Raw genomic sequence first — 54,336 nt, 5'->3', positions numbered from 1 at the left:
CCAACGCAACCATCCACGCCGGCCAAATTGCCACACGCTCCACCACATCACGGCCGGAATCACGAGATAACCAAGCGCATTGCCCCCGCTGTCACGAAAAAAACCCACGGCAGACATAAAAGAGCGACGAAGATGATTCGTCCGAGCATCAGGTTTGCCCCCGTTGATTCTTTTTCCACCAGACGAACAAGAAGACCCCCATCCCGACGAACAGAATCAGCATCGAGAAAATCAGTTGTTGCTCGAGCGGCAAGCTTGTCTGGGCGAACGCGTATTGCGGCCCAAATAAGAGAATCGGAATGATCAGATTGATCCATGTCTTCGTCCACAGAGAGACGGTGAGCAACGTGACGACGGCGAGACCGAGCAAAACGAGTTGACCGGTTGGACCGAACACGATCGTCGGGGTCTCGACGAAGATGTCGAGTACCATCAGTCCGAGGAACAATGTCATCGGCATCGCGGCGAGCGTGATGTACGTCGCCCCATTTTTAAATTTGCTTTCTTTCGAACGGACCGACATGTGGCGGAACGCTTGTGAGGCGGCCAGCAAGAACAGGACGGCGATGAGCGGGAACCCAATCAACTGGACCGTCGAGAATGTCATCTCGCCTTGAATGAAGTTGGCGATGATGATGTAGGCGAACACGTTCGGAATGATCATCGCGATGATTTTGAAAAACCCTTTTCCATCGAACGCCATCTCACGCCCAAGATGCTGCATGTAGGCTTTCGGGCTCTGGCCGACGACATCGTCCACGCTTTTGCCTGCGCGTTCCGCCTCCTCGAGGTGGTCTTTCAGCTCGGCGACAACGTCTTGCACTTCCCCTTCCGACTTCCCGCTCGACATGAGATATACCGCTAAATCATCCAAAAAATCACGACTCTTTTTTGAAAGTTCCATCTTCATTCCCCTCTCCGAGTACGCGGTCGACGCCGCTTGACACTTCCGCCCAACGTTGTTTGAAGGCCAGCAACTCTTGGTGCCCCGCCTCCGTCAAAATGTAATATTTTCGTTTCGGTCCCCCTGATGGCAACGCCTTTTGGACCGTCTCGACCCACCCTTCTTTCTTCATCCGTAACAGGACCGGGTAAATACTGCCCTCGCTCACCATCGTGAAGCCATACGTTTGCAACTTCTCCGACATCTCATAGCCGTACGTCTCTCCTTTATCGATGATGGCCAACAGGCAACCTTCGAGCAATCCTTTTAACATTTGACTCATCGCCATGGCGTGACCTCACTTTCGTTAAACTAACTTGTTATACACAATAGTAATGGAAGGCACTACCAATTGCAACTACTTTGTAAAACAAGTTAGTTGCGCATCGAGAGGTTTATTTTTTCAAATCAGGTGAATACTTCTTAAGGTGAAGCAAAAAGATAAAGGAGTGTTTGAATATGCATACCGATTTTACAAAGATGTACATTGATGGCCAATGGGTCGAAGGGTCAAGCGACAAATCGATCGATAACACCAACCCGTTCACGGATGAGACATTGTTCGCCATCCGGTCGGCCGACGAGTCTGATCTCGACAAGGCTTATGCCGTTGCGAAAGAAGCACAAACCGAATGGGCGACGATGCTGCCACAAAATCGCCGGGCCTTGATTGAGAAGTTCGCCGAAGTGACGTTGCAGCATAAAGATGACATCATCGACTGGCTCGTCAAAGAGTCGGGCAGCACGCGCATCAAAGCAGAAGGCGAATTTTTAGCCTCGATGGCGATCATCAAGGAAGCGGCGACGTTCCCGTTCCGCATGGACGGGCTCATCAAGCCTTCAATCGTCCCGAACAAAGAGAACCGGGTCTATCGGAAACCGCTCGGCGTCATCGGCGTCATCAGTCCATGGAACTTCCCGTTCCACCTCGCGGTCCGCTCAATCGTCTCCGCCCTCGCGACGGGGAACACCGTCGTCGTCAAACCAGCGACGGCGACACCGGTCACAGGAGGTCTCCTCTTCGCCTCGCTATTTGAAGAAGCGGGTCTTCCGAAAGGCGTCTTGAACATCGTCGTCGGTCGCGGTTCGGAGATTGGGGACGCCATCGTCGAGCACCCGGTGCCAAAACTCATCTCGTTCACCGGTTCGACCGAGGTCGGCAAAGGGATCGCCGAGAAGGCCGGACGCCTGTTGAAAAAGACAGCGCTCGAACTCGGCGGGAATAACGTCTTCGTCGTCTTAGACGACGCCGACATCGACCGTGCCGTGGAATCGGCCGTCTATTCGAAATTCTATCACCAAGGGCAAATCTGTATGTCGACGAACCGAATCCTTGTCGCCGAGTCGATTCACGATGAATTCCTCAAAAAATTCGTTGAGCGAGTCCGTGCCTTGAAGTTTGGCAACCCGAACGAATCAGACACACAAGTCGGGCCGCTCATCGATCACGATCAAGTCGACCGCATCCTCGATCAAATCAAGCAGACGGTCGACGCCGGTGCGACGCTCCAGGTCGGCGGCAACGCTGACGGGAACGTGCTCGAGCCGACCGTCGTGAGCGGTGTCACGAACGACATGCCGCTTGCGAAAAATGAGATTTTCGGACCGGTCGCCGTCATTCTGTCGTTCAAGGACGACGCCGAGGCGCTGAAACTCTCGAACGAGTTGCCATACGGACTGAGTGGTGCCGTCCACGGTTCGATTTACCGTGCGACCGAGTTCGCACGCCAAGTCGAGACCGGGATGATTCACGTCAACGACCAATCGGTGAACGATGAACCGCACTTGCCGTTCGGCGGAGAGAAAGATTCGGGTCTTGGCCGCTTCAACGGCGAGTGGGTGCTCGAGGAGTTCACGACGCTCCAATGGGTATCCGTCATGCACGAACGCCGGGAATACAAACCATTTTTCTCATAAACAGCAAAAAACGTGTTGGTCCGCGAACGGATCAACACGCTTTTTTTAAATTTTTTTCACAAACTCCGACTTGAGTTTCATCGCGCCAAAGCCCTCAATCTTGCAGTCGATGTCATGGTCCCCGTCGACGAGACGGATCCCTTTCACTTTCGTGCCTTGTTTGACGACGAGCGACGTCCCTTTCACCTTCAAATCTTTGATGACCGTGACTGTGTCCCCGTCTTGGAGCACATTTCCGTTCGCATCTTTGATTTGCGCGTCTGCTTCCGCTTCGGCTACCTCGCTCGGCGACCACTCGTAGGCGCATTCCGGACAGACGAGCAAGCTCCCGTCCTCATACACATAAGTTGACTGACATTTTGGGCAATTCGGTAGTTCTGTCATACTGATTCCTCCATTCGATACACTGTTCCCAGTATACCGCAATTTTAGAAGTTCGACAGCTAGCGGTCAGCCTTCTTGCGGAGTCTCGGGGCCTTTCAAATCAAGCTGATAAAACGATAAGTCCAGCCATTTGCCAAACTTGTAGCCGGCTTTTTTTATCGTGCCTGAATGGACGAACCCTAATTTTTCATGTGCTTTGACGCTCGCGATATTGGCGGCATCGATCCCACCAATCATCGTCTTCACTTCCCGTTCTTCACCGATGCGGATGATTTCACGGAGCAATTTATTCCCGATCCCTTTCCCCCGATAGCCGGGATGCACGTACACCGAGTGCTCGACCGTATAATGATAGGCCGGCCATGGACGGAACGGGCCGAACGTGGCAAAGCCCATGACGACATCGCCTTCCTCCCAAACGATGATCGGGAGCCCGGACGCTTTTTTGTCTTCGTACCAAGCGACGCGATTTTGAAGCGTCACCGGCTCGTAATGGTAAACAGCTGTACTGTTGACGATTGCGTCATTGTAAATATGTAAAACGGCTTGAAGGTCGTCTCGACGGCAGTTGCGAATCATGAGGACACCATACTTTCTATAAGTTTTCTTTATTATACTTATCTCAATTTCAAAATACACGTAACGATTTGCTGCCACAAAAAAAGTCAGCCGTTTCGACTGACTTTTTTACCTTAGGCTGCCAAACGGTCACACATCGATGCGCACTCGAAACAGACGCGCGCACATTCCTGACAATGTTCGTGCTTATGTTTCTCACACTCTTGGGCACACGCCTTACAGACGACCGCACAAGCCCGGGCCAGTTCCGGTACGAACGCCGAATCCCGTGTCATCGCCTCAGCGAGGAATGAACAGATTGCAGCGCACTCACGATCGAGTCGGATACAGTCGACCATCATCTTCACGTCATGTTCCTCGAGACAAGATTCAAGACAGTAATTGCACGTCTCCACGCAATCGTGCAACGTTTCCAGTTCGTTCGCATAAATTCGATGAGCCATGTATTCGTCCTCCTTTTGAATGACTACACAACGACAATACGTTACTGTTGTTCCCTAATCTTCAAAAGAAAAACGACCGTCGACTAACGTCTCGGGTCGTTCACGAACGTACGATATAGGTAGGCGACACCGTTCAACCAGCGCTCCGAATACCGCTTCGGCATGAAACGGAGGCGGTAGAGCCGATACATCCGCTTCAAATCTTCCCATTGGTGATCGACTTGTTGCCCTTGTCGGAATCGCGCCAAGTCAATCAAATAGAGTCGGCCGTCCGGCGTGAGGATGAGGTTGCGCAAATGGACATCGGACGGGGTCAACCCGAGTCGCCGGGCCGCTATGAGCGCCTCATCGACTTGCTTGATGTACGCGGGGTCGATCCAAATGCCTTCAATCAAACATTCAAACAGTGTCTTCCCTTCGATATAGTCGATGACGATATAGTTAGGACCCGCTTCGTACAGACCCGGGAATTGTGGCAATCCCTCGAGCTTCCGATAGATCACGGCTTCCTCGGCCGCGATGTGCGTATAGCCAGGGAAAAACACTTTAATGACGAGTCGTGTAGATTTTATGCGGAACACGGCAGCACTGCGCCCGATCCCGTGCAGTTCGAGGTCAGGATGATAGGCGGTCACACGCGTGTCTTGCCCGTGTCGCTCAAACGTGACGCCCGCATATTGTTCATAATGATTCATAGAGCACTCCTCTTTTTCGGTTCATCTCTTTCCTATCATAACTGAAATCACTTTCATTTGACTCGGTCCGCGTCCGTCCGATACGCCCAATAAGTGACGCATCCCCCGATTATCTCTATAATGAAAGCGACAGACAATGAGGAGGAATCAATCATGCAACGTATCGAACTGACAGAAGACTTATCATTCTCACGGATCATCCACGGCATGTGGCGTCTCGCTGAATGGGATATGAGCCCGCAGGAACGTCTCACGTTCATCGAGCAATGTATCGAACTTGGAATCACGACGTTCGACCACGCCGATATATACGGTGGCTATACGTGTGAAGGACTATTCGGGGAAGCACTTCGCCTCAATCCTTCACTTCGCAATCAAATCGAGATCGTGACGAAGACTGGCATTAAACTGACAGGTTCTTTCAACCCAGGCCAAACAATCAACCATTATGATACGACGAAAGAGCATATCATCCATCAAGCCGAGCGTTCACTCAAAGAGCTCGCCATCGACCAGATTGACACGCTGTTGATTCATCGTCCCGATCCGCTCATGGACCCGGACGAAGTCGCTGAGGCATTCATTACGTTACAACGCAGTGGAAAAGTCCGGACGTTCGGTGTCTCGAACCACGTACCGGCAACCCAACAGTTGCTCCAGTCACGCTTGCCGTTCCAACTCGTGACGAATCAGCTCGAACTTTCACCGATGCAACTGAAACACTTCGAAGATGGTTCTGTCGACCTATGCCACGAGAAGCGGATGCCGCTCATGGCGTGGAGCCCGCTCGCCGGCGGTCAACTGTTCACCGAGTCACGGTATGCGCCGCTTCGCGAGAAACTCGAAGACATCAGTGACCGCCATAAAGCGAGCGGTATCGATGCAGTCGTTTACGCATGGCTTTTGAAACACCCTGCCAAGATCATGCCGATCGTCGGATCTGGGAAAATTGACCGAGTCAAGACCGCCGTCGGCGCGCTTGAGATCGAGCTCACCCGTGAAGAATGGTTCGAAATTTTGAAGGCAGCCCGCGGCCGCGACGTCGATTGAAGGTAAAAATAAACAAATAAACCCTGATTAGTTCCATCCTTGTTTTTTTTAATAATTTCATCATTTTCAAGAACGTGGCCATTCAACGGTTCATTCGTCAAAAATCGACATGTTCACAAGAGTGAAATTCCATTTCATATCCATAAGTGTAAAACAAGCCCGCTCAGTTCAAGTTGAGCGGGTTTTTTGATTTTTTTTAAAAAAAACACATTAATTTTCCTAAGACTAAAGTCACAAAAAAATGGTGCTAAAATGATGAAAGTTAATCATCAAAGGAGTGCACCCCCGTGAAAAAGTACTTGATTCTTTGTACGCTCGCCATGTTGTTCGTCCTTTTTGGATGTGAAGAAGAACATGCCTTTCGTTTACATACAGCTCCAGAGTACTATCAAGGTCGCGCTACCCTGCCATCAGGACAACAAATCGAAATGACCGAGTCCGATCGGACGAACGTCCTCGATGCTTGTTATCCAGAGGACGCGCTATCCCGTATTCCTGACGGAGAACGTCACTTGATCGGGACGGTCACATTGACCCAACCGCTGATCACGACATCCTCGACCGATGTCTTTCCGACCGCCACTTTTTTTGAAGTGGACAATCAAGCCTACGTCCAGTGCCAAGCCAAGACGATCACGTATATGAAACAAATCGACACGTTGCCGAACAGTCTCATTGCGTATCGTGACCACGCTGTCCCGTCTTCGGCAACGTCAAAACTACGAAACGCCCAACCGCACGAACGGATCCATTTCACAGAGGAAATGACTAAACCCGTCGGCAACGAGCCATATCCGAAACGGAGCGGGCTCGATCAGACGCTCGTTCACGTGACGATGCCGTTCAATGGCTCTTTCGAATTCACGTTCGAATCCCCGGAAACATATGAGACGGTCACGTTGCCGATTAACGAAGCATCGCGCCAACCTTTCCTCTCCCTCGCCTTAGGTACCGAGGTGTCTCAAGATACAAAACAATACGGGCTTCATTTGTCATCTGATCAAACCTTATATGGGGATGTGCTTCGACCGAAAGACGCGAGGTTCGACCGCATGCTTGGCGCTCGTCAAGCGAGCACGCTCCCGACGACACTCATCCCGAATGAGCGTTATCCTTTGTTCAGCTTTTCGTTCATCCGTGACGGGAAACCGCATAAACAAGTCGTCTCAATCACCTATCGAGAAGAGACGTTGCTTCGCGGCGATCGGTTGAAAACGAAGATGCGACAACAATTTGCCCACCGCCGGCATGTCGTGACACATGACTTGGCGCTGCTCGGAACGGAGTCCAAGGACGCATCGTTCTTGCATCACGCCAATGCCGAGGCCGTCCAATTCGTGTTTCAAGCGATCGATCGTTCAAAAGCTGTCGCCACGGCCGGAACCCCGGCCCCGACTCCCTATTTGACCGTCTTCGAAGGTATTTGTGCGCAGACGTTCGATGTCAGCTATAGCGGAGACGATGTCTTTTTGACGAATACGTTGACAGGGTCACACTTCAAACTGCTCCGCGCCGATGCCGAACGGTGGCACGACTTATTCAATAAGCAACAGGGCTAACCCCCTTCCTAAAGACAGACCGGTATGAACCGGTCTGTCTTTGCACGTTTTCTAGGCAAAATCAGGAAGTATCCATCGGTCGCTATGCGACAATGACAGCAAACGATGTAAAGGAGAGAATTCGATGACGAAACGATTCGAGCGCGACGTCGCCACACATTGGCCCGTCGCTTATAAGCAACCTGGATATCCACACGTACAACAAGGTTGGGTCTTGCCCCCTGAGCGAAAAAACGAGTTCGACCCGTTCATCTTGATGGCCGAGGACTGGTTCAAACGTGGCACGTTCTCGGACCACCCGCATCGCGGTTTCCAAACGATCACCTACGTGATTGACGGACGACTCGAACATATCGACAACCATGGCGGCCATTCGATTTTAGATGCCGGAGACGTCCAGTACATGAACGCGGGCTGGGCGGCCCGACACGCCGAGGAGGCCGTTGCTGATGACTTGATTCATACGCTGCAACTATGGCTCAATTTACCGAAAGCGCTCAAAACGACGACGACGTCTTATCAAAACGTGTACGTCGAAGACGCCCCGGTCGTGCCGATCGACGGTGGACAAGTCCGTGTCTATTCGGGTGAGGTCGCCGGTGCGACAGGCCCGATGGACAGCCTTGTCCCGATCACGATGAGTGAAGTCACCTTAAAGGAAGGTGAAGTCTATGAGCACGTCATCCCCGTGAACCATAACGCCTTCGTCTATATGCTCGCCGGTTCGGTCGAACTCGGGACGTCCGCGACACCGCTCGAGAAAACACACGTAGCGACGCTCACGTTCGACGAGACGGCCGAGGGTGAGAGCGGACTCCGCATAAAAGCAACGTCACGCACGAAACTGCTTGTCTATTCAGGCAAACCGATTCGAGAAGACTATATCGCTCACGGCCCGTTCGTCATGAACACCGAGGACGAGATTCGCCAAGCGTTCCGCGACTATCACGCCGGTGTGTTCGGTCCCCCCGCCGTCAAATAAAATAAGCCGCGCCTGAGGCGCGGCTTATTGTTTGTCCGGCATGAGCACCGTCTGTTGTGTCGGAACCCGACCAATCGGGACGGTCCGCTCGACGAGGACGTAGCGTTTCCCGTCCACTTCAAACTTCCGGTCGCCGAGATAATGGGCCGACTTCCCGTCCTCATACAGTTTCGTCAGGATTGCCGGCACATACTCATTCAAATTCGTATAATGCTCGTCTAGCGTCATGACGATGTTGCCTTTGCCATAACCCAACCATTGGTTCGACATGAATAACATGAGCGAAATCGTCCCGATGACACCGATGACTAAAATGACTGTCTCCATCAAATCCTCCTCATTCCACTTTCAAAAATTGCGCATCATAGCGGCGCGCCAAGACGAGCACGAGACCGATCAAGAGTGCTGATGAGATGGCTGGCACAAAGTCCGGTACCGTATCTCCCGCGCTCAAGAAATCGAATGTCCCGTGGAACAGGATGGCCGGTCTCTCCGTTCTACAGCTGCTTCACGACGACTTGACGTTTCGCTCGGAATCCGACCTGTTCATAAAAAGCCGCAGCCGCTTCGTTCACCGACCAATAATCCAGTTCGATTGAGGGAAATCCGTGCGCGATGGCAAAGCGTTCCACTTCATCCATGATCAAACGTCCATACCCTTTTCGCTTCGCTTCCGGGTTAATACTGATTTGATGCACGTACAGCGTGCGCACTGCTTGCCGAAATGCGTTCGCCTCACTTACCCGCTCTTGAAAACAGACGTAGCCAACTGTGTCCCCGTCGACCTCTGCCGTGAAGAAATGATAATCGTCTCGCGCCATCATCTCCGAAAACGCCGTTTCCATCGCCGCGTGATCGTAAGATGCAAAGAAAGCCGGTGCGAGTTGAAGATGATGCTCATGGATGGGACGATTCAACGTCGCAATCAATGCCGCATCGCCGGTTCGTTTCAACTGCATCATAACGATCCCGACCCCTCGTTCCCATAGTCTCGTGTCTCAGTGACCCCATGCGGTTTTTCATACCCGCGCAACGTGTGGTTCGAACTGACGGTCTCTCTTCCGCTCAAACGGCGCTGAATGGGACGGGCCAGCCAGTAACCTACGAATAGCGAGGCCGGAAAGACGATAAACGCGGTGCCGAGAAAGACATAGAAATAAGACTCCTCGGCTGTTAAGACGAAGTGACTGACTCCGTAACGCAGTCCGAAAAACAAACCCACGAACACGACGGCGACGAACGCGTACTCGATACACTTGCCAAGAAATTGTTTCATTCCGTTCCCCCCTTAAATAATTACCATTCTTTACGAGGGGAAATGGAAAAAGGTTTCAAATTTGTTTTCTGGATCCATACCATATTGTAGCCGCCCGCTCCGTCGCCGATACCCAATCTTGTTTCCCTTGGATGTAACTTTCGATATCGTCCGGATGTTGACTCGCCAACTGCTGCTTGAGCGCCGCGTACTCGTCCCGCACGTCCGGGAATGTGACCAAGTAGTCACGAAAGGCGAGATGCCGGATGACGCCGTCATCCCCGTCCTCGAACATATGGACGTGGAAAGTCCGAACCTCCTCGCCTTTCGCAAAGAAACGGCGTCTCGGGATGCCGTGTTCACCAAAACTCCGATAACCGAGCGCTTCCATATGACCGACCCAGTCGTCGATTCGCTCGATTTGCCGCACGACCGGCATGATATCGATAATCGGCTTCGCGTCGAGCCCGGGGACCGACGTACTGCCAATGTGATGAATCGCGACGAGTTCGTCTTCGAACAATCGCTGGAGCTTGGCCGCCTCTTCTTCGAATTTCGTCGCCCATATCGGGTCATATGGGATGACTTCTACTTTTCTCATCGTCCTAATTCCTCCTTCGGCTAATTCGTTCCTTCTCTGTCATCATACCCGTTTTCCGAATCGTTTAGAAACGCACCCCGCCGACGGGAAGGTTTGTCACGACTCAAAATGGGAAATGCTAATACTAATGAAAACAGAACTGGAGAGTGAACCGTATGTTGACACAGAAGCAGATCGATACGTTCAAGGAGCGTCTATTAAAAGAAAAAGCGAAGACCGAAGGATATATGGAAAATCGGGAAGAGGTATATGACGAAGGGGAACTGTCGCACTATGATAATCACCCGGCCGATTCCGGGGAAGAGCTCTTTTTGCGTGAACGCGACCAAGCGCTCACGGAACTCGATGAAGATTTTTTGAGCGATGTTGACAAGGCACTGCTCGCCATCGAGAAAGGCACGTATGGAAAGTGTGAGGTGTGCGGGGAAGACATCGAGTTGGACCGCCTAGAGGTGATCCCGGAAGCGACACTCTGCATCAAGCATGCGCGTGAACAAGAAGAAGACGAGCATCAGACCGACCGTGAACGCCCGGTCGAAGAAGACGTGCTCAATCCGTCCGAGACAGCCGCCCGCAAACAGCTCGATGGGACGGATGAGCCTGGCCAAAGCACCGACGCGTTCAGTCAAGTCGAGGATTTCGGGAGCTCGGATACGATTGCTGATAGCGAAGGCAATCACGACCCGACACGAGAATAACGTAGGCCATTGCGTGAGCGGAAGGAGTCCATCTCCTTCCGCTTTTTCATGACCATAAACAGCTGTTTTCCCCATCCTATATCTTCCCTGTTTTCAAGCCACATGATACGATGTGTAAAAATACATCTTAGGAGAATTTATGCATACAAAAGAAACGTTTTCTGAGCTGATTTCCAGCAAACTCAAACTGATTCGGACGGAACAAGGATTATCCCAAGAAGAACTCTGTACGCTCGTCGGTATCTCAAAAAAGACATTGATTCAAATCGAGAAGCGACGCCTGAACGCGAACTGGACGACGACCGTCGCCATCTGCGCCTTGTTCAATCAAAGCTCTTATCTCCATTCGTTGATTGGGGATCAACCGATCGAGTTCATTCGCCTCGTCGCGCATACCGATTCAACGTTGGCGACGAAGACGTTGGGCGGACACGTCTGGTGGACGACGATCGAGCATCAAGGGAAATATCGGATTCAACAGAATATGGTCAGTCAACATTACCGGATTCTCGACCACGACGACTTTCGCTGGTTCAGCACGTTCGACCGCGACGAGGCGTTTCAAAAGCTGTTCGAACTGCGAACGACACATGATGAGCAGGCTTGAAGAAATGACACAAAAAATGACGCAACGAATTTCGTTGCGTCAATAAGTGGCTTTAATGGGCGACGCGCCACCGAGTACTTCGGCGACGTCCATCGGGTTGACCGTGTTTCCGGCCGAACTGGATGAATAGGCATATTCGCCTTTATGCACTTCGAAATGGAGGTGAGGACCTGACGAGTTGCCGGTGTTGCCGATTTGGCCGATGCCTTCGCCTTGGAGCAACGCCTGTCCTTTTTTCACTTCGATTTTATGCATGTGCGCGTAGACCGTGGTCCATTTCTGACCATCGATTTCGTGCTCGATGAAGACGTGCTTGCCGTAAGGACCACCTGACTTGACGTCGGTGACCGTTCCGGCCGCGGCCGCGTAAATCGGTGTGCCGACGTTCGCGGCGATATCGAGTCCGTTATGGAACGTGTACCCGAACTGTCCGCTCGCAGCGCCGTAGCCTTGTGACAGACGACCGGTCGCCGGCATCATGAGCTTCTCAGGCGCCAACGCTGCCGTTTGTCGTTTCAAATCTTTCAACTCGGCGGCCCGATGTTTCAATTGCTTGTAGGCGGCTGAATGGGTCGAGCGGGCCTTCTTGTGCTCTGCGTCCACTTTGGCCTGTTCGTTCTCTAATTTTTCTAACGACTGAGTCGTCGCCGCTTGTTTCTCTTTCAAGTCAGCCTCGGTCTTTTCAGATGCCGCCGCTTCCGCTTTCGCGCTCGGAAGCACAGTCGATAGCACTTGTTTGAACAGGGATGGATCATCCGTCTCGGGATTCAGCGCCGTCTCGTATGACGCGAGTTTCGCGTTGGCACGATCAATCTTCTTTTGTATCGCGTTCTTTTTTGCTTCAACCGCTTCAGCGCGGCGTTTGGCTTTCGCGACCGATTGTTTTGAGGTATGAAGCCGCTGTTCGGTCTGTTCGAGCGATTTCGTCGCCTTGACGAGGTCTTGCGGGGTAAGTTGATCCGCCGATACGGCTGAAGTCCCTGAAAAAATCAGGACGCCTGTACCGACGGTTACGAGTAGTTGTTTCCACATATATTGATAAAAACCTCCAAATAGGATGATTCGCTAGCTATATAAAAAGCTACAAGTGCGAATATAGCATCCATGTTTGAAAAGTTCAATATATGAAGCATTTCATTTGTATGTCGAACATGTCAAAACGGTGAGTCGACCCTCCACAAACTTCACTCAAACTTCATATGTCCTATCGCGGTCATCGCTTTCGTTTCAATACGATTATGACAATACTGAGGGCGGCGCAGACGGTCAAGGCCGGGCCACCGATTAAAAAGAACCGGGTGCTGGCTGACGACAAGTTCGTCGTCAGTCCGAGGATTGTGAACAAATTCCCGACAATCAGCAGCACCATCAGGACGGGCAAAAAACGATGCATCACACGATACCTCCCGGTTTGACCATCTCGAATTGAGCGATAGCGTCCTGCACGAATCCGATTCGGCGGGCTGCCTCGATCAAGGCCGGACGATCCGAAGTGAGCGTCAGTTTAATCGGACCGGCCGCTGCTGCCGCTCGCAACAACCATTCCGCATCTTCATCCCGACCAAACACATCAAGGAGCAAATCGCCTCGGAAAAGGAGGGCTCCTGTCGTCTCGCCCTCACGGACTCGCACAAGCTCAGCCTGTTGTTGGGTCGTACGAACGTCGACTTGCCAAATCGGTCGGTGGGTCGCAGACGGATAATACGTCTCGAATAGCTCGGTGATCGGTTCCGGTTCGAGCGACGCCTCCGTCTCGGTCGGTACAGATCGGAAGTACATAATTTCTCGAACTGTTTCATAGCCGAGCCGTTCATAAAGCGTGAGCGCTGGTTCGTTCCCTTGGATGACTTCAAGCAGGCGTGTGCCCATCGCTTGTTCATCGAAGCGACGCATCAACTCGTTCGCGATGCCGAGGTGTCGATAGCCAGGGGCGACCGCCAAGCCACCGCAACGAGTGACCCACCCCGAAGCCAGGTGCGCCACGCCGCTCAACATGACGGCAACAGGACGATTGTCCGCATAGGCGACGACGGAACGGGATGGCTGGTTTTGATCGCGGACGAGAAACACCGCCTCAAATCGAGCCTCATCCATGTCAAAGTGAATCATATAATCAGAAAAACCATCCATGAAAGCACGGTAAAGATCTGCGAGCGGCGGATTTTGGATATAAGAAATGACTGGTCTTGCCATCGAGTTCAGTTCCTTTCGAGTTAGAGTTCAGTATACTAGAAGAGTCAACTTACACCGAGGAGGAATCCGGATGTCAATCAAACTCGAACCACTCCGTGACGCCCATTGGCCTGTCTTGGAGACATTTTCCCTACCGCTCGACCAAGAGAAGTATACGACGCTCCCAACAGATCTCGATTCGCAGTTGCCAGACGGGGTGTACCCTGTCGTCATCACGACCGATGAGCCCGTTGGCTTCTTTCTGCTCCACGACACGGAACAGGTCGCCTCTTACACGGAGGCGCGAGATGCGTTATTGCTCTCGATGTTTTCCATCAATCATCCGGCTCAAGGAAACGGCCACGCCAAAGCGGCGCTCCGTCTCTTGCCGAGTTATGTCCGGGAGCACTTCACCGATAAACACGAGGTCGTCCTGTCAGTCAATCTCAAAAATGAGCCGGCCTTCTCGCTCTATCAAACTGTCGGCTTCGTCGACACCGGCCGCTTGATCGACGGACCGGTCGGACCCCAACGCATCATGTCGCTGCAGGTATAAGTTCGCCGGGTAAGATGCTGTAGACGGCCGTGTCCGTCAAGCGTTTTCCGTCAGCGGACAAGTCCTCGTTTCGGAGCGTGCCTTCCAACTGAAAGCCGAGCCGTTCCGGAATCATTCGACTTCCTTCATTGGTCGACTCGCATTGGATTTCAATCCGTTGGAAGCTGAAGTGGGCGAATCCGAAACGGACGATCGCCTCGACCGCCTCGCTCATATAACCGTGGCCGGTGTGTTCCGTGTGAAGCCAATAGCCGACTGCAGCCTTCCGTACGTCCCAGTCAATCTCAAACAGGCTGACCGTCCCGACGAACGGCCCCGTCTCCCGTAAAAAGATGAGATACCGAAAACTCTCACCTGTTACATAGAGTTCCTGTGCCCGCTTCAAGTTTTCTTCCGTCTCGGATAACGTCGGCACTTCTTGCGCGAACGGAAGCCAGCGCTTCAGTTCATCATGCGACTCCCGAATCGCCTCGTTGACGATACGGGCATCTTCTCCGGCGCGAGGTGCCCGCAAGTATAACCGTCCGGTCTCAATCTGGAGCGGTGTATCTGTACGTTCAACGTTCATCTCGTCATTCCCCCCTCTTCACTTGCGAAAACACCAAACCAAAAGACTACCTAAACCGAGCACGAGCAATACGTTCAGCAGTTGCCAAATAAAATCAATCATGAGACCCGCCTCGATTGCTTGAAGTCAACTCTTCAAGGCCCGTCAAAACTTGCTCCCAATAACTTGTCGGATGGGGCACGAGATCTTGCTTCGTCACGGTCCGTGTCTCCCCTGAGATTGCCGAGATCGACTCAACCTCCGCATGCTTGCCGGCCAAGAGCGACCGGAACGCCGCAAAATCGACCGTGACGACATCGGCCACTTCCGTTTCATCTAATGTAAACGGTTCTCCCGCGTACGCGTAGACATATGTATGGGCGAACTCTCGATCCAAAAATGTCCCTGTCTCGATCACGTCTTCGAAGACGCCGAGCGGAGTCAGTTGATCGAACGTCAGGTCGAGCCCGAGCTCTTCATGAATCTCCCGCACCCCGTCCCGAACGGTCTCTCCGGCCGCCAAATGCCCGGCTGCCGTGATATCGAACAATCCGGGAAAATCTGCCTTCCGTTCGCTTCGAAGTTGCAGGAAGAGACGGTCGTGGGCCGTCATCCAACAATGGAACGTCTCATGCCAGTCCCCGTCCCGGTGTACATCGGCGCGTGACTTCAAGCCAACTTTCTTCCGCCGGTGGTCTACGACCGTGATGAATTCCATTATCGCGTCACTCCATCCTCTAAAAATGTGATTGTCCCTGACGTCGCATCGAGTTCGACATCGATGCCGATGGGGAACACGTGTGACGGAAACGTATGCCCGATATCAACGTTCGTCAAAATCGGGAAGTCGACGTCTCCGAGCACTTCGAGCAACAGCTCCTCAAACGTGAACGGTGCGCCGGCCGCATCGAAATGTTCATGTTTCCCGATGATGAGTCCATTGATTTGATTGAACACTCCGGCCAGTTTGAGCATACTGAGGGAACGTTCCTCGTCTGCCATCGTCTTGAACGAGTCTTCTAAAAACAGGATGGCCCCGTCCATGTCTGGGAAATAGTCCGACTTCAAGAAGCCGGTCATCGTGTTCATGTTCCCACCAATCAACTTGCCACGAGCCTGACCTTCTCGGAGAGTGAGCCAGCCATCATTCGGCCGGAAATTTTTCTCCCGGTCCTGCGTCGACCAATCGATCATCTCCTCGGTCCACTCTCCGGGAACGTCGAGTGAGTAAGGCGCCGTCCGCTCCAAACAGAGTACCTCTCGCACGTAGCGCTCCCCGTCCGCAAACATCGTCTCGTATTCCCCGAACGACGGGACGATGGCTGGACCGTAGAACGTCGTCACGCCCGTCTCCGTATAGCAGGCGAGGAGGAGTGCTGTGACATCGCTATACCCCATGATAATTTTCGGATGTTGTCGCAACGCCTCGTAATCGATATACGGTAAGAGTGAGTTCGAGTTCGTCCCCCCAATCGTGCTGATAATCGCTTTCACGTCATCATCACGCAGCAGCTCATTGAACTCCTCGGCCCGTTCTTGGATCGAGGCCGAGCGGTATCCTTCTGAACGGTGCGTGCACCGTCCTTCTCGAACGAGAAATCCCATCCGCTTTAGCTGTTCAATTCCTCGCGCATACCGTTCCGGAAAACGGACCGGTGCCGGAAACGAGGGCGTGATGATTCCAATTATGTCCCCCGCCCGTAACGCCGGCGGTTGTTTACTTGTACCCAACATCATCGCTCCCTCACGTTCGTTTCATTCACTGTACGGGTTCCAAGAGTCGGCTGACAACCTATCCTAAAACAAATCAGGGTCTTCCGAGAGTGTCCGTACCTTTCGAATTTTCTGCGGGCGACCAATCCAACCGAGCACAAGAAAGAAGAATCCGCCCACCACGATACAAAATAATCCGACCAATCCCGCGATGATGCCATTGAATCCAAACCGTTCTCCGCTCAAGACAAGGAGGAAGGGCGAGCAGGTGAACGCGACACCTAACATCATCATTCCGCCCCATATGCGTCGCCGCGGAAAACCGATTGTCCACCATCCGAACGCCACCAATCCTGAAATGATCAAACTAACCAGCCCGACTAGAATCATCGTCAGCGCCTCCACTCATCGAATTGTCTTGTTTTATTCCGCATCACCGATTCAAATTCCTGTCAAAAGAACCCTATAGGATTCCTGTAATCCGGGTAAATAACTAATGGAAACCATCGTACCGGAATGACACAGAGGAGGAACACCATGAGAACCCGGCTCATCTTTGCTCTGGCATTTATCGGTCTTTGTTTAGTGGCAGTGTATTGGATTAGTACATGGGACGACCATCAAATCGAGGGACGGATTGAGCAAATCGATATCCCGCAATTGATGATTGGTCCGAGTGACGTCTCAGGCAGTGAGGTGAAGTTGCAGACGATTTTAATCAATGATCAGACCCAAGTAACCGGGAGTGCGGACGACGTGCAAGAACTCCGAGTTGGTCAAGTTGTCACGGTGGAGCTCGACCGGGACGCAAAACTCAAGATTGCCGTGTCAATCCATGTAACACCGGATTAAGCGACACGGCTTTTTTTCAGAAAACGAGCATAGTTTTCATAGAACGGTGGAATATGAGAACAGGAAGCTGAAAGGAGCGAATTGAATGATTTCAAATACATTGTTATCAGGGAAAGTCGCGTTCATCACAGGCGCGGCATCCGGAATCGGACGCGCCGCCGTCATCCGGTTCGTCCAGGCGGGGGCGAAAGTCGCCATCATCGACTTAAAATTGGAAGATGCCCAGCAACTCGCGAGTCTGATTGGAGAAGAACGGGCCATCGGCATCAGTGCCGACGTCGGGAACGAAAACGAGATGAAACGGGCGTACGAACAAACAGTCGAACGTTTCGGCCGTGTCGACATTGTCTTCGCGAACGCGGGTCGTAACGGGACGATCACGCCGATCGAGCATTTGTCGCTCGAGGATTGGAACGGTGTCGTCGAGACGAACTTGACGGGCACGTTCTTGACGGTGAAACATGCCATCCCTTACTTAAAGGAACGAGGCGGCAGCATCATCATCACGTCATCCATCAACGGGAACCGTTATTTCAAAAACTTCGGTTTCAGCGGCTATGCGACGACAAAAGCCGGACAGACCGGATTCGCCAAAATGGCTGCAGCCGAGCTCGCCCAGTTCGGCATTCGCGTCAACTCGATTTGTCCCGGCGCCATCGATACGAACATCGATGACTCGACGAACCGAGACGACGCCTTGCTTGAGGAAGTCGTCATCCCGATTGAATACCCGGAAGGGAATCAGCCGCTCGCCGGCAAGTCAGGCACGGCCAAACAAGTCGCGGACGTCGTGTTGTTCTTCGCGAGCAACATGTCGAGCCACGTCACCGGTTCCGAGGTGTACGTCGACGGCGCCGAATCTTTGCTTTAACGACAACAGGTCGCCCCGCGGGGCGACCTGTTTATTTGAGAATCGGGCTTTTCATGACCGCTTTCTGATAGAACGGGATAAAACCTAAACGCTCCATATTGCGGCCCGAGGCCGTATCGACTTTCGTTGTGACGGTCACGTACTGACAACCCGCAGCTTTCGCGGCGGCGATCCGCTCCAAGATGAGCTGTGTCTGGTAACCTTTGTTTCGGTAAGCTGGGATTGTGCTCGTCAAAAACAATTCCCCCATCCCGTCCTGGATAGCAAGAATACCGCCGGCGACGGCCGTCTCGCCTTCGCGGACGAGAAACGCCTGATTTTCGGGTAACGCGTAGAAGCCTTTCGCGGTATCGATCGTCTCTTGCATGACCGTCCCAGTCTCGGCAAAGCCGGCCGCGATGGCCCGGGCCCACTCGTTCACGTTATCGGCGTGCACGCGTTCGACCGTATGCTCCATATCCGGAAACACGAACGTGTCCACGTCGAGCAACCAGACGTCGAGGAAGTGGTCGAGCGTATAGTTTCGTTCTTGCAGCAACCGAAGGAGCGACATGTCCGCGAGTGGACAGACCTCGATATGTAGGCGGGACACGTTCTTCCCGCGCACCCACTTCTCCATCTGGTGCAAATCGTAAAAACTGGTCGGTCGATTCAAACCGAAGCCGACCGCAAAACTCGTATTGCCCATCCGGAAGACGTGGCCCTTGTTTTCGACAATCAATTCCGAACCTTCATAGGGAGGGGTCTGTTTACGATGCCGAATATAGGCAGACGTCCCTTCCGCTTTGATGCGTTCGATCCGCCTGGCTAGTTCTAAGCGTCTCATCTCGTTCCCTCCCCACTAATCTCCCCTGAGTTTACCACACTTCGATTGCGAACAGATTGTGATTCCGTTACAGCCGGACCTCATCGACGACAAATGACGACGATCCTTCGATTTCTTCGATGAAGTGCGACCCGAACAGCATCGCCGGTGTAAAGCTGCCTGGAATGACGCGGCCCGATCCGACAAGACGCTTCACGACCTCAAGTGCGCCGTACACGGTGAAGGCATACGTGCTCGCCGTCTTGATGCGAACGATCACTTTGCGACCCGAAGCGTCCGTCGCCTCGCCCCAGACATACGTCGAGGAGCGTTCCCGTTCTGACTCATCCGGTCCGCTCACGTGCTCATCGACATAACGGAGCAGCTTTCCTTGCACCGCGTCGCTGCCAAGAATCGGGCCGAACCAAGATAAGAGACGCGCCCCGTAAGCGTAAGCCGTCGGGACCGGGACCCACGTCGTGATGTTCGGGATGCCCGTCGTATAATAGGCGGTCGAGACATCCCCCCATGGAATCGCAAGTGCCGTTTTCTTGCCGCGTCCGAAATCGATGTGACGGCGTTTCGCCCCGAGCGGGAATGATGTCAGTTCGCCATCTTTCCGTTCGGCACTGCTCGACCCGAGTCCACGGATCGCTGTTTTCAGCGTCCCGCGTGAGATACCGGCGGCCGCCGAGAAGCCAAGGGCTAGATTCGTCGCGTCCGGCATCAGCTCTTTCAACTTGCGGGCCACACAGTCGGTCGGGATGACGTCAAAGCCGACACCCGAACAAAGCAACACGCCGGCCTCTTGTGCGAGTTTGGCCCGTTTCTTCGAGTGGATGTATTCGAACACTTCGATTTCCCCGGTAATATCCAAATAATGCGTCTTCGTGGCGAGGCATGCCTCGACCATCGGCCGACTCGTATCGGCGAACGGTCCGGCACAGTGTAACACGAGGTCGATGTCTTCCAATTGGCGTGTCGCCTTATCGAACGACAAGTTAAAGACGCGCGTCTCACACGCGAGCTCTTCCCCGAGCTTTGCGATTGCGTCCGCACGCCGACCCGCGAGCACCGGTGTCATCCCTTCTTTTACTGCTTGCCGGGCAATCAGTTCGCCTGTATAGCCGTTCGCCCCATAAATCATCCATTTCATCACGATTCCTCCTTCAACTCTACAAACATGTCTTTTCTTTGTTCCCTATCCTGCCAACTTTCACCCGTGTAACCGATGCATCACGTCTTGCATCACACCAATCAAATAGACGACGCCAACAGCCATCACTATGACACCGACGGGTAGGACGAGACTCGACCATATCTGCCTCGTTCCGAACCGACAGCCCTTATATGTCAAGTAGCGATCAATCGCCCAATATAATAGCGCCGCCCCTAAACTGAGCCAGAGCAAGACGAGCCCGAACCCGATATGTAACCCAAACGAGACGAGCGGCCCGAACCGCTTCGACATCCGGCGTGTCACCCAATCGCTGAACACCGACGTCAACACGCCGTACGTGACGATGACCGGGAAACTAACTGCCAGATAGGCGGCCGTCAACATCAATAGCCCATTCACCGTATCGCTCACCCCACCGCTGTCCGGATATTGCGGGATGACGACCCAACACGCCAACAAGAGTGCATAAATCGGGGCCGTGAGCGACGCCGCGACAATTTTCCGAGCCCACACGCTCATTCCCCCCTTCTTCTACTCCAACTTTACATGACCCGTAAAAAAAGCGCACAAAAAAACCAGCCTGTTTAAAGGCTGGCCAAATACTTAGTTGTTCGCAGCTTCTGCCGCTTTCGTGCGGACCGTCTGCATCGCTTCTGTCCATGGGACGAGCTGGTCGAGCATGTCGTTGACCGATTGGACTTGTACGTCTTTCGGTGCGAAATGTGTGCCGTTTTCGAAATCTGTGAAGAGCGAGAGCGCTGGATGGACACGGACGTGGGCGATCAAGAGCTCGCTCAACACGCCGCGTAAGTGTTCCGTCGCACGCGCGCCTCCGACCGAACCGTATGAGACGATTCCGGCTGCTTTGTTATGCCATTCGTTTCGTAAGTAGTCGAGGGCGTTTTTGAGCGCGCCTGTAATCGAGTGGTTGTATTCTTGGACGATGAAGACGAAGCCGTCCATCTCCGCGATTTTCTCAGACCATGCCGCCGCACCTGATGCGTCGCCGCCTGGCTCGCCGAGAAGCGGGAGGCTGTAGTCTGCGATATCGATGATTTCATAGTTGGCGTCTCCGCGTTTGTTCGCGAGTTCTTTCACCCATTCTCCGACTTGCGGGCTGACGCGTCCTTCACGAGTCGATCCGAGTACGATTCCAATTTTCAACATGTTAGTTCCTCCTTGTGAGTTGGTTGGTTCTTCTTGTTTACCGAACAAACGATTTAAAAAGCTCATTTCATGCCCTCATATTCTTTCTCAAACGTTTTTGTACTTCTGACCGTATCAATCGGTCGAACCATCGCTTCAATCTGTTCCCGCTTCGGTTCTAAGAACGGCGGGAGTGACAATTTTTCACCGACCGTCTCATACGGCTCATCGCCCATGAATCCTGGTCCGTCCGTTGCCCATTCGAACAGGATTTGCGGCGCGACTCGGGCATAAGACGATTCGAAGAAGAAGCGGTCGACATAGCCTGACGTCGGTAACCCGAACTGTTGCAAGCGTGCCGTCCATTCATCGAGGACACTGCGGTCATCGACACGGAAAGCGACGTGATGCACGGTTCCGAACCCTTGGCGCGCGACTGGTGACGTCTCGTCATGAATGACGACGACTTGCGCTCCGTTTCCACCCTCACCTCCTTCAAAGAGATGCGCGTCGCCTTCTTGCCCGATTTCTTCGAACAACATGACTTGCTCCATCACTTGTTTGAAATACGTAAAGTCCGCGATACGGATGAAGATTGGACCGAGGCCCGTGATGGCGTACTCGAGCGGGACCGGGCCGTTTTGCCACGGTTCGCCTGACGCGACGCCGACGTTGAACTCATCCGAGATGAGCTGGTACGCCTGTTCGTCAAAGTCGACGAACACGAGCGTTTTCTTGCCGAACTGCTCGGTAATCCCTTCATGCTTCACGCCGAGGCGATTGAAGCGACGTTCCCAATACGTGAGCGCCTCGTCGGTCGGGACGCGGAACGACGTCTTGGCGATCTCGTTCGTCCCGTGCACGCCTTTTGGGATGCCCGGGAAATCAAAGAACGTCATGTCTGTTCCAGCGCTGCCTTTGTCATCGGCGAAAAATAAGTGGTACGTCTGAATGTCGTCTTGGTTGACCGTCTTTTTGACGAGACGCATCCCAAGGACGTTCGTGAAGAAGTCATAGTTCTTCTCGGCGCTGCTCGTAATCGCCGTCACGTGGTGAATACCTTTTACATGGTTCATTAAAATCGCTCCTTCAAAATCTTGATTTCGAGATAATTAATTAAAAATTTTTTGCCGCTTCGGCACGTTTGCCGATCGTCTTCAATTGAGTGATCGTTTCATTTAGTTCGAGTCCATCGAACAACTCGTTCATTCGTTTTTCGTGGGCTGGAAAGATGCATGACATGAGTGTCTGTCCTTCCTCAGTCAGTGCCGCATACGTGACGCGCCGGTCGCTCGGACACGCTTTGCGAATCAAGTAACCTTTCGCTTCGAGCCGATCGACGATATACGTCATGCTCCCACTCGTCAATAATACTTTTTTGCCGATCATTTGAATCGGTTGGTCGCCTTTATGGTACAGCAATTCCAGGACCGAGAACTCGGTCGGATTCAGCCCGTACTCGGCGACTTCATGCTTGACCACGTCTTGAATCGATTGCGAGGCCCGAAGCAACACCGTGATCGCTTTTAACGTTTGTCGTTCTTCCATGTGTTCCCCTCCTCTGCTGAGAGAAAACAATACTTTAAATTTCATTATCTTTAATTCGAGATAAATATAACACGCTAAATTTGATGGGTCAATCAATTTGTCTCAAAAAAAAAGACGAGTTGCCTCGTCTTGTCGTTTCAGTCATACGTCTCATCCAAGTTACGCGCATAAAACGCGATGGCGCGACGATACCGTTTGATGCTGTCATCCGGCTCCGGGCTTGCGAGCAGTTCGAGCAACGTACCGGTCGCCTCACTGTGGCGTCCGAGATTATAATGGGTCATCGCCTGGAACACTTTGAGCGCCCCGATGTCAGGGAATTGTTCGACCGCCTTGGCGAACAACGCCTCAGCGTCCTCATAGCGACCGAGCGCCCGATACGTGCTGCCGAGTCCGATATACGTCTCACGGAGCTCTTCGCCGGCGAGGCCGAGCCGGATTGCCCGTTCATAATGCGGGACGGCTTGCCGTTCTTCTCCGAGCGAATCATAACACCAGGCGCAATGGGCATGGAGGCGCGGATTCTTCTCGTCTTGTCGGAGCAACATGAGTAGCAACTGCTTTGCCCGTTCGAGCTCTCCGTTCTCGCGGAGACGAATCGCTTCGTCGAGCCCTTTCTCCTCTGGGGTTTGAACTTCCAAGTCACTCAAGTCATCAAGCCACGCTTGCAACAATTCGTAATAGCGACCGACATGGACGCCATCGACGAGGGCATGGTGGGCTTGGACCGAGAGCGGCATCGTCATCCGGTCACCGGTCTCCGTGAATTTGCCCCAGGCGATGCGCGGCACCGTATCATGCTGTTGGTCGTGTGTCGGGTGGCTGATGCTCGTGAACGTGACCCAAGGCACGCTCGTGATGTAAAGCAGACTGTCCGGCTCATCGTCGCCGACAACGACTTCCCGTTTCGCTCCGCTCATCCGGGCCGTCACTTCTTCCATGAAGTCCGGAAACGCGTCTTTATACGTTGCCGTGCAAAAGTTGAAGACGTCATCGTCCATCATGACAGTAAAGGACGGATGCACGACGTCGTGCTCGATGACCTCGTCGCCGCGAATCCGGTAGCGAAGCTCCGGGATGGCGTTCGCCGTCTTGACGGCACCATACAAGAACAGTTTAAAGAACGACTGTCCGGTCCGTTTGGCATGCGTATGTAACTTCGTCACATCAACGCTCGCCGTCACGTTGAAATGCGGGGCGTCGAACGCCTTGAAGAACTCATAGTGCTTCTTGCGCGACCACGTCTCGATATTGATAATTTTCATATTCGTCCCCCTGTTTTTTCTTTCACTGTACCAAAGGGAACAGGCCGTTCAAAGTTTTTGCTTCAACTCGGTGTAATGCTCGTTCGCCAAGTCGAAATAGACGAAGTCCCGACGTTCAATCCGATCGAGCGTCGCATGGAAGTCACGCCAGCCCTGCTCGACGAGCTCCGGCGTCAGTTCTCCGGCCTCCGTCGCTTCCTCGAACTCGTCCTCGTCTTTGCGGACAACGTCCCCGTTCGGGAAGATGAGGATGTCGAGCAACAAGTCGTCCATATACGGGATTCCGTCCTCGTATCCGATCGCTTCGACGATATCGATGTACCATTGAACGATGTGCCCTTCATCATTAAACATGACGGTCACACCGAACGGCTCGTCGTCCGGGAAATATTGAAGCCAGCTGTAACCGGCATCGGCGACGATGAACTCTTCTCCCTTGTGCATCTTATATTGCGGTGCGCGGACCGCATCGATTTGAAACAAGGCGACGGTCCCGGAGAAACGGTCATCATGTACCTCCATTTGCGCGTAGCGATGTTGCAAAATCCGTTCCCAGTCTCGACGATTGGCAAATTTCCGTTTTGGCATATGTCTCTCTCCTTTTGACCCAATTCATACGTAAAGAGTTCGCCAAAATCCGACATTTCCCTGTTCAATCGTACAGATTGTGTTGATTGAACGAGACGAGATGGCTTTGCTTCAACCGTTTCCGTTCGACCATCCGCGTAAAGGCGTCTGTCGAGATGAAGCGATTGCCTGGGTGAATCGTCGCCAACTGCAACAAGATGAAGCGAATGCCGCGCTCGCCTTCCTGAAGCGGGACATGGAGCATCGTCCCATCCTCATTGAATCGATTCAAGAACAATTCGACTTTGCAGTCCTCTTTTAACAGACGTGACGTGACGAAAGCGACTTGGCTGATGAGCGATTCGAAGTCGTGATGGAGCGTATAACCGGACGGACCCGTCAAATCCAAGGCGAACGTGAACGTATCGAGCGTCGTCTGTTGAAATACTTTTGACTGCAGTCGTCCGAGTTTGGCGGTCGCATACCAATCAATCTCCTTCACCGGTTCCCCTTCATACGGTTTCGACCCGATTAGTTGCAACGGATTTCGAAGCGGTGACGCCAAGAACGGCCGGTCCCCAAGCGCTAGCCGCTTCGTCCCGACCGGTGGATGCAACAGGAGCGATGGAAGGACGGTCCACTCTATATCGACCGGTCGTTCATACAAATATGTCCCGAGACGGAACGGAAGTGTGACGGCGATGACGCATTCCTCGAACGTGGCTGGACCTCGATACTCGGCGCGCACGACCAATTCGTGGCGGGCGCGACCGACATCGACCTCATAGTCGAGCACGTTCGGAAGGCGCTCATGCGCCGGAAAGCTTATTCCTGAGCTCGCCTTCAAGCGAATCCGTAGCGGTAGTCCGAGCCGATTCAACTCGTCCACCCCATCAACCACCAACACGAACCGACTCTCATCTCCGACAAACAGCAATTCTTCGTATTGCGTGAACCGGAGATCGATGTGCCGCTCAAGTTGTTGCCGCGTCCGCTCGAGCATCCAAATCGCACTCGCTACAATGAAGCATATGTAACCCAATCCGTATACGTACGGGAAGAACACGAGCATGGCTCCGCTCAAAAGATATATAGGTAGGAGCCGTCGCTGCAACCAAACGTGCGTGGACAGGATCATCCGTCAGCCCTCGACCGGCACGGGCACGGTGTCTAAAATGTGTGCGATGACGTTCGCTTTTGTCGACTTGATGCCGCCTTCAAGCGTCAAGCTGATCCGATGGGCGAGGACGTACGGCGCCACGGCTTTGACGTCTTCCGGGATGACGTACAGTCGGCCGGCCAAATAGGCATAGCTTTGACAAGCGCGGAGCAGCGCGATCGCGCCACGTGGGCTGACTCCGACCTCGACGGACGCGTGCGCCCGAGTCGCATGGACGAGACCGAGCATATAGTCGAGGACATCGTCTTGGATCGCGACTTGTCTCGTCTCGGCCTGCGCTTCTTGCAGCGAGGCGAGTGACGTCACGGCCTCGATTTGTTTGCGGGTCTCGGTCAACACTTGCAACAACAGTTCTCGCTCTTCGGCGGCGTCCGGATAGCCGACCGGAATCGAGATGAGGAACCGGTCAAGTTGCGCGTCTGGGAGCGGGAACGTCCCGGCCGATTCAATCGGGTTCTGCGTGGCGATGACAAAGAACGGTTTCGGCATCGGATACGTCTTCCCGCCAATTGAGACTTGTCGTTCTTCCATCGCTTCGAGCAGCGCCGACTGGGTGCGCGGGACGGCTCGATTGATTTCATCAATCAGGACGATGTTCGCGAAAATCGGACCTTGCCGATGGTCAAATCCTTGCGTCTGCATATTGAAGTAGTCGGTCCCTATGACGTCGGACGGGAGCAAATCGGCCGTAAATTGGATGCGCGAGAATGACCCGTCCAAACTGCCGGCGATCGCTTTGGCGAGCAACGTCTTCCCCGTTCCAGGTACGTCCTCGAGCAAGATGTGCCCTTCGGCGAGAAGCGCCGTGCAGCAGAGCCGGACGACTTCACCTTTCCCCAAATACACTTCATTCAACTGTTTGATGACCGCTTCGATTCCCATTTCGTTCCCCTCCGTTGGTAGATGTCTTATTCGAAGTTTACCTGTTTATGGTAATATAGACAATAAATAGTCTGAACATTCCGATAAGGAGGGAAAGGATGAAGTGGTCATCTCGATTTATAGGGATCCTTGTTGTGACAGCTTGTCTCGTTGTGACGTTCGTCTTTGTCAGTAAGGAGACGTTCAGTTGGTTTCAAACGCTCGACCATCCAGTTGACGATCCTCTAATAGAAGAGCGTGAGCAAGAAGAAGAGGAACCGGACGAGGATGGAATCGATTTAACGACAGTTGGTGAAAACGAAAAAGGTGGATCCTTACGTGAAAAGAAAAAAATGTTTGAGTTTCCATTCGGTTTGGGTGTAGGCGATGCACCCGGAGGACTCGGAACACTGTTCGCCATCCTCGCTGCTGCCGGATTGATTGTTTACAGTGTCCGGAAATGGTTGCGTCGTCGACGGCTGAAAGGACTCACGTTCCTTTTTACGGATGACACTTCTACTCAATCATCACACGAAGCGGACGCAACGATCGCTGCACAGACGTTCCCGATGCTCACGAACATCGAACTGAGGGATTGGCTCATCACGTTCAACGCGTCGCTCGCCCCTGAGTTAAAACTTCGGACGAATGAGACGGTCGTCGACTGGTTCGAACGCATCGAGCTGACAGATATCGACGCCTCGCTCTATCATCTGATTCGCTATGGTCCCGCATCCGATCATGACATCCCGTTCGAGCAGCAACAACGATTTCACGAGGCACTCGACCGTTACTTGAAGCGGCAACCCTGAGCGAGAAAGTACCCGGGTTCTCAATGACTGGCAAACATGCTACGATCATTGATAATAGGAAAAAAATGTAACTTTCTTAGGAGGTTTGATTGATGAAACGCCTAGGCCTACTCGGATTCAGTGTGTTTTTGCTGACCGGGTGCACCGATTCCGTTGAGCAACCCATCGTCCCGGCCGATACAAATGAACCGTCGTCCGAAGACATCACCGCTTGGACGCGAGAAGATTTTAAAGACGTCTTCGACCAATATGAAAAAGTCCCGCCGCTCTTGAAGGCACTCGAGAACGATGGACTCACCCCGTTCCGTGAGACGTTCGAGCACGTCGTCATCGCCGGCGACGGCATCCAGCATACATACGCCGATATTCATCCATTCAAACTCGATGACGGCACGTACGCCACCGTCTATGAGAGCGAGAACGGGGACATCGCTAACGGTCCCGAGTCGGTCGCGCCGCTGTTTTGGCAAGAAGCATCGTTCCTTCAATTCGTCGAAGAAATCGAGAAACGAAAATATGGGACAAGTGCCCCACCGACGGACGTCGTTTTGACCGAAGACGAGTTTCAGGCGCTCTATAATCGCCACGCCTACACATCCGCGCTCATCGTCGAGCTCGACGAATGGGGCGTACAACTGGCGCGCGATCCGCTCGAGAACGTCATCATCGCGGGAAACGGGGTCAAGGAAGTGAAGGCCGACTTGATCGTCTTTGAAGTCGAAGGTGGCTACGCCATCGTCTACGACCGAGACGGTGAAATCTTCAAAGGGCCGGAGTCGATTGCCCCACTGTTTTGGAGCGAGACGGATTATGAAAACCTACTCGAGAAGTATGAATGACTTATGGGAAGCGTCGTTTCAAGTCCCGGTACTCGAGTAGCAAGTTGAGCCATTGCGCTGGCTTATCGCTCGACTCAGCTACGTCGTACCGATAACTCGTCACGTACACATGCCACGACAAGGCCCGATAGACACAACCGAGCTCTTCAGCGATCAACAAGTGACGCCAAAGCACGTCCTTGGATGCGACGCCGCTCCACGCTTCCAAATAAACCGTACGCATCGTTTGAATCTGTTCATACCAGGCGACCTCGTCTTCTTCCGGCAATAAGTCGTACAGCGCGTTCCAAAACACGCGCACGCTGAAAAATGGATGCGTGACGGTCGCGTCGCCCCAGTCGAGGATACACAAATCATTCGTCCGTTCCCGCCAGAAGATGTTGCCGCCGTGCAAATCACCGTGCTCGAGACTCATCGGCATCCCGGTCGCCAGCTCATCGCACATGGCGATCAATTCATCTTGAAGCGCGAGCATGGCCTCGGCTTTGTATCGCTCGAGCCCGGCGCAGAGCTCAGGTAAATACGTGCGGATTTCGTCCTTCAACTTGGTCGGTCGGCGGTCCGGGATGCCGTAAGACAAGCAGGTCTCGATCTGGTCGATCTCCTGTCGCTGCAGCTGTGCGTATTGACGCAACGCCGCTTCGTATCGACTCACGTCCGGCCGTTCACGTAACGCCTCTCCGCCGATGTCTCGCATGAGCAACCAGTTCCGGGCTGAATCGATGGCGATGACGTCAGGGACGAAATCAGGATGCCGCTCGGCCAGAAACGCCGACAAATCGACCTCACCACGACTGATGTCGGTCACCGCTTTGGCGTAGTAACGTTCCTCATTGAGCGCGCCAACAAGCAAGTACGTCAAATCGGTATCTTTGATCACGTGCCACCTCGCATTCGGCACGTTTGCCTCAATCCATCGTTCGAACCGTTCACGAAACGATCGGTCACGCCATGGGATTGCCTGTCTCATCCTTTTCACCCTTTCTTTCATCATCTCCTAGGAGGAAACGATATGGACGTTGTATATTATTCATACCCGGTCGATGCCATCTTGTATATGTACTTAGGGGCGACGGCCGTCGTCAGTCTCATCATCGGGCTGCTCGTTTGGCGTCTGTTCAAGCGCCGAGCTGTCGGCTTTTGGACAACGCTCGTTCTCAGCTTTGTCGGGCTGTCGCTCTCGCTCGTCTGGTTTCAAAACGCGTCCGTCGCCGTGTTCATGGGGACACTCCCGTGGCTGATCAATCTCGTCTTCTCCCTTTTGTTGTATGGCCTGTTCGTCGGCATCACCTATGTCACGTTCCGACCACGAAAGCTCGACCGCGTCAAATGACGGTATGCTATACTCATGTTAATAAACGACCACTAGGGGAGCCTTCGGGCTGAGACGGCATGCGCCGGACCCTTCGAACCTGATCTGGCTCATACCAGCGTAGGGAAGTGGTGTGGGATTCGTCTGTCTTTCCACGCCACTTTTCCACTTGGAGAAGTGGCGTTTTCATTTTGAAAGGAGACTATCTATGCGTATTCAACAACTCACTTGGATGGCGATGCTCATCGCCATCGCCATCATCGGTTCCCTGTTCATCTCGATTCCGACCGGTGTCGCCCGTGCCTATCCGATTCAACATATGGTGAACGTCATCGCCGCCGTCACCGTCGGGCCGATCGGGGCCGTTCTCGTTGCGTTCGTGACCGGAATCGTCCGTGTCATGACCGGTACCGGGTCGCTCTTGGCCTTTCCCGGAGGTATGATTGGGGCGCTTTTGGCCGGGGTCTTCTATATGAAGACGAACCGCGTCGCCTTCGCCGCATTCGGTGAAGTCATCGGGACAGGGCTCATCGCCTCGCTCGTCGCCGTCCCGTACGCCAAGGTGTTGATGGGGAACGAGTTCGGGGCACTGTTCTTCTTCCCGGCCTTCCTTGCGTCGAGTGTGACCGGCGCCGTGCTCGGCTGGATCGTCTTGGCTCGGGTCAAGCAATTGCGACCGCTCACGGTGAAACGATAAATAGGAGTTCCCCCCGCTAAAAAAATGGTAAAATAAGGATAACACATACTGGGAGGTCATTTCTTGAATCGATTGACGCTATTACTGGCTGCCACCGCTTGCCTGTCCATGTCCGGTCTCTTGTACACGCTTGAACGCATCGCCACGTTCACCCGCTGGAATGCTCAGATTGCGACGGGCACGTTTTCCAGCGAGCCGATGTTCGTCGATGTGCTGCTCCAAAATGTGTCCATCTCGATTTTCGGAGTGGCTGCCCTCGTCCTCTTTTTCAAAGCGGGCAACGCTGTTCAAGGCTCAACGACGACGAAAACAGGGACGGCCGACTCATGACGGCTGTCCCTGTTTGACGTGATACACCCAAATCTCTTCCCCGTTTGCCTCATCAATCAAGCCGCTGTCGACAAATCCACCCTTCTCATAAAATCGTTTCGCTAGTTCGTTCGTCGGATGGAGACTGAGGACGATGTCATCCACATCGAATCGCTCTTGAATCCACACGAGCGCCAACTGTAAAAAGCGTGACCCGATTCCTTTCCCTTGCTCTGTCACATCGATCATAAATCGATCGAGCCAGATGTAACGCTCCACCTTGTTCTCTGCCCCAATCATCATGAAGCCGACGGGATGATCATCACGACAAAGTGCATAGCACTGCCACGCATATTTGACATCGGTTTCCATCTCGCGGAGCGATTCGGCGTTCGTTTCGATAAAACGGGCTTGGTCAGAAGCGACGGTCAAGGCGACGACGGCATCCCGGTTCGTGTCATCGACGAGTTGAGTCGTCAGCGTATTGGCAGCCATCGGCGCACCTCTTCCATGTCCAGTCCGCGCTTCGGCAAGATATAGGCGCTGACCGAGGAGTTGTATAGATACACATAATCATCCTCCTCGACGACTTCCTTGATTCCTGCCCATGACACACGCGTCTCGCCGAACTCATTTAAATCGCGCAGACCGTTCTCCTCCAAATCCATCGTATGGGGGCCAATCATGCCTTCGTTGCTACGTTCGTCGATGAGACGACGCGTCTGCTTCCGGACATGCCGTTCAAAGTATTTCGGATAATATAGGAACCACAGAACGCTCGCGATCCCGTATATCCCGTACAGCCACCAGTCCGTCTCTTGGAGCCACATCGCCAACACGAAAGCAGCGCCTAAAAAGATAAGTGGTCCGATAATCCGCTGCACGAGGAGCATCCGTTTACCTGTCTTCGAACGTTTAACATGGCTCAAGTTGAACCGGATATAGTCGTCTTCTGTCAATTCATATTGAATCTGCATCGTCATTCCCTCCTCGGTGTCCTATACGTCTCACGTGAAGAAAAGTTCCGTTTAGAACGTCGATTCGATAGAATGAAACAAAGGAGTGACACGATGAAACAAATCCACCATCTCTGCATCCAAACGCCCGATTACGAGGCGTCCAAACGATTCTATGAGGCGCTCGGCTTCGAGCTCGTCCAAGAGTCACCCGACTTCCACACCCGAGCGTTCAACAGCTGGCTCAAACTTGGCGATTTCTATATCGAGCTTCAAACGGCAAAAGTCGACGAGACGTTGTCGCCTTATTCAAAGCACGTGGCCGGCCCGGTCCACTTCGCGCTTTATGTCGATGACCTCGAAACAGAAGTGCGGCGCCTCGAGGACCTCGGTGTAACGTTCCTACCAAAGCACGGCGGGAACATCTACTTCGTCGTTGATGGTCATTTGAGTAAATTAAAAGCCCCGGAAGGCACGATTATCGAGCTCCGGGACACGTTTGTCATCAAGTGAGGCGCTGCCTTGCTTTTTTTATTGCCAAAATCGCACACCCTCATGTTTTTCGCCGTCTTCGAACAGGTACAAGACAAAGAACACACTTTGTCCGTACCGTTTGGAGGCCTTTCATGAAATATCTCGATTATTGGAGTTACTTATCGCTCTCCCTCGCCAAGCTGTTCCTCTTCAGCCTGTTGACCGCGAGCGCGTTCGACCTACCTTTTCTATTCATCAACCTCGCGACCATCTTGATGATGACGAGTTGGGCGCTACTCGTAAAACCGCAGACACGTCGCTGGATTTTGTTCGCGTCGCTGTTTCTGCACAGCACGCTACTCATCTCGGACGTCTGGTATTACCGCTATTTCGGCAACTTGCTGTCGGTCGCCCTACTGTCTGATATCGGCCAGATGGGAGACGTCGGGGGCGGATTTTTGACATTGATTCAAGCACCCGACTTCATCTTGTTCACGGATTTGCTCGTCTACGCGGCTATCCTCGTCTATATGAAGCGACACCCCATCACGGAATCGAAACGCCTCGGTCGCCGTTTGGCAGCTTCCGGCTTTCTGATCGGCCTCATCATCTTTACCGTTCCGACCGCCGTTCATTACGCTGAGGCAGACCATCGCAAGACCCCGATTTCGAATATGCGTGAGTATTATCAGTTCGGATTTTGGGGCTATCACGGGCTCGATACGTTCCGTGGCCTTCGCGACGCGTTGAACCTCGGTGACGACCTGACGGAACGGGAGCGCGGCCAAATCGAAGCGTTGGCGACCGAACCGGTCGAGGCTACAGCCGACACGAACGTCATCGTCGTTCAGCTCGAGTCGTTCCAAACGTCCGTGATCGGCCAGACCGTCAACGGTCAAGAACTGACCCCGAATTTGAATGCGCTTCGCGACGAGATGCTGTACTTCACGAATTTTTATCATCAGACACACGAGGGCCGGACGTCGGATGCGGAATTTACCGTCAACGCCTCGCTCTATCCCGTCAAATCAGGTTCGGTGTATACGCAGTATGCGACGAACACGTTTGACGCCTTGCCTGAGCAGTTACGACGAGCCGGCTATGATACGGCCGCGATGCATGCGTTCGACAAGGAGTTTTGGAATCGTGCCAACTTCTATGAGCAAATTGGCTACAACCACTTCTTCCACCAAGACGATTATCCGGCCGATCCGGTCATCGGTATGGCCGTCGGCGACAAGGAGTTCCTGACGACATCGGTCGACCACTTGGACACGTTGGACGAGCCGTTCTATTCCTTCATGGTCGCGTTGACGAGCCATACGCCGTATGAGATTCCGGACGAGGAGAAACGGTTGGATCTATCGGAATACGAGGACCCGCTCCTCCAAGACTATTATCACACCGTCCACTACAGCGATGCCGCCGTCGGTCTCATGGTCGAACGACTGAAGGCGGACGAAAAGTGGGACGACGCCTTGGTCGTCTTTTATGGCGACCACGACAGCGGATTGACCGCTGCCGGTGACGAGATGGCCGTAAATGCAGATGCCGACTCCACGGTCGATTTGTTCCAGCTCGATCGCTCCGTCCCGTTATTCATCAAACCGGCAGGACTCGAACGAGGTCAGACGGTGCAGGCGAGCGGCGGTCAAGTCGATTTGGCCCCGACCATCCTCGATTTGCTCGGGATGACACCGACGTACATGCTTGGAAGTTCGCTTCTCGACGATGAGCCCAATTTGACCGTGTTCCGGAACGGCTCGTTCCGCTACGACGACCTTTATTTCGTCCCGGATTTGACAGAGCCGGTCGGCAGCGGCATGTGTTATTCGGTCGAGACCGGCGATGACTTGCCGCTTCAAACATGCGAACCATATATTGATCAAGCCGTCGAACAACTCCGTTTATCCGATACGATCGTCGTGAAAGACGCCCTGTCCGACTTTCAACAAAACGACGCACAAGCCGCCCCGAAATAATCGGGACGGCTTGTTTTTGTCAGTAGACGTTTCGTAACGCGGCGACATCGATTTTCTTCATCGGCAAGAACGCTTGCGTCACTCGCGCCAACTGCTCCTTTGTACCGGTCGTCAGCATCTCTTCCATCTCCCACGGCACGATTTGCCAGGAGACACCATACCGGTCTTGGAGCCAGCCGCACTGTTCCGCTTCCGGGACGGCCGACAGCTTGGCCCAGTACTCGTCAATCTCGGCTTGCGACTCACAAAATGCGATCAGCGACTGCATCTCGTTGAACGCAAATTGATGATTTTCCGCGCTGTCCATGGCAACGAACTCGCGTCCGGACAAGACGAAACGGGCATAATTGAGCTTTCCTTCTAACTCTAGGCCGTCTGCCGCTTCGTAACGGATCAGATGGTCTTCCAGCACGTACGAATCCGGGAAGATGGAAATCCAGTCGTTCATCGCCGCCTCGGCCCGACCGAACACGTCTCCGACGAACAAGAAGCACGGAGTCACCGTCTGGATGTCCATCCCGCCGCTATGCATGATTTGCCAGGAGACACCGTGCTTGTCTGTCAACCAGCCGTAGCGCTCGCTGAAATCATACGCGTCGAGCGGCATGAGCACCTCGGCCCCGTCCACAAGTTTACCCCACAACGTCTCGACTTCTTCTGCCGTCGGGAACGTGACCATGTACGAGATAGACGGGTTCCGCTCCTTCAACGGACCCGCCCCGAGCAGTTGAAAGAATTGTCCCGCCAGCGAGACGGTCACAACCGTCGTCTCACCCGAAGGCGTATCGCTCAGTTTCGTCGTATAGTCGACGAATGAATCAGGAAATCTCGACACGTACCACTCCGCAATCGCCTCGACGTCGCCTTCGAACCAAATACACGGGATAATCGGTTGAGTAATCATAATCCTTTCTCCTTTCAGACTTCACGTAGACGATACACGTCACGGACGGCGAGTAGCGTCTCAGCTGTCTTTCGGTATGCTTGGTAATGCGGTGAGTTGATGTGATGGTCAAGCGCCGTCTCGTCTTCGTACTTTTCATAGAACACGAACGTGCCCGGGGCATCGATTGACTCATGGAGCACATACGTCAGGCACCCCTCCTCTTGTCGCGACGGAGGAATGACCTCATCGAGCGCTTGCCGTAACTCGTCTTCTTTCCCAGGATGTGCCTTCAAGATAGCGGTGATTGTAATTGCCATATGCGATTCCTCCTTCTAAAAGTCTATTCGTTCACCTGTTCCCTAAACGCATCCGATCTATCCCAAAAAGCGGGCGTCTCATGAGGAGACACCCGCTTGTGCTTACTTCTTCTGTTTCGGTTTGAACGGCCACCATACTCCGTCCCCGAACGATACCGTGATCGCAGGGATGAGCAGCGGCAACACAATCAATCCGTATAACAACAGTCCGGTGATAACGATCGTCGCAATCTGGACGAGACTGAGCACGCCAGACGGGATCATCGCCCCGAACGTTCCGGCGAGGATGACGGCCGCGGTCATGATGACCGTCCCCATCTTCGTCATCGAATGGACGAGCGCATCGCGAACCGTCATCCCGTTGATCGACTCTTCGCGGAACCGATCGAGCAGGAAAATCGAATAGTCGATGCCGAGGGCGATCAACATGACGAACCCGAAGAACGGAACGGCCCAACTGATGCCGTCATAACCGAGTCCTTCGACGAAGATGAGCTCCGTGATGGCCGCCGACGTGTAATACGTCAGTAAGAGCGAGCCGATCATATAGAGCGGCATGACCATCGAACGGAACAACATCGTCAAGACGATGAACAGCGTCACGAGCATGATGGCGACCGTCCGATTGAAGTCGTTCGTCGACGTCTCATTCAAGTCGCTGTTAATACTCGAGATACCGGCATATCCGATTGTCGCATCCGCGAACGGCGTATCGGTGACGATCCGGTCCATCGTCGCTTTCACGGTCTCGACCGTGTCAATCGCTTCCGGCGAATATGGGTCCATCTCGAGGATGACCTCGAGCTGTGTCGCCGTCCCGTCGTCAAATACGTAGCGTTCGACAGCTGGAGCGAACTCCTCTGACGTGAGCGTCCCTTCCGGTAGATAGACGCCCGTATCGCGCAGGCTGTCCGAGCTACTCAGGTCTGATAGGAATGCCGCCGCTTCATTGATACCGGTCTCGATTTGAGCGAGCCCTGCGTTCGCTTCACCGACACCCGCGGCGAGTTGTCCGAGACCCGTTCCGAGTTCTCCGGCTTGGGCGCCTTGTGCCGTCAACGTAGACGCTGCTTCCGTAATGCCTGCTTCAATCTGACTGAGACCACCAGACACCTGTTGCAGTTGTGCCACCGTCGCCGGAATATTTTGCGTCGCCGTGAGTCCTTGGCCAATCAGACCGAGCTGAGCGTTCAATTGACCAAGTCCCGCTGCCGCTTCCGCGAGCGGGGCGCCGGCATTCGTTGAACCGGCCGGTAATTGGCCAACGACGGCGTTAAGCCCAGATTCGACTTGCGCGAGTCCGGCCTGAACGTCACCGAGACCAGTCTCGGCTTCCGTCAGTCCTGCGCTCACTTGTTCGAGCTGGGTGTCGACGTAAAAGTCATCGATGACGTCACCGGTCGGACGCGTCACGGAACGGACGCCGCTCACCCCGTCGACGTTTTCAAGTTCACTCGAGAACTTCTCGATGTACGGAATGTCCGTTTCGGACAGCGTGCCATCTTGTTTCAAAATGACTTGGACCGGCAGCGACTCCCCTTGTCCGAATCCTTCTGAAATCAAGTTGAGGCCGCGCACGGAATCATAATCGTCACCAATCTCATCGACCGTATTGAACGATCGAGCATCGTCGTACGTGAACAACACCGGTACGGTGATTAACGCGACGACGAGAATCGAAACGAACGGTCGATTGACCGACAGACGGCTGAATCCGGCCCAGAGACGGCTGTCGTGATGTTCGCCCGCCTTCTTCGATGGCCAGAACAAACGATGCTTGAGCGTCGCCATAAAGAACGGCACGACCGTGAAGAGAATGAGCAAGAGCACGGCAATCCCGACCGCGACAGCGACGGCTGATTTGAAGATTGGGAAATCGGCGAAACCGATGGCCGCAAAGCCGACGAACACGGCAAGACCGCTGATGAGGACTGTCCGCCCTGCTGTCTTGTACGTGTTGACGATGGCATCTTCAATCGCGTGGCCCGCACCGAGCTCTTCTTTATACCGGCTGAGCAGCAAAATACAATAGTCAGTTCCAATCCCGAACAAGATGGCCACGAGGAAAATCTGCGTGTAGTTCGAGACCGGGAAGCCAAACCAATCGACGAAAAATGCGACGAACGATTGGCTCAATAAATACGTGAATCCGACCGCGATGAGCGGGATGAATGGCGTCACGATTGAGCGGAACACGAGCAGGAGCAGTCCAAAAATGAGCACGACCGTGATGATTTCCGTCTTCTTCAAGCCTTCCTGCGCACTCAAGTTCACATCGTTGTTGATGATTTCTTCACCTGTGATGTAGACGGTCTCGTCTTCCGGGAGGATGTTCGCCCGCACGTCGTCCGCAAAGGCGTTGATGTCTTCCATCGACCCTTCGACCGTGATTGGGACGAGCACGATGCGGCCGTCCTCCGAGACGAGCTGTGCTTCCGTCTCTTCACTTTCAAACGGGTCGAGTACGTCTTTGACGACCGTGTCGTTTTGTTTCATCTCGTCGATGACCCGGGAAATATCGGCCCGTTCGGCGTCACCGAGCGTTTCGAACTCATAGACGAGCGAGATCGTCTTATCGCTCTTCCCGGCGGCGTTCAAGATGTCCTGCGCCCGCTGCGAATCCATGTCCTCGGATAATTGGAAGCTGCCGGCTTGTTCGGCCTGCTTCGTCAAGTTCGGCGCCATCACAAACAAGGCAACCGTCAAGACGATGAGACCGATTAAGATGCCCCAGCGCCATTGGATGATTTTATGCACGTGTTATTCCTCCCCAATTCGAAGCAGCTGTTTAATTTTCCGGAACGTCCGGACGAACTGTTCGATTTCTGTCTCTTCGATGTTTCCGTCGAGCAACGATTCGACGTAACGGTAGACGGCCGCATCCGCTTCTTCGACGATGCGATGTCCGGCTTCCGTCAACTCGATCAACCGCTCGCGCTGGTCATGCCCGCGTCGACTGACGACGAGCTCTTTGTCGACGAGCTTTTTTAACCGGTTGGAGACGGCGCTCTTATGAACTCCTTGTTTTTGGGCCAACTGGCCGGCTTGAATCGGACCGAACTGTTCGAGCAGCTTGAGCAGCTGCAGTTGTTCCCGCGAATAGTCATGCCAGACGTCACCGTCCATCGCCTCGATGACATGCTCCGCACCTTGGAACATGACCTCTTCGAACAACTGGACGGCCTCCCGCATCAATTCTTTCATTTTGGTTTACCCCCTAAACTAGATAAAGATAGTTTATGCCCTAAACTAAGAGCGGTCAACTAAAATGACCGATGAAGCCGCTCCTTCATCGGTCGAGTGGATATACATACGTATAAAACGTCAGCGTTTGTCCTCCCCATTCCATCTGTCGTACCTCGCCGTCACGGATAAAACCGGCACCCCTTAATACGTGCTGGGACGCCACATTGTCGCTTGTCGTCTCAGCTCTCAATCGATTGAATCCAGGCAACTCGAACGTCAACAATTGTCGCAGGGCCGTCGTGGCATATCCGCGTCCCCCATGCTCCGCTCCGACCCGGTAACCGACCTCGCCAGTGTCGGCATCGGTATGATGAACGTTCAGACGCCCGACGATTGTGTCGTCGCGCCAAATCAAGTAATAGTACCCGTCCCCGTTCGTCTGCTCGCTCAATAGTTGCTGCAACGCCTGATGGAATGATTCCGGCTCATAGTAGGTATCGCCTCGGCTCGGAATGGAACGCTCGAAATACGTGCGATTCTCGCACTCGAACACATACAGCAACGCCTCATCTTGAAGACGTAACGCCTTTACGCTTACCCGATCCATGTGACGAGCGCCTCCCGCTGTCTCGACGCCTGGGCGAAGACACGTTTCAACTCATCGAACTGGTCCAATAAGTACTGTTTTTCCTCGAGTCCCCACTCCCGTTCAAATGGGTACAGTTCCTGCTCGTTCATCGTCGCGACGTCGTAGCGCGCTTCTAGCGCCTCCAGCTCGATGTATTGAAGTCGGGTCGACAAGTCCTCGACTTCTCCCGGCATCAAATAGGCGATGCCCGTCTCGTCGTCGATCACATCGCCACCAAATACTGCCTTCCCGAGTGAATGGCGATCAATCTCGTCCAAATCGGTCGCCCCGGTCAATAAAAAGTACAGGCCGTGCCACGCCTTATCGATATCGGTCTGCCGCTCCTCATCTTCCAACAATTCTTCAAAACGGTCCGGTTCTTGAAGCAGTTCGGTCAACTCTTCGCTCGATACCCGCATGTATGCGCCAACCATCCCCATGTCTGATTCCCCTCTCCAACTCGTATGTCTGACTATTCGGCACGGCCATGAAAAAAACCTTCCGAAGAAGGTTTAGCGCATCGCTTCCGCAACACGGAGCCCTGAGACGTACGCGCTCTCGAAGCGCGTCCGTCCCGAGGCGTCATCCGGCTCGAGGAAGACGTCACCGGCCAAGAAAATCGGCTCGTCCCGCAATCGATGGTAAGGCTCGTTCCAGACGTCGGTCGCCTGCGCATAGCGCCACCGTTTCAACTGCCTCGATTGAATCACCGCCGACCCTGTCACCGTTTGCAACAGGCGCTCAACCTCACGAAGCGTGTCTTCGTCCGCTCGTTCATACCACTCCTCGCTCCACGACTCGTCCATATAGACGCTGACGAGTTCGGTCGCCGAGATGCCTTTTTGGCGGTTGTTGATGACTTTCAAGATACCCGGCGCCAAGTCTGTATCGAGAATCCCGTCCGGACCGATGGGAGTATCGCTTGCCAATTCGAACAAACCGACAAACGTCGGGGCGTACGTCAATTCACGTAACGCCGCATCGACCGGAAAATCTGCGAGCAAGTCGAGCGTCTGCGGGAGCGGCGACGTGATGAGGAGACGGTCATACTGTCGCGTCGTCACATCCGTCTTGACACTGACCTGACCATCTCGGGTCGTGACCGTCTCGACCCGCTCGTTCAAATGGACGGTCAACCCGTCGGCCAACCGTTTGGCCAAGGCGTTCATCCCATCGACGGCGACGTAGCGCGGATACGGGTCAGCGTACCAGACGTTCACCCACCCTCTCGTCTGCCAGTCGGCGACATCTTGTTTGAGTTCTTCCCCTCGTACGGTGAAATAGACAGCTCCGTGATCGGCTTTGCCGTCTCCGATCCGCCTCGTCGCCAAGCGTCCCCCGACGCTCCGACTCTTCTCAATCAATTCAACTGTATGGCCGTGACGGGCGAGGTCGCGTGCTGCGACAATCCCGCTCAGTCCGGCACCAATAATACCGATGTTCATGTCCATTCCCCCTTCTGTCAGGAAGATTGTATCATGGCCGAGGACTCATACGCCGGAACCGATGCGCTTCACGCCGAGCGATTCCACTGCTCGTCATACTCGATACGCGCGTCTTCATACATGACGGCGAAACGGCTGACGATGAACGGGCGGATGAGTGCTAGTGCGACAAGGAAAATCCATGACCCGAGGATGACTAAATCAAGTTGCATATAAAAAATCAAACCGATAAGATACATCGGAACGAATGGCAAAATGAGTTTGAACGCATCCCACTTTCGTCCGCGCATCATCGTTCTCGATTTTGTGATTGCCTCTGTAGCAGACAGTTCTGGTTCGTCGCGTAAGATGAAGTATGTGAACGCATACGAGAAATACTTTATGATTCCTGGTACGACTAGCAACAATGTCCATAGTACTTGGAACAATATGACGAGAATTGTTGCGAGCAAATGTTTTCCATAGCGGTGACGAAACGGGTCGAACACATCACTCCAGCGAATCGGCTGATCTCGTACCGTCTTTAAGATGAGCCAGTTGTATCCGACGTTAACCGGATAAAGGGCGATATAAACTAAGATGCCACCTAAACTGAGCACGGTCAGCGGCAGTGACTCCACCGTCAAACCGTAATAAGTCGGGTCTGCCATCAACCCCAATTCTAACATCACAGAGCAGGCGAACGACCAGATGAGTAATAGCCCTGCCTTTCCTTTTAACGCTTTGTGCGCCCGTTCATTCCATGTCTGAATCATCTTGTTTCCCCTTTTCGTTCGTCTTTCCTGTCTTATACGCAACGTGATGGAAAATGTTTCAAACTCCACAAAAAAACAGGGCGCTCGCCCTGTCCATCACTCTTCCCGATATTCTAAAATGTCGCCCGGCTGACAGTCGAGCGCCTGACAGATTGCTTCGAGCGTCGAGAAACGAATCGCTTTCGCTTTGCCGGTCTTTAAAATCGACAAGTTTGCCATCGTGATGCCCACTTTTTCAGACAACTCGGTCACACTCATCTTTCGTTTCGCCAACATTACGTCAAGATTTACGATAATCGCCATCTATCTCACCTCAGACCGTCAAATCATTTTCTTGCTTCATGTCGATGGCACGCTTCAATAGTTTCTGTAACAGTTCCGCGAATACGGCGACGACGAACGCGGCAAACACAAAGACAAGCCCGATGAGAAGGAACCCAGGCGCATCATCTCGTTCGGCGAACCAGTAGAAGAACGGGAGCGTCCCGACATAAACGGCCGTGATCGTCAACGCACAATACTTGATCATGCGGAGTGATTGGACAGCCCGATACGAGAACCCTTCGTCGCGGTCAATCAACCGTAGCAACATGAACGCTTGGAACAGCGCAAGGAAGAACGGGATGGCCGATACGTACATGCCAATCACAATCGGGCGAATCGAGTCCTCAATCCAACTCCCGCTCTCGACCGCCTCGCGCCAAATGTACGGAAGCAAAAACAAGCAGGCCGCCACAATCGGGACAGCCAGAACGAATACGGCCAGCCGTAAAAAAACCGTCTCTCGTTTCATGATGAAGCCACCTCACCTCGTTTGATAGCTTCATCATAACCTCACTTTTATCGTTTATCAATAAATAATCATCGTAAATAAATAAAAACCTCAGATTACTCTGAGGTTCGTCCTTAGTTCATGGCTTCGAGTTCATCTTCTGTGACCCATTTATGGTTCGTGACGTCTTCCCCGTCGTTTGTGGTGAAGTCGACCATATACACCGTCGTCTGTTCGGCCGAATCAATCGTCGCCTCGGCGCCGTCCATCCCGTCCATGTGGTCCGTGGCCAGAGTGGCTTCGGTCCCTTCTTCTAACGGTGCCTCACCTGGATTGTCGAGTTCTTCATGGATGACCCACTTGTGATCTTCGACCGGGTCACCTCCATCCGTCGGGATATAAGAAACCGAATAGACGGTCGTGTCATAAGCACCGACGATTGTCGCCTCGGTGCCATCCATGCCCGGCATGTGGTCGGCCGTCATCATCGCGGTCGACCCGACCGGGAACGTCGGATCTGTCGCTTCACTTAACCCGCTCGGCACCTCCCCTGATCCCGAATGGTCCATCATCGAATGGTCCGAATGTTCTTCTGTCGAATCGCTCGTCTGTTCTTCCTCGGCATCCCCACAAGCTGCCAAAGTCGTCGCCAGCAACATCGCGCTCAAACCCGTCATCCATTTTTTCTGTCTCATCGAATCTCTCCCTTACGTCTTTATGTGTATACGTTACCCTGCTATCGAGGTGATGAGACGTTTTTGAGACCGATGCGATGATTTGTTATCGCTTTGACACATTAAAAGACCGCCTCGCGGCGATCTTCTAATTAATGCGCATGCTTCACATCCTCGAATAGTCCGAGCGCGAAACCGGCCACCGCTCCGATTGTCGTCACGATGAGCACGTAATTCAAATCGACCCCTTGCCAAAATTGGCCTTGCATCACGTTCGTGACTTCAATCAAAACGGTCAACACGAGTGCCGTGACGAAGCTGGCCAATAGGAAGAAGCTAAGTGCTTTCTTCCCGTACACGATGACACCGAGCATCGTACCGAAGGCCGTCGTCACCATAATCAGGAATGCCGTGTTTCCGTACGTGTCACCGAGTGATGGGAAGATGGCCGTGAACGTTTCGCCGACCGCAAACCCGAGCAAGATGGCGGCGACCATGCCAATCGTGCTCAATCCGACATTTCGAATCAAGTGTTCACGGTGACCGAGCAATAAGAACAACAGGACGCTGCCGACGACACCGGTGAGGAACGTGACGAGCACACCGGTTTCAATAAAGAGACTGAAGAGGAAACTGCTGAGCAGGAACGACCCTAAACCGATCAACAACCCGATTGCCCAATGCGTCCGGTGACCTCCATGAACAATATTCATGATGTTCATCCCCTTTATATGCTCTACTATCCTATTGACCACTTTTCTAATAATCAAACGAGTTCTATCATTTAATATGGCGCTTGACTGTAGAATTCATCACATCGTCACACAAAGACCGCCCCCGAACGAATCACGGGACGGTCTTTGCCTCAATGGTGCTTGATTTTTCTCAAGAAAACCAACATCGGGAGGAGCAAGAGCGCCGCTGCCCCGAGCCCTCCTTGAATCGACGTGTACAGGGCGAGCAGTCCAATCAACGGTCCCCCGGCGACTTGACCGAACGCGTCGACCTGACCGAACATCGACAAAATCGTCGCCCGGCCTTTCGACGGGAGCCGCTCGTTCGTCATGACGCTCATAAGCGGGTAGTGCACGTTGCGCAGTGCCGCAATCGTCCAATACAGCAACACGGCCACCCAAAACTGTCCGACCCAAGCGAAAGCAAGCATCGCAACGATGAGCAACACGTTGAACCAAAACAAGGTCGTCGCATAGCGTCCTTTGACGTATAGCTCGACACCTTTCAACACCAGCATGTTGAATAGAAACGCGACGGCATAGAACAAGCCGAACCAATACACGGCCGCCTGTTCCGACAACTGGAACGTCTCAATCAAATGCGCGCCCCATAACCGGTCGAATCCTTCACTAGCGAGACCCCAGACGAACGTGATGGCAGCCAAGCCGACGAGAATCGAATTGCCACGGATATGGGTGTATCCGTCCCGAACCGTCCGTTTTGCTTGCACGAGGTTCGAGGTATCGGCCCGCGTGATCGGTTCGAACCGCGTCTCTGGCAAGACGCGCCATGCGATGATCGCGAGCATGACCAACATCCCACCGGCGAGCACGATTGTCGTTTGGACGGACGTGACTTCGGCGAGGAGCACGGCAAGCCCAATTCCGACGAAGCGGCCGAGCGAACTATATTGAGCGCCTCGCAAAAACACTTGTTCTAACCCGTCATTCCCCATCTCATCGGCAATCCATGCCTGTTCGGCCCCGCTGATGAACGTCCAGCCGATACCCCATAGCGCTGACGCGACCGCGATGGCCCAAAATTCAGGGATGCCCCCTTCTAGCAAATGGGCCAGTCCAATCAAACCGATGCCGATGACCATCGACCGCTTCCGTCCATATAAATCGGCGACGAGACCGGTGGGCAGCTCGAATAGTAAAATTGATACTTCTAAAATCGTTCCAATCAAGACGAGTTGTAACGCATTCAACTCGGCGGTCGTCACATAATAGATGGCGTTCAACGTGAACACCATCTGTATGATGAGCGAGCGCGAACTCGTGACCGCATAGTAAAGCTGTTGAATCTTCAATTGTATGGTTCCTCCGATAGTTTGTTCCAATACAGTGAATCATCGGAGGAGGTGGCCAACTTATGAACGCACGTCCTCCGGCAGGATGAATGTGTTAACTAGTTGGATTCGCATGGCGTTCTCTCCTTAGTCGTTATACCTTCAGTATACAAGCCGGTTCGCATGACGTAAATCACAACAAAAAAAGCCAAGATCCCGAAAGATCTTGGCCTACCGTTTATTCGACTGTGACTGATTTCGCCAAGTTACGTGGCTTGTCGACATCGCAATCACGCGCAAGAGCCGCGTAATACGAGATGAGTTGAAGCGGTAATACCGTCACGAGCGGCGTGAGCAGTGGCTCGACACGCGGCAAGACGAATGAATCACTCTCGTGTTCCATGCCTTCCATCGAGATCGTGCAAGCAACGGCGCCACGGGCGACAACTTCCTTGATGTTTCCACGGATGTTGAGGTGCGTGTTCGGTTGCGAGACGAGCGTGATGACCGGTGTGCCGTCTTCGATCAAGGCGATCGGTCCGTGCTTGAGCTCACCACCTGGGTAGCCTTCTGCTTGGATATACGAGATCTCTTTGAGCTTGAGGGCACCTTCGAGACCGACGTATGAGTCCATGCCGCGACCGAGGAAGAACGCGTTGCGTGACTCTTTCAAGAAATTGTCTGCCAATTGCTCAAAGATTTCTTTTTGAGCCATGACCGAGTCCATGATCGTCGCGACACGCGCGAGCTCTGTCATGAGGTCAAACGGAAGCTTCTTGCCGTTCGCACGAGCGATGTCGTAGGCGAGGATGGCGAGCACGGCGATTTGGGCCGTGTATGCTTTCGTCGATGCGACCGCGATCTCCGGGCCGGCGTGGAGGAGCATCGTCTCGTTCGCTTCACGTGAGAGCGTCGAACCGGCAACGTTCGTGAGTGTGAGCGCCTTGTAGCCGCGCTTCTTCACTTCGACGAGGACGGCCCGGCTGTCCGCTGTCTCACCTGATTGTGAGATGAAGAGGAACAACGGCTTCTCCGTGAGGAGCGGCATGTTGTAACCGAATTCTGAAGCGACGTGCACTTCTGTCGGCACACCTGCGACGCGCTCGATCAATTGCTTGCCGACGAGACCAGCGTGGTAGCTCGTACCGCAAGCGACGATATAGATGCGGTCCGCTTCTGAGACGAGCGAGCGCACGCCTTCCGTGAGCTCGATGTCACCGGCGTCGTTCTGGTAGTGCTGGATGATGTTGCGGATGACGGCCGGCTGCTCGTCCATCTCCTTCAACATGTAGTGCGCGTACGTGCCTTTCTCGATGTCTGACGCATCGATCTCGGCCGTGTACGGGGCACGTTCGAGGACGTCGCCGTCGAGTGTCTTGATCGTCGCCGATTCGCGCGTCAAGATGACGATCTCGCCGTCGTGGAGCTCGAGGTACTGGTCCGTCACTTGGAGCATCGCCATCGCATCAGACGCCACGACGTTGAACGTGCCGTCGCCGAGTCCGACGAGGAGTGGTGACTTGTTCTTGCCGATATAGAGGCGTTCTTTGTCCTCTGAGTCGATCATCGCGATCGCGTACGAGCCGTGGAGCTCAGCCAACGTCTTGCGGAACGCTGCCTCGACGTCGCCGAGTTCGACGAAGTTCTTCTCCATCAACTGGACGATGACTTCCGTGTCCGTCTCCGAGAGGAACGGCACGTCGAGTGTCGCCTTGATCTGTTCGTCGTTCTCGATGACACCGTTGTGGACGAGCGTGAAGCGGCCCGTCGTGCTCTGGTGCGGGTGGGCGTTCGGCACGCTCGGCACCCCGTGTGTTGCCCATCGTGTGTGGCCGATTCCAATCGTGCCATCTACTTCTGCTGGGACGACTTCGCGTAGCGCAGCAATCCGGCCGACTTCTTTATGCACGTTCACGTTATCATGCATCAAAGCAAGACCTGCCGAGTCGTAACCGCGGTACTCGAGTTTTTCAAGACCTTTGAGAAGGATCTCCTTCGCTCCGGTATTCCCAATCATTCCTACAATTCCACACATACAAAAATCTCCTCTATATTCGATTTCTCGAAAAAGGAAACGGGCTTTTTCTAAGAGCTGTCAACGCGCTCCCCTTTGGCCGTCCGGTCGCCCGGGCGTTTTGAGGGTTTGCTTGTAGTCGTGACAGGCGACTAGGAGGCATCCGCCGAAAACTCGATAACCTCCAACCTCGTCAACTCCGAAGAGTTCTGGCGCTTGTTTCGTACTGGGTGTCCTTCCGTTTCTAAGGTCACGCTCTTAATAGTACAAATCACACCTCCATTCGTCAAGAAAATCACATAATTTCACAGTGACAAAACGGAAACAAAAAGGGAACCCGAGGACGGATTCCCTTGTTTTATTCCCTATTTCGACAGAATTATCCTTCTAAGCCGTAATCTTCGCGGACAACTTGTGCGATTCGTTCGACATAACGGTCACATTCTTCCGAAGTTGGTGCTTCCGCCATGACGCGTACGAGCGGCTCCGTACCAGAGGCGCGGACGAGGATACGGCCGTTGCCGTTCATTTCTGCTTCCGCTTCTTGAATCGTCGCGAGCACACGGTCGCCGTTCATCGCTTCATTCTTATCCGTGACACGGATGTTGACGAGTTTTTGTGGATAGACCGGCATCTCAGCCGCGAGTTCTGACAGCTTGCGGCCTGTCGTCTTCACGATTTGGGCGAGTTGAACGCCAGAGAGCATACCGTCTCCTGTCGTCGAGTGGTCGAGGAAGATGAGGTGACCCGACTGCTCGCCACCGAGTGTGTAGTTGTGTTTTTTCATCTCTTCGACGACGTAACGGTCACCGACTGCCGTCTGAAGCGCCGTCATACCAGCATCTTCAACAGCTTTATGGAATCCGAGGTTACTCATGACCGTCGCAACGATCGTGTTGTCTTTGAGACGACCTTTCTCGCTCAAGTACTTCCCGCAAATGTACATGATTTTATCGCCGTCGACGATATCGCCGTTCTCATCAATCGCAATCAAGCGGTCACCATCGCCATCAAAAGCGAGACCCATGTCCGCTCCTTTATCACGAACGAATTGCGCCAAGTGCTCTGGGTGAGTCGAACCCACACCTTCGTTGATGTTCAAGCCGTTCGGCGAGTTCCCGATCGTCGAGACGTTCGCTTCGAGGTCAGCAAATAACCGAGCTGCCAATCCGCTCGTTGCACCATGGGCGCAGTCGAGGGCGATATGGAGACCGTCGAAATCTTCGTCGACCGTCTGTTTCAACATTTGAAGGTACTTCTGTGCACCTTCATAGTAATCCGAGACAAAGCCGAGGTCTTTCCCGACCGGGCGTGGCAACGTGTCTTCCGCCGCATCTAAAATCGCTTCGATTTCCGCTTCTGTCGCGTCATCGAGCTTAAAGCCGTCGCTACCAAAGAACTTGATGCCGTTATCCGCGACCGGGTTGTGCGACGCCGAGATCATGACACCGGCTGTTGCATCAAGCGACTTCGTCAAATAAGCGACACCTGGCGTCGAGATGACGCCGAGACGCATCACTTCGGCTCCGATTGATAGGAGACCCGCGATGAGTGCACCTTCAAGCATGTGGCCTGAAATGCGTGTGTCACGGCCAATCAAAACTTTTGGCTGTTCGCCGGCTGGCAAGTGTTTCGATAACACGTAGCCGCCCGCACGCCCTAAACGATATGCTAATTCTGCTGTCAATTCTGAGTTCGCGACACCGCGGACTCCATCAGTTCCAAAATATTTACCCATGAATTCAATTCCTCACTTTTGTATGATTGAACGCCTCATTGAATCGAGGACGTTTCGGTTTGTTCATCGACACTCGTCAACTCAATGTCGATCGTTTTCGGTGAGACGACGGTCACACCTTTTGGTACTTCATAATCGACGTCGACCCCATGCAGTCCGCTCGGGAGACCTGTCAAATCCAAGGTCACACTCACACTGTTCGACGTGATGTTTTCCAACAGGGATCGCTTCCCGGACAACGTTACTCCAATCACTTCAGGAGCTTGGAGCGTAAAGTTGGTCCGGTCATACCCCCGCACGGTCACAGGGACCGTCAAGCGAACCCGTTCCGTCAATTCGCCTGTGTCGTCTCGCGTCTCATCTGCAGCCCGGACGAGCAATTGGACTTCCACTTGCTTTGTCGCAAGCGATGAAGCGCCTTCTGGCAAAGCGAGATTGGCGGTCACTTTCCCGGTCTTGTCGATGCCGTCTAAATCAATGGGCTCCGTCTCCACGGTGTCGATTGCATCGAGCACGTCTTGTGGCGCAAAGACACGGACTTCCGTCTCTTCAAGCAACGTATCGACAAGACTGTAATCGTCGGCCACTTCACCAGTCGTGACTGCTTCGATCGGGAAGACGGCACTTTGTTCGTAGACCGGGACCGACACACTGATGATGTTCGGTTCAACAGTCACGTTGAGCGGATTGCCGTTCGCATCTAAAATCGTCGGCGTCAATTCTCGCGTGAACGTTTGACTTTGGTTGGCGACATCGACGTTCAACGTGATCTCTTTGACGTTTTGAATCCGACTGGCACCGCCCGAGACTTTCACCGTTGCCGGTTCAATATCGGCGTCACCGACCACTTTCCCTTCTGGCAACTGCTCTTTGTTCAAAAGGTTGACCGATACGGGAACTTCAATTGTCTGTTTACGGTCGATGTAAATTTCTACTGTATCCCGTTCGAGCTTGACGTTGACGTCTCCGCCAAAGCCGCGTGCCTCAACCGGAACACGGTGGAAGCCGGTCCCGAGATTCGTTAAATCGACGAAGACTTGATAATCTTTCACCAATTTCGTCATCGTTAAACTGCTGGACGGACCTTGCAATTCGACGCTCATTTCTTCTGGGACGTTATATGCCACGTACTGCACCTCATCGAAGAACACTTCGACGGGAACGTCGAGTGTCATCGAACTTTGTCCGACGATCGGGAGGGCATTCGTGGAGTTGGTCGACGAACTCGTTTCGGCGACCATGAAATAAAGCAGGATGGCTAAAGCAAGTGCGATGATGCGGAGAAACCATTTATGTTGTAACCACTGATCAATCACTTACTTGTCCCCCCCTTTTTTATTAAAGAACGAGAGCGTCGTCTCTTTTTCTTCAATAACGAGTTCTTGGATCAACTTACTGCGAAGTGCCTCCTCATCCAACTCTCGATACAGACGACCGGCAATCGCGAGTGACACGGCGCCTGTTTCTTCAGAGACGGTGAGGGTCACGCTATCAGTCACTTCACTGACCCCGATGGCGGCCCGGTGTCGTGTCCCTAACGCTTTATCGATGTGCGGGCTCTCGGACAACGGCAAATAACAAGCCGCGGCCGCAATTTTCCCGTCCTGGATAATCATCGCCCCGTCATGCAGCGGGGTGTTCGGAATGAACAGGTTGATAATCAGTTGTGATGTGATGTGCGAATCCATGCGAATCCCGGTCTCGACGTACTCATTCAAGCCCGTATCGCGTTCAATCGCAATCAATGCGCCGATGCGACGTTTTGACATGTATTGCGCCGAACTGACGATCGCTTCGATCATTTGACGTTGCTTATCCTCATCGCTCGTGCTCGTTCGGCCGAACAAATTACTTGTTCGTCCTAAATGCTCGAGTCCTCTTCGGAGTTCTGGTTGGAAGATGATAATGATCCCAAGTAGTCCATATGTGATGATTTGATTCAATAAGAACTGTAACGTCTTCAACCCAAAGAACCCACTGAGGAACCAGCCGACAAGGATGATGGAAATCCCTTTAATCAATTGGACCGCTTTTGTCCCACGTACAATCATCATCAATTTATAGATGACATACGTGACGACGACAATATCTAAAACGTCATTCAAATAATCGTACCAATGTACGTTCTCTGAAAGACTAAAAAATGATAAGAATGATACCTGTTCAAGTAGCGGCAAATGCTCCCCTCCTCAACTACCTAGCCAATTCGTGCAAATTACATTATATCACATTTCCGAAACCGCGCATCGCTAGACAATAAAACGAAACCAGATTGAAACGAACACAAAAAGACGCCGTCTCCGGCGTCTCCGTTAGAAGATTTGTTTGAACGAATACCACATCCACTCAAACATCCGATCGATCTGCTCAAGTTCTCCCGTGACTTCTCCAGCGCTAGCCAGATAAGCCCGACCATTTACAGCCGTCGCGTTCCCATTGACGGTCCCTTCAATTCGAAGGTCCCCGCCTTGGACCGTGATATCCCGCTCGACGGTAACGCCTTCCGGGATAACGACCTCGTTTGACGTGACAACGATGCCCGGCACTTTCGTGTACGTCATCGTCTCTGTCGATTCGTTCCATAGGCCGAGTGTCGCGCTCGACATCAAACTGAAGAATAAGGCGGCTGCCATCAGTCCTGGATGCTTACGGAACCACGTCATCCATTTGGATGGTGGTTTGCGTTTCGTCTGGACTTTTTCTTCAAATCGAGTCACCGGTGTGACCTCGACCCGTGCTTTCGCGTCCGGTAGAGATGCCATCACACGGGCTGTAAAATCATCGGATAGTTTCGGCCGTGGTAAGGCCTTCAGTTCGGCATCTATTCGTTCGTATTGAAGGTACGCTTCATATAAGTCGTCGTCCTCCAACAAGTGACGTAGTTCGTCAGATTCTTCGGGCAGGATGCCATCTTCCAAATATTGTTGTACTTTTTCTTCAGGAGTCAATTGAACCCCTCCCTGTTTTGAAAGATTGTCTTTAACATTTCTCTTCCCCGGAAGATCCTTGTTTTAACCGTAGCGACCGGCATATCGATCATGACGCTGATTTCTTTGAGCGATAAATCATCCACGTACTTCAGCAGGAGCGGGATCCGATACTTATCGGGCAACTGCTTGATCGCTTCATGCATCTCGCCTCGAATTTCGCGATGAACGACTTGGGCATCGGGTTGGGGTGCTTCATCAGCCAAATGGTCCTGATAGGTCAAGCCGTCGGTGCCAGCAATCTCGGCATCCATCGAATACTCCGGCTTTCGTTTTCTGAGACGATCGATTGCGACATTCGTCGCAATGCGATAGAGCCACGTCTTGAACTTGTACTGAGGATCGTACGTATCAATCCGGGTATATGCCCGAATGAACGTCTCCTGGGCTGCGTCTTCCGCTTCGCCACGATCATATAATATCTTATAAGCGACAGCAAAGACACCATCCTTGTACAGTTCTACCAGCTCAGCAAACGAATCATGATTCCCCGACCTCAATTCGTCTACTAAACGGGTGGTCAGCCGTTCCATCAATCCACTTCCCCTCTCCGCAACCTATGCGGTCATCTTTCTATACGAATCGTTTTCTATGTAGGTTTCAAAAAAATCGTAACAACAAAAAAAGTTTCCAAGTCCATTGTAGCAAAGAGACTTGGAAACTGTAAGGTCATCAGACAGTTTCACCTTCCAATAACAGGTTTTCTTTGGATTTCAAAATCGTCTCGCACAACTCAAACGCCAACTGGGCCGTCGTATCCTCATGGTCAAGCGCCGGATTCAATTCAACCAACTCAATCGCAATCAGATCGTCTGCCTTCATCGCTTCGGCCAAGATCGCTTTTCCTTCCGCGGCCGTCAGACCTTGATCGACCGGCGTCCCGGTACCTGGCACAAGTTTCGCGTCCAAGCTGTCCATGTCGAAACTGAGATAGAAGCGATCGACACGTGCGCGCAAATAAGCGAGTGCTTCTTCCATCATGACGTCGACGCCCCGCGTCCGAATTTCTTCGACCGTGATGACTTTAATGCCAAGACGATTGATTTCTCGAATCTCACCTTCATCGATGTCTCGAAGCGCCATATAGACCAAGTGCTCAGGCGCGAGTTTGGGTTCACGTCCGCCGACTTCAGTCAAGCGAATATCTCCCATTCCCATCGCCGCAGCAAGCGGCATGCCATGAATATTGCCCGATGGAGACGTTTCTCCCGTATTTAAATCAGCATGTGCGTCGACCCAGATGACGCCGTACGGTCCTGTTTTGGCAAGACCTGCCAGCGTCCCGATTGCCATGCTGTGATCGCCCCCAACGATCAATGGGAATCGTTTCGCCTGTATCTCGATATCGACGACTTCTGCCAGTTCTTGGACCGTGTATAACACCCCGTCTATGCGTTTCAAATGCTCTTCACTGTTGATCATTTCAGATTCAGGTAACACTCGAATCGTCTGTTGCTTCGTTGAGGCCGGTAATAATGTCTCCAATCCAAGTGTGCGTAACTTTGATGGACCTTGCTCTACGCCATGTTTCCCCTGTCCATAGCGAAGCGGTACTTCAATATATGACCAATTCATCCCCATTTCCCCCTTGAACGTTTAATACCTTCATTGTAAACGCTACCAAAGTCGTGGTTCAACTTCACACCATGATGAATAAACATACAAAAAGGCAGCCTGAATGGTGGCAGGCTGCCTTTCTCTGTACTCTCAAGTGAATGGTTCATGGATTTAGGCAAAAAAAAACTTAAGTCATAAGTAACTTAAGAAAAAAACAAATGGTGGAGCCTAGCGGGATCGAACCGCTGACCTCCTGCGTGCAAGGCAGGCGCTCTCCCAGCTGAGCTAAGGCCCCTTAAAGGGAATAATATGGAGCGGAAGACGGGATTCGAACCCGCGACCCCGACCTTGGCAAGGTCGTATTCTACCACTGAACTACTTCCGCATAAAAAATGAGCCATGCAGGGCTCGAACCTGCGACCCTCTGATTAAAAGTCAGATGCTCTACCAACTGAGCTAATGGCTCAAACCTGGTGGGGGGGGGCGGATTCGAACCGCCGAACCCGAGGGAGCGGATTTACAGTCCGCCGCGTTTAGCCACTTCGCTACCCCCCCAAGGAGTGCCGGCGAAAGGATTCGAACCCTCGACCCTCTGATTACAAGTCAGATGCTCTACCAACTGAGCTACACCGGCATATATGGTTTGATTGGTTAAAATTAAATGGTGGAGGATGACGGGATCGAACCGCCGACCCCCTGCTTGTAAGGCAGGTGCTCTCCCAGCTGAGCTAATCCTCCAAATGGTGACCCGTACGGGATTCGAACCCGTGTTACCGCCGTGAAAGGGCGGTGTCTTAACCGCTTGACCAACGGGCCTTAATATGGCTCCGCAAGTAGGATTTGAACCTACGACCTACCGGTTAACAGCCGGTTGCTCTACCACTGAGCTATTGCGGAACGATTTTGCCTGGCAGCGTCCTATCCTCACAGGGGGAGACCCCCAACTACTTTCGGCGCTGAAGCGCTTAACTTCCGTGTTCGGCATGGGAACGGG

Annotated in this window: 67 protein-coding genes, 8 tRNA genes, 1 rRNA gene and 1 riboswitch (1 of these 77 only partly in view); of the genes, 16 read left to right on the top strand and 60 right to left on the bottom strand. The window is 53.2% G+C overall.

What is annotated here, in order from left to right:
• The 3 genes from KNP75_RS00380 to KNP75_RS00370 form a co-directional block, all read right to left on the bottom strand.
• Window positions 1-36 carry the beginning of a hypothetical protein gene (locus KNP75_RS00380; protein WP_214753442.1) on the bottom strand. 195 nt of this gene lie to the left of the window's left edge, so the window shows 36 of its 231 coding nt (coding positions 1-36); the start codon lies at window positions 34-36; the stop codon falls past the left edge of the window.
• Between the two features lie 112 nt (window positions 37-148).
• Entirely contained in the window at window positions 149-904 is a 756-nt protein-coding gene (locus tag KNP75_RS00375; protein WP_215189260.1) for an HAAS domain-containing protein, read from the bottom strand.
• The gene (locus KNP75_RS00370; RefSeq protein WP_214709184.1) at window positions 879-1,232 is read right to left on the bottom strand and encodes a PadR family transcriptional regulator; all 354 of its coding nucleotides are present in this window, start codon (window positions 1,230-1,232) and stop codon (window positions 879-881) included. The genes KNP75_RS00375 and KNP75_RS00370 overlap by 26 nt, the downstream gene beginning before the upstream one ends.
• Before the next feature lie 170 nt (window positions 1,233-1,402).
• Here KNP75_RS00370 and KNP75_RS00365 point away from each other — a divergent pair, with 170 nt between their 5' ends.
• Window positions 1,403-2,860, top strand: coding sequence for an aldehyde dehydrogenase family protein (locus tag KNP75_RS00365; protein WP_215189258.1), 1,458 nt, complete (start codon window positions 1,403-1,405; stop codon window positions 2,858-2,860).
• 45 nt (window positions 2,861-2,905) lie between these two features.
• Here the strand turns inward: KNP75_RS00365 and KNP75_RS00360 are convergent, their stop codons facing one another.
• From KNP75_RS00360 to KNP75_RS00345, 4 genes are all read right to left on the bottom strand, one after another.
• Window positions 2,906-3,244 (bottom strand): zinc ribbon domain-containing protein YjdM, encoded by a 339-nt coding sequence (locus KNP75_RS00360; RefSeq protein WP_114165343.1) that lies wholly within the window; start codon window positions 3,242-3,244, stop codon window positions 2,906-2,908.
• Window positions 3,245-3,310: 66 nt separating this feature from the next.
• Window positions 3,311-3,823 (bottom strand): GNAT family N-acetyltransferase, encoded by a 513-nt coding sequence (locus KNP75_RS00355; RefSeq protein ID WP_214753440.1) that lies wholly within the window; start codon window positions 3,821-3,823, stop codon window positions 3,311-3,313.
• A 113-nt stretch (window positions 3,824-3,936) separates the two neighbouring features.
• Window positions 3,937-4,266: a four-helix bundle copper-binding protein gene (locus KNP75_RS00350; protein WP_034779654.1), complete on the bottom strand. Its 330-nt coding sequence runs from the start codon at window positions 4,264-4,266 to the stop codon at window positions 3,937-3,939.
• A gap of 83 nt (window positions 4,267-4,349) precedes the next feature.
• Complete coding sequence (locus tag KNP75_RS00345; protein ID WP_034779656.1) at window positions 4,350-4,961, bottom strand: serine/threonine protein kinase; 612 nt, start codon at window positions 4,959-4,961, stop codon at window positions 4,350-4,352.
• 153 nt (window positions 4,962-5,114) lie between these two features.
• Here KNP75_RS00345 and KNP75_RS00340 point away from each other — a divergent pair, with 153 nt between their 5' ends.
• From KNP75_RS00340 to KNP75_RS00330, 3 genes are all read left to right on the top strand, one after another.
• Window positions 5,115-6,011: an aldo/keto reductase gene (locus KNP75_RS00340; protein ID WP_215189256.1), complete on the top strand. Its 897-nt coding sequence runs from the start codon at window positions 5,115-5,117 to the stop codon at window positions 6,009-6,011.
• A gap of 287 nt (window positions 6,012-6,298) precedes the next feature.
• Window positions 6,299-7,570, top strand: coding sequence for a hypothetical protein (locus tag KNP75_RS00335; protein WP_353049009.1), 1,272 nt, complete (start codon window positions 6,299-6,301; stop codon window positions 7,568-7,570).
• A gap of 124 nt (window positions 7,571-7,694) precedes the next feature.
• Entirely contained in the window at window positions 7,695-8,552 is an 858-nt protein-coding gene (locus KNP75_RS00330) for a pirin family protein (RefSeq protein WP_214753437.1), read from the top strand.
• Between the two features lie 24 nt (window positions 8,553-8,576).
• Here KNP75_RS00330 and KNP75_RS00325 read toward each other — a convergent pair whose 3' ends face one another.
• From KNP75_RS00325 to KNP75_RS00310, 4 genes are all read right to left on the bottom strand, one after another.
• On the bottom strand, window positions 8,577-8,879 hold the full coding sequence (locus KNP75_RS00325; RefSeq protein ID WP_034779662.1) for a hypothetical protein: 303 nt from the start codon (window positions 8,877-8,879) through the stop codon (window positions 8,577-8,579).
• A gap of 170 nt (window positions 8,880-9,049) precedes the next feature.
• The gene (locus tag KNP75_RS00320; RefSeq protein ID WP_215189254.1) at window positions 9,050-9,514 is read right to left on the bottom strand and encodes a GNAT family N-acetyltransferase; all 465 of its coding nucleotides are present in this window, start codon (window positions 9,512-9,514) and stop codon (window positions 9,050-9,052) included.
• Window positions 9,511-9,828 carry a hypothetical protein gene (locus KNP75_RS00315; RefSeq protein WP_214753435.1) on the bottom strand — a complete coding sequence of 106 codons (318 nt, stop codon included), beginning with the start codon at window positions 9,826-9,828 and terminating at the stop codon, window positions 9,511-9,513. The genes KNP75_RS00320 and KNP75_RS00315 overlap by 4 nt, the downstream gene beginning before the upstream one ends.
• A 55-nt stretch (window positions 9,829-9,883) precedes the next feature.
• Window positions 9,884-10,408 (bottom strand): GrpB family protein, encoded by a 525-nt coding sequence (locus KNP75_RS00310; RefSeq protein ID WP_034779668.1) that lies wholly within the window; start codon window positions 10,406-10,408, stop codon window positions 9,884-9,886.
• Between the two features lie 155 nt (window positions 10,409-10,563).
• Between KNP75_RS00310 and KNP75_RS00305 the strand changes: the two genes are divergently transcribed.
• Entirely contained in the window at window positions 10,564-11,106 is a 543-nt protein-coding gene (locus tag KNP75_RS00305; RefSeq protein ID WP_034779670.1) for a TraR/DksA C4-type zinc finger protein, read from the top strand.
• A gap of 139 nt (window positions 11,107-11,245) precedes the next feature.
• Window positions 11,246-11,713: a helix-turn-helix transcriptional regulator gene (locus tag KNP75_RS00300; RefSeq protein WP_215189252.1), complete on the top strand. Its 468-nt coding sequence runs from the start codon at window positions 11,246-11,248 to the stop codon at window positions 11,711-11,713.
• Window positions 11,714-11,752: 39 nt separating this feature from the next.
• On the opposite strand, the gene KNP75_RS00295 is transcribed toward KNP75_RS00300, so the two are convergent.
• The 3 genes from KNP75_RS00295 to KNP75_RS00285 all read right to left on the bottom strand — a co-directional run bounded on the left by KNP75_RS00295 (window position 11,753) and on the right by KNP75_RS00285 (window position 13,906).
• Window positions 11,753-12,745 carry a M23 family metallopeptidase gene (locus KNP75_RS00295; protein ID WP_215189250.1) on the bottom strand — a complete coding sequence of 331 codons (993 nt, stop codon included), beginning with the start codon at window positions 12,743-12,745 and terminating at the stop codon, window positions 11,753-11,755.
• A gap of 181 nt (window positions 12,746-12,926) precedes the next feature.
• Window positions 12,927-13,109 (bottom strand): hypothetical protein, encoded by a 183-nt coding sequence (locus KNP75_RS00290; RefSeq protein ID WP_152567766.1) that lies wholly within the window; start codon window positions 13,107-13,109, stop codon window positions 12,927-12,929.
• Window positions 13,106-13,906: a GNAT family N-acetyltransferase gene (locus KNP75_RS00285; protein ID WP_215189248.1), complete on the bottom strand. Its 801-nt coding sequence runs from the start codon at window positions 13,904-13,906 to the stop codon at window positions 13,106-13,108. The genes KNP75_RS00290 and KNP75_RS00285 overlap by 4 nt, the downstream gene beginning before the upstream one ends.
• A gap of 70 nt (window positions 13,907-13,976) precedes the next feature.
• Between KNP75_RS00285 and KNP75_RS00280 the strand changes: the two genes are divergently transcribed.
• Window positions 13,977-14,441, top strand: coding sequence for a GNAT family N-acetyltransferase (locus KNP75_RS00280; RefSeq protein WP_215189246.1), 465 nt, complete (start codon window positions 13,977-13,979; stop codon window positions 14,439-14,441).
• Here the strand turns inward: KNP75_RS00280 and KNP75_RS00275 are convergent.
• The 4 genes from KNP75_RS00275 to KNP75_RS00260 all read right to left on the bottom strand — a co-directional run bounded on the left by KNP75_RS00275 (window position 14,422) and on the right by KNP75_RS00260 (window position 17,091).
• Window positions 14,422-15,009 carry a GNAT family N-acetyltransferase gene (locus KNP75_RS00275; RefSeq protein ID WP_215189244.1) on the bottom strand — a complete coding sequence of 196 codons (588 nt, stop codon included), beginning with the start codon at window positions 15,007-15,009 and terminating at the stop codon, window positions 14,422-14,424. The two genes, KNP75_RS00280 and KNP75_RS00275, sit on opposite strands and share 20 nt — an antisense overlap.
• Before the next feature lie 94 nt (window positions 15,010-15,103).
• Window positions 15,104-15,706, bottom strand: a complete 603-nt coding sequence (locus tag KNP75_RS00270; protein ID WP_215189242.1) for an NUDIX hydrolase — start codon at window positions 15,704-15,706, stop codon at window positions 15,104-15,106.
• Window positions 15,706-16,719, bottom strand: coding sequence for a S66 family peptidase (locus tag KNP75_RS00265; RefSeq protein WP_251128164.1), 1,014 nt, complete (start codon window positions 16,717-16,719; stop codon window positions 15,706-15,708). Before KNP75_RS00265 ends, KNP75_RS00270 begins: the two co-directional genes overlap by 1 nt.
• Window positions 16,720-16,785: 66 nt before the next feature.
• Window positions 16,786-17,091 (bottom strand): hypothetical protein, encoded by a 306-nt coding sequence (locus KNP75_RS00260; RefSeq protein ID WP_215189239.1) that lies wholly within the window; start codon window positions 17,089-17,091, stop codon window positions 16,786-16,788.
• Between the two features lie 147 nt (window positions 17,092-17,238).
• On the opposite strand from KNP75_RS00260, the gene KNP75_RS00255 reads away from it, so the two are divergent.
• Both KNP75_RS00255 and KNP75_RS00250 read left to right on the top strand, forming a co-directional pair.
• Window positions 17,239-17,553, top strand: a complete 315-nt coding sequence (locus KNP75_RS00255) for a hypothetical protein (protein WP_214823429.1) — start codon at window positions 17,239-17,241, stop codon at window positions 17,551-17,553.
• An 85-nt stretch (window positions 17,554-17,638) separates the two neighbouring features.
• Window positions 17,639-18,424: an SDR family oxidoreductase gene (locus KNP75_RS00250; RefSeq protein WP_034779695.1), complete on the top strand. Its 786-nt coding sequence runs from the start codon at window positions 17,639-17,641 to the stop codon at window positions 18,422-18,424.
• 31 nt (window positions 18,425-18,455) lie between these two features.
• On the opposite strand, the gene KNP75_RS00245 is transcribed toward KNP75_RS00250, so the two are convergent.
• From KNP75_RS00245 to KNP75_RS00200, 10 genes are all read right to left on the bottom strand, one after another.
• Entirely contained in the window at window positions 18,456-19,250 is a 795-nt protein-coding gene (locus tag KNP75_RS00245; protein WP_214753428.1) for a GNAT family N-acetyltransferase, read from the bottom strand.
• Window positions 19,251-19,317: 67 nt separating this feature from the next.
• Window positions 19,318-20,385, bottom strand: a complete 1,068-nt coding sequence (locus tag KNP75_RS00240; protein WP_215189237.1) for a saccharopine dehydrogenase family protein — start codon at window positions 20,383-20,385, stop codon at window positions 19,318-19,320.
• 60 nt (window positions 20,386-20,445) lie between these two features.
• Window positions 20,446-20,922: a hypothetical protein gene (locus tag KNP75_RS00235; RefSeq protein ID WP_215189234.1), complete on the bottom strand. Its 477-nt coding sequence runs from the start codon at window positions 20,920-20,922 to the stop codon at window positions 20,446-20,448.
• Between the two features lie 90 nt (window positions 20,923-21,012).
• Window positions 21,013-21,642 (bottom strand): NADPH-dependent FMN reductase, encoded by a 630-nt coding sequence (locus KNP75_RS00230; RefSeq protein ID WP_128123682.1) that lies wholly within the window; start codon window positions 21,640-21,642, stop codon window positions 21,013-21,015.
• On the bottom strand, window positions 21,639-22,631 hold the full coding sequence (locus tag KNP75_RS00225; protein WP_215189232.1) for a ring-cleaving dioxygenase: 993 nt from the start codon (window positions 22,629-22,631) through the stop codon (window positions 21,639-21,641). The genes KNP75_RS00230 and KNP75_RS00225 overlap by 4 nt, the downstream gene beginning before the upstream one ends.
• Before the next feature lie 40 nt (window positions 22,632-22,671).
• Window positions 22,672-23,103 (bottom strand): MarR family winged helix-turn-helix transcriptional regulator, encoded by a 432-nt coding sequence (locus KNP75_RS00220; protein WP_215189230.1) that lies wholly within the window; start codon window positions 23,101-23,103, stop codon window positions 22,672-22,674.
• 137 nt (window positions 23,104-23,240) lie between these two features.
• Entirely contained in the window at window positions 23,241-24,368 is a 1,128-nt protein-coding gene (locus KNP75_RS00215; protein ID WP_215189228.1) for a tetratricopeptide repeat protein, read from the bottom strand.
• Window positions 24,369-24,416: 48 nt separating this feature from the next.
• Window positions 24,417-24,956, bottom strand: coding sequence for a ribonuclease FAU-1 family protein (locus KNP75_RS00210; protein WP_029594462.1), 540 nt, complete (start codon window positions 24,954-24,956; stop codon window positions 24,417-24,419).
• A gap of 64 nt (window positions 24,957-25,020) precedes the next feature.
• A complete protein-coding gene (locus tag KNP75_RS00205; protein ID WP_215189226.1) occupies window positions 25,021-26,073 on the bottom strand; it encodes a DUF58 domain-containing protein in 1,053 nt (350 codons plus the stop codon).
• Between the two features lie 3 nt (window positions 26,074-26,076).
• A complete protein-coding gene (locus KNP75_RS00200; protein ID WP_215189224.1) occupies window positions 26,077-26,997 on the bottom strand; it encodes an AAA family ATPase in 921 nt (306 codons plus the stop codon).
• 98 nt (window positions 26,998-27,095) lie between these two features.
• On the opposite strand from KNP75_RS00200, the gene KNP75_RS00195 reads away from it, so the two are divergent.
• The gene (locus KNP75_RS00195; protein ID WP_215189222.1) at window positions 27,096-27,788 is read left to right on the top strand and encodes a hypothetical protein; all 693 of its coding nucleotides are present in this window, start codon (window positions 27,096-27,098) and stop codon (window positions 27,786-27,788) included.
• Between the two features lie 92 nt (window positions 27,789-27,880).
• On the top strand, window positions 27,881-28,627 hold the full coding sequence (locus KNP75_RS00190; protein ID WP_214796465.1) for a hypothetical protein: 747 nt from the start codon (window positions 27,881-27,883) through the stop codon (window positions 28,625-28,627).
• A 1-nt stretch (window position 28,628) separates the two neighbouring features.
• Here the strand turns inward: KNP75_RS00190 and KNP75_RS00185 are convergent, their stop codons facing one another.
• Entirely contained in the window at window positions 28,629-29,597 is a 969-nt protein-coding gene (locus tag KNP75_RS00185; RefSeq protein WP_215189220.1) for an aminoglycoside phosphotransferase family protein, read from the bottom strand.
• Between the two features lie 42 nt (window positions 29,598-29,639).
• Between KNP75_RS00185 and KNP75_RS00180 the strand changes: the two genes are divergently transcribed.
• The 3 genes from KNP75_RS00180 to KNP75_RS00170 all read left to right on the top strand — a co-directional run bounded on the left by KNP75_RS00180 (window position 29,640) and on the right by KNP75_RS00170 (window position 30,966).
• Entirely contained in the window at window positions 29,640-29,960 is a 321-nt protein-coding gene (locus tag KNP75_RS00180) for a hypothetical protein (protein ID WP_034779718.1), read from the top strand.
• 24 nt (window positions 29,961-29,984) lie between these two features.
• Window positions 29,985-30,083, top strand: a riboswitch (TPP riboswitch).
• A 64-nt stretch (window positions 30,084-30,147) separates the two neighbouring features.
• Window positions 30,148-30,636 carry an energy coupling factor transporter S component ThiW gene (gene thiW / locus KNP75_RS00175; RefSeq protein WP_215189218.1) on the top strand — a complete coding sequence of 163 codons (489 nt, stop codon included), beginning with the start codon at window positions 30,148-30,150 and terminating at the stop codon, window positions 30,634-30,636.
• 63 nt (window positions 30,637-30,699) lie between these two features.
• Window positions 30,700-30,966, top strand: coding sequence for a hypothetical protein (locus KNP75_RS00170; RefSeq protein ID WP_215189216.1), 267 nt, complete (start codon window positions 30,700-30,702; stop codon window positions 30,964-30,966).
• Here the strand turns inward: KNP75_RS00170 and KNP75_RS00165 are convergent.
• Both KNP75_RS00165 and KNP75_RS00160 read right to left on the bottom strand, forming a co-directional pair.
• Complete coding sequence (locus KNP75_RS00165) at window positions 30,961-31,440, bottom strand: GNAT family N-acetyltransferase (protein WP_215189214.1); 480 nt, start codon at window positions 31,438-31,440, stop codon at window positions 30,961-30,963. The two genes, KNP75_RS00170 and KNP75_RS00165, sit on opposite strands and share 6 nt — an antisense overlap.
• On the bottom strand, window positions 31,422-31,922 hold the full coding sequence (locus KNP75_RS00160) for a YcxB family protein (protein WP_215189212.1): 501 nt from the start codon (window positions 31,920-31,922) through the stop codon (window positions 31,422-31,424). The genes KNP75_RS00165 and KNP75_RS00160 overlap by 19 nt, the downstream gene beginning before the upstream one ends.
• 93 nt (window positions 31,923-32,015) lie before the next feature.
• Between KNP75_RS00160 and KNP75_RS00155 the strand changes: the two genes are divergently transcribed.
• Entirely contained in the window at window positions 32,016-32,414 is a 399-nt protein-coding gene (locus KNP75_RS00155) for a VOC family protein (RefSeq protein ID WP_214709116.1), read from the top strand.
• A gap of 113 nt (window positions 32,415-32,527) precedes the next feature.
• Window positions 32,528-34,357, top strand: coding sequence for an LTA synthase family protein (locus KNP75_RS00150; RefSeq protein WP_215189210.1), 1,830 nt, complete (start codon window positions 32,528-32,530; stop codon window positions 34,355-34,357).
• Window positions 34,358-34,376: 19 nt separating this feature from the next.
• On the opposite strand, the gene KNP75_RS00145 is transcribed toward KNP75_RS00150, so the two are convergent.
• The 29 genes from KNP75_RS00145 to rrf form a co-directional block, all read right to left on the bottom strand.
• On the bottom strand, window positions 34,377-35,261 hold the full coding sequence (locus KNP75_RS00145; protein WP_214796448.1) for a VOC family protein: 885 nt from the start codon (window positions 35,259-35,261) through the stop codon (window positions 34,377-34,379).
• 14 nt (window positions 35,262-35,275) lie between these two features.
• On the bottom strand, window positions 35,276-35,560 hold the full coding sequence (locus tag KNP75_RS00140; protein ID WP_214796447.1) for a putative quinol monooxygenase: 285 nt from the start codon (window positions 35,558-35,560) through the stop codon (window positions 35,276-35,278).
• A 102-nt stretch (window positions 35,561-35,662) separates the two neighbouring features.
• A complete protein-coding gene (locus KNP75_RS00135; protein ID WP_215189209.1) occupies window positions 35,663-38,317 on the bottom strand; it encodes an MMPL family transporter in 2,655 nt (884 codons plus the stop codon).
• A 3-nt stretch (window positions 38,318-38,320) separates the two neighbouring features.
• Window positions 38,321-38,764: a MarR family winged helix-turn-helix transcriptional regulator gene (locus KNP75_RS00130; RefSeq protein ID WP_021065862.1), complete on the bottom strand. Its 444-nt coding sequence runs from the start codon at window positions 38,762-38,764 to the stop codon at window positions 38,321-38,323.
• Between the two features lie 85 nt (window positions 38,765-38,849).
• On the bottom strand, window positions 38,850-39,353 hold the full coding sequence (locus KNP75_RS00125) for a GNAT family N-acetyltransferase (RefSeq protein WP_214709100.1): 504 nt from the start codon (window positions 39,351-39,353) through the stop codon (window positions 38,850-38,852).
• Window positions 39,341-39,814 (bottom strand): YfbM family protein, encoded by a 474-nt coding sequence (locus KNP75_RS00120; RefSeq protein ID WP_215189206.1) that lies wholly within the window; start codon window positions 39,812-39,814, stop codon window positions 39,341-39,343. Before KNP75_RS00120 ends, KNP75_RS00125 begins: the two co-directional genes overlap by 13 nt.
• A 72-nt stretch (window positions 39,815-39,886) precedes the next feature.
• Entirely contained in the window at window positions 39,887-40,819 is a 933-nt protein-coding gene (locus tag KNP75_RS00115) for an NAD(P)/FAD-dependent oxidoreductase (protein WP_251128163.1), read from the bottom strand.
• A 68-nt stretch (window positions 40,820-40,887) separates the two neighbouring features.
• The gene (locus KNP75_RS00110; protein ID WP_215189203.1) at window positions 40,888-41,574 is read right to left on the bottom strand and encodes a DUF975 family protein; all 687 of its coding nucleotides are present in this window, start codon (window positions 41,572-41,574) and stop codon (window positions 40,888-40,890) included.
• Between the two features lie 96 nt (window positions 41,575-41,670).
• Entirely contained in the window at window positions 41,671-41,877 is a 207-nt protein-coding gene (locus tag KNP75_RS00105) for a helix-turn-helix domain-containing protein (protein WP_021065857.1), read from the bottom strand.
• A gap of 10 nt (window positions 41,878-41,887) precedes the next feature.
• Complete coding sequence (locus tag KNP75_RS00100; protein ID WP_215189202.1) at window positions 41,888-42,367, bottom strand: DUF2975 domain-containing protein; 480 nt, start codon at window positions 42,365-42,367, stop codon at window positions 41,888-41,890.
• A gap of 113 nt (window positions 42,368-42,480) precedes the next feature.
• The gene (locus KNP75_RS00095) at window positions 42,481-43,041 is read right to left on the bottom strand and encodes a YdhK family protein (RefSeq protein ID WP_215189201.1); all 561 of its coding nucleotides are present in this window, start codon (window positions 43,039-43,041) and stop codon (window positions 42,481-42,483) included.
• 131 nt (window positions 43,042-43,172) lie between these two features.
• Window positions 43,173-43,733, bottom strand: coding sequence for a hypothetical protein (locus KNP75_RS00090; RefSeq protein WP_215189200.1), 561 nt, complete (start codon window positions 43,731-43,733; stop codon window positions 43,173-43,175).
• Between the two features lie 152 nt (window positions 43,734-43,885).
• Window positions 43,886-45,067: an MFS transporter gene (locus KNP75_RS00085; protein ID WP_215189199.1), complete on the bottom strand. Its 1,182-nt coding sequence runs from the start codon at window positions 45,065-45,067 to the stop codon at window positions 43,886-43,888.
• A 217-nt stretch (window positions 45,068-45,284) separates the two neighbouring features.
• Window positions 45,285-47,081, bottom strand: coding sequence for a glutamine--fructose-6-phosphate transaminase (isomerizing) (gene glmS / locus KNP75_RS00080; protein WP_215189197.1), 1,797 nt, complete (start codon window positions 47,079-47,081; stop codon window positions 45,285-45,287).
• 358 nt (window positions 47,082-47,439) lie between these two features.
• Complete coding sequence (gene glmM, locus KNP75_RS00075; protein ID WP_034779759.1) at window positions 47,440-48,798, bottom strand: phosphoglucosamine mutase; 1,359 nt, start codon at window positions 48,796-48,798, stop codon at window positions 47,440-47,442.
• A gap of 35 nt (window positions 48,799-48,833) precedes the next feature.
• On the bottom strand, window positions 48,834-50,114 hold the full coding sequence (locus KNP75_RS00070; RefSeq protein WP_215189195.1) for a CdaR family protein: 1,281 nt from the start codon (window positions 50,112-50,114) through the stop codon (window positions 48,834-48,836).
• On the bottom strand, window positions 50,115-50,975 hold the full coding sequence (gene cdaA, locus KNP75_RS00065) for a diadenylate cyclase CdaA (RefSeq protein ID WP_215189194.1): 861 nt from the start codon (window positions 50,973-50,975) through the stop codon (window positions 50,115-50,117).
• A 135-nt stretch (window positions 50,976-51,110) separates the two neighbouring features.
• A complete protein-coding gene (locus KNP75_RS00060; protein ID WP_034779766.1) occupies window positions 51,111-51,746 on the bottom strand; it encodes a bactofilin family protein in 636 nt (211 codons plus the stop codon).
• Window positions 51,743-52,318 (bottom strand): RNA polymerase sigma factor SigW, encoded by a 576-nt coding sequence (gene sigW / locus KNP75_RS00055; protein WP_034779769.1) that lies wholly within the window; start codon window positions 52,316-52,318, stop codon window positions 51,743-51,745. The genes KNP75_RS00060 and sigW overlap by 4 nt, the downstream gene beginning before the upstream one ends.
• 139 nt (window positions 52,319-52,457) lie before the next feature.
• Window positions 52,458-53,360 (bottom strand): arginase, encoded by a 903-nt coding sequence (gene rocF, locus KNP75_RS00050; protein ID WP_215189192.1) that lies wholly within the window; start codon window positions 53,358-53,360, stop codon window positions 52,458-52,460.
• Between the two features lie 201 nt (window positions 53,361-53,561).
• Window positions 53,562-53,637, bottom strand: a tRNA-Ala gene (locus KNP75_RS00045).
• A 15-nt stretch (window positions 53,638-53,652) separates the two neighbouring features.
• Window positions 53,653-53,727: transfer RNA gene (locus KNP75_RS00040), tRNA-Gly, on the bottom strand.
• Between the two features lie 8 nt (window positions 53,728-53,735).
• Window positions 53,736-53,808 (bottom strand) — tRNA-Lys (locus KNP75_RS00035).
• Between the two features lie 5 nt (window positions 53,809-53,813).
• Window positions 53,814-53,897: transfer RNA gene (locus tag KNP75_RS00030), tRNA-Tyr, on the bottom strand.
• A gap of 6 nt (window positions 53,898-53,903) precedes the next feature.
• A tRNA-Thr gene (locus KNP75_RS00025) sits at window positions 53,904-53,976 on the bottom strand.
• Window positions 53,977-54,004: 28 nt separating this feature from the next.
• Window positions 54,005-54,080 (bottom strand) — tRNA-Val (locus tag KNP75_RS00020).
• 3 nt (window positions 54,081-54,083) lie between these two features.
• A tRNA-Glu gene (locus KNP75_RS00015) sits at window positions 54,084-54,158 on the bottom strand.
• Between the two features lie 6 nt (window positions 54,159-54,164).
• Window positions 54,165-54,239, bottom strand: a tRNA-Asn gene (locus tag KNP75_RS00010).
• Between the two features lie 8 nt (window positions 54,240-54,247).
• A 5S ribosomal RNA gene (gene rrf / locus KNP75_RS00005) occupies window positions 54,248-54,336 on the bottom strand; the annotation flags it as partial.

It is taken from the genome of Exiguobacterium sp. s6, from assembly GCF_018618155.1.
GTDB lineage: Bacteria > Bacillota > Bacilli > Exiguobacteriales > Exiguobacteriaceae > Exiguobacterium > Exiguobacterium mexicanum_A.
Note: the sequence above shows the minus strand (reverse complement) of the source record. Positions and strands in the feature narration are given on the sequence as shown.

What these genes read in the sequence shown, in the direction of transcription:
- KNP75_RS00375 (WP_215189260.1), bottom strand. Translation starts at nt 904, where the DNA reads ATGGAACTTTCAAAAAAGAGTCGTGATTTTTTGGATGATTTAGCGGTA.
- KNP75_RS00370 (WP_214709184.1), bottom strand. Translation starts at nt 1,232, where the DNA reads ATGGCGATGAGTCAAATGTTAAAAGGATTGCTCGAAGGTTGCCTGTTG.
- KNP75_RS00365 (WP_215189258.1), top strand. Translation starts at nt 1,403, where the DNA reads ATGCATACCGATTTTACAAAGATGTACATTGATGGCCAATGGGTCGAA.
- KNP75_RS00360 (WP_114165343.1), bottom strand. Translation starts at nt 3,244, where the DNA reads ATGACAGAACTACCGAATTGCCCAAAATGTCAGTCAACTTATGTGTAT.
- KNP75_RS00355 (WP_214753440.1), bottom strand. Translation starts at nt 3,823, where the DNA reads ATGATTCGCAACTGCCGTCGAGACGACCTTCAAGCCGTTTTACATATT.
- KNP75_RS00350 (WP_034779654.1), bottom strand. Translation starts at nt 4,266, where the DNA reads ATGGCTCATCGAATTTATGCGAACGAACTGGAAACGTTGCACGATTGC.
- KNP75_RS00345 (WP_034779656.1), bottom strand. Translation starts at nt 4,961, where the DNA reads ATGAATCATTATGAACAATATGCGGGCGTCACGTTTGAGCGACACGGG.
- KNP75_RS00340 (WP_215189256.1), top strand. Translation starts at nt 5,115, where the DNA reads ATGCAACGTATCGAACTGACAGAAGACTTATCATTCTCACGGATCATC.
- KNP75_RS00330 (WP_214753437.1), top strand. Translation starts at nt 7,695, where the DNA reads ATGACGAAACGATTCGAGCGCGACGTCGCCACACATTGGCCCGTCGCT.
- KNP75_RS00325 (WP_034779662.1), bottom strand. Translation starts at nt 8,879, where the DNA reads ATGGAGACAGTCATTTTAGTCATCGGTGTCATCGGGACGATTTCGCTC.
- KNP75_RS00320 (WP_215189254.1), bottom strand. Translation starts at nt 9,514, where the DNA reads ATGATGCAGTTGAAACGAACCGGCGATGCGGCATTGATTGCGACGTTG.
- KNP75_RS00315 (WP_214753435.1), bottom strand. Translation starts at nt 9,828, where the DNA reads ATGAAACAATTTCTTGGCAAGTGTATCGAGTACGCGTTCGTCGCCGTC.
- KNP75_RS00310 (WP_034779668.1), bottom strand. Translation starts at nt 10,408, where the DNA reads ATGAGAAAAGTAGAAGTCATCCCATATGACCCGATATGGGCGACGAAA.
- KNP75_RS00305 (WP_034779670.1), top strand. Translation starts at nt 10,564, where the DNA reads ATGTTGACACAGAAGCAGATCGATACGTTCAAGGAGCGTCTATTAAAA.
- KNP75_RS00300 (WP_215189252.1), top strand. Translation starts at nt 11,246, where the DNA reads ATGCATACAAAAGAAACGTTTTCTGAGCTGATTTCCAGCAAACTCAAA.
- KNP75_RS00295 (WP_215189250.1), bottom strand. Translation starts at nt 12,745, where the DNA reads ATGTGGAAACAACTACTCGTAACCGTCGGTACAGGCGTCCTGATTTTT.
- KNP75_RS00285 (WP_215189248.1), bottom strand. Translation starts at nt 13,906, where the DNA reads ATGGCAAGACCAGTCATTTCTTATATCCAAAATCCGCCGCTCGCAGAT.
- KNP75_RS00280 (WP_215189246.1), top strand. Translation starts at nt 13,977, where the DNA reads ATGTCAATCAAACTCGAACCACTCCGTGACGCCCATTGGCCTGTCTTG.
- KNP75_RS00275 (WP_215189244.1), bottom strand. Translation starts at nt 15,009, where the DNA reads ATGAACGTTGAACGTACAGATACACCGCTCCAGATTGAGACCGGACGG.
- KNP75_RS00270 (WP_215189242.1), bottom strand. Translation starts at nt 15,706, where the DNA reads ATGGAATTCATCACGGTCGTAGACCACCGGCGGAAGAAAGTTGGCTTG.
- KNP75_RS00260 (WP_215189239.1), bottom strand. Translation starts at nt 17,091, where the DNA reads ATGATTCTAGTCGGGCTGGTTAGTTTGATCATTTCAGGATTGGTGGCG.
- KNP75_RS00255 (WP_214823429.1), top strand. Translation starts at nt 17,239, where the DNA reads ATGAGAACCCGGCTCATCTTTGCTCTGGCATTTATCGGTCTTTGTTTA.
- KNP75_RS00250 (WP_034779695.1), top strand. Translation starts at nt 17,639, where the DNA reads ATGATTTCAAATACATTGTTATCAGGGAAAGTCGCGTTCATCACAGGC.
- KNP75_RS00245 (WP_214753428.1), bottom strand. Translation starts at nt 19,250, where the DNA reads ATGAGACGCTTAGAACTAGCCAGGCGGATCGAACGCATCAAAGCGGAA.
- KNP75_RS00240 (WP_215189237.1), bottom strand. Translation starts at nt 20,385, where the DNA reads ATGAAATGGATGATTTATGGGGCGAACGGCTATACAGGCGAACTGATT.
- KNP75_RS00230 (WP_128123682.1), bottom strand. Translation starts at nt 21,642, where the DNA reads ATGAGCTTTTTAAATCGTTTGTTCGGTAAACAAGAAGAACCAACCAAC.
- KNP75_RS00225 (WP_215189232.1), bottom strand. Translation starts at nt 22,631, where the DNA reads ATGAACCATGTAAAAGGTATTCACCACGTGACGGCGATTACGAGCAGC.
- KNP75_RS00220 (WP_215189230.1), bottom strand. Translation starts at nt 23,103, where the DNA reads ATGGAAGAACGACAAACGTTAAAAGCGATCACGGTGTTGCTTCGGGCC.
- KNP75_RS00215 (WP_215189228.1), bottom strand. Translation starts at nt 24,368, where the DNA reads ATGAAAATTATCAATATCGAGACGTGGTCGCGCAAGAAGCACTATGAG.
- KNP75_RS00210 (WP_029594462.1), bottom strand. Translation starts at nt 24,956, where the DNA reads ATGCCAAAACGGAAATTTGCCAATCGTCGAGACTGGGAACGGATTTTG.
- KNP75_RS00205 (WP_215189226.1), bottom strand. Translation starts at nt 26,073, where the DNA reads ATGATCCTGTCCACGCACGTTTGGTTGCAGCGACGGCTCCTACCTATA.
- KNP75_RS00200 (WP_215189224.1), bottom strand. Translation starts at nt 26,997, where the DNA reads ATGGGAATCGAAGCGGTCATCAAACAGTTGAATGAAGTGTATTTGGGG.
- KNP75_RS00195 (WP_215189222.1), top strand. Translation starts at nt 27,096, where the DNA reads ATGAAGTGGTCATCTCGATTTATAGGGATCCTTGTTGTGACAGCTTGT.
- KNP75_RS00190 (WP_214796465.1), top strand. Translation starts at nt 27,881, where the DNA reads ATGAAACGCCTAGGCCTACTCGGATTCAGTGTGTTTTTGCTGACCGGG.
- KNP75_RS00185 (WP_215189220.1), bottom strand. Translation starts at nt 29,597, where the DNA reads ATGAGACAGGCAATCCCATGGCGTGACCGATCGTTTCGTGAACGGTTC.
- KNP75_RS00180 (WP_034779718.1), top strand. Translation starts at nt 29,640, where the DNA reads ATGGACGTTGTATATTATTCATACCCGGTCGATGCCATCTTGTATATG.
- thiW (WP_215189218.1), top strand. Translation starts at nt 30,148, where the DNA reads ATGCGTATTCAACAACTCACTTGGATGGCGATGCTCATCGCCATCGCC.
- KNP75_RS00165 (WP_215189214.1), bottom strand. Translation starts at nt 31,440, where the DNA reads ATGGCTGCCAATACGCTGACGACTCAACTCGTCGATGACACGAACCGG.
- KNP75_RS00160 (WP_215189212.1), bottom strand. Translation starts at nt 31,922, where the DNA reads ATGCAGATTCAATATGAATTGACAGAAGACGACTATATCCGGTTCAAC.
- KNP75_RS00155 (WP_214709116.1), top strand. Translation starts at nt 32,016, where the DNA reads ATGAAACAAATCCACCATCTCTGCATCCAAACGCCCGATTACGAGGCG.
- KNP75_RS00150 (WP_215189210.1), top strand. Translation starts at nt 32,528, where the DNA reads ATGAAATATCTCGATTATTGGAGTTACTTATCGCTCTCCCTCGCCAAG.
- KNP75_RS00145 (WP_214796448.1), bottom strand. Translation starts at nt 35,261, where the DNA reads ATGATTACTCAACCGATTATCCCGTGTATTTGGTTCGAAGGCGACGTC.
- KNP75_RS00140 (WP_214796447.1), bottom strand. Translation starts at nt 35,560, where the DNA reads ATGGCAATTACAATCACCGCTATCTTGAAGGCACATCCTGGGAAAGAA.
- KNP75_RS00130 (WP_021065862.1), bottom strand. Translation starts at nt 38,764, where the DNA reads ATGAAAGAATTGATGCGGGAGGCCGTCCAGTTGTTCGAAGAGGTCATG.
- KNP75_RS00125 (WP_214709100.1), bottom strand. Translation starts at nt 39,353, where the DNA reads ATGGATCGGGTAAGCGTAAAGGCGTTACGTCTTCAAGATGAGGCGTTG.
- KNP75_RS00120 (WP_215189206.1), bottom strand. Translation starts at nt 39,814, where the DNA reads ATGGGGATGGTTGGCGCATACATGCGGGTATCGAGCGAAGAGTTGACC.
- KNP75_RS00115 (WP_251128163.1), bottom strand. Translation starts at nt 40,819, where the DNA reads ATGAACATCGGTATTATTGGTGCCGGACTGAGCGGGATTGTCGCAGCA.
- KNP75_RS00110 (WP_215189203.1), bottom strand. Translation starts at nt 41,574, where the DNA reads ATGATTCAGACATGGAATGAACGGGCGCACAAAGCGTTAAAAGGAAAG.
- KNP75_RS00105 (WP_021065857.1), bottom strand. Translation starts at nt 41,877, where the DNA reads ATGGCGATTATCGTAAATCTTGACGTAATGTTGGCGAAACGAAAGATG.
- KNP75_RS00100 (WP_215189202.1), bottom strand. Translation starts at nt 42,367, where the DNA reads ATGAAACGAGAGACGGTTTTTTTACGGCTGGCCGTATTCGTTCTGGCT.
- KNP75_RS00095 (WP_215189201.1), bottom strand. Translation starts at nt 43,041, where the DNA reads ATGAGACAGAAAAAATGGATGACGGGTTTGAGCGCGATGTTGCTGGCG.
- KNP75_RS00090 (WP_215189200.1), bottom strand. Translation starts at nt 43,733, where the DNA reads ATGAATATTGTTCATGGAGGTCACCGGACGCATTGGGCAATCGGGTTG.
- glmS (WP_215189197.1), bottom strand. Translation starts at nt 47,081, where the DNA reads ATGTGTGGAATTGTAGGAATGATTGGGAATACCGGAGCGAAGGAGATC.
- glmM (WP_034779759.1), bottom strand. Translation starts at nt 48,798, where the DNA reads ATGGGTAAATATTTTGGAACTGATGGAGTCCGCGGTGTCGCGAACTCA.
- sigW (WP_034779769.1), bottom strand. Translation starts at nt 52,318, where the DNA reads ATGGAACGGCTGACCACCCGTTTAGTAGACGAATTGAGGTCGGGGAAT.
- rocF (WP_215189192.1), bottom strand. Translation starts at nt 53,360, where the DNA reads ATGAATTGGTCATATATTGAAGTACCGCTTCGCTATGGACAGGGGAAA.